The 57,671-nt window shown below is 62.1% G+C and carries 41 protein-coding genes, 2 tRNA genes and 2 pseudogenes (2 of these 45 running past the window's edge); 17 read left to right on the top strand and 28 right to left on the bottom strand.

The features are described from left to right. Together BLS26_RS34905 and BLS26_RS34900 are read right to left on the bottom strand one after the other, a co-directional pair. On the bottom strand, positions 1–570 hold the start of the coding sequence (locus BLS26_RS34905; RefSeq protein WP_092517225.1) for a CaiB/BaiF CoA-transferase family protein. 681 nt of this gene lie to the left of the window's left edge; the window shows 570 of its 1,251 coding nt (coding positions 1–570); its start codon is at positions 568–570; its stop codon lies beyond the left edge, outside the window. Positions 571–578: 8 nt separating this feature from the next. Then, positions 579–1,379, bottom strand: a complete 801-nt coding sequence (locus BLS26_RS34900; RefSeq protein ID WP_092517223.1) for an enoyl-CoA hydratase/isomerase family protein — start codon at positions 1,377–1,379, stop codon at positions 579–581. A gap of 122 nt (positions 1,380–1,501) precedes the next feature. Between BLS26_RS34900 and BLS26_RS34895 the strand changes: the two genes are divergently transcribed. The 5 genes from BLS26_RS34895 to BLS26_RS34875 all read left to right on the top strand — a co-directional run bounded on the left by BLS26_RS34895 (position 1,502) and on the right by BLS26_RS34875 (position 6,810). Beyond that, a complete protein-coding gene (locus BLS26_RS34895) occupies positions 1,502–2,179 on the top strand; it encodes a GntR family transcriptional regulator (protein WP_092517221.1) in 678 nt (225 codons plus the stop codon). A gap of 262 nt (positions 2,180–2,441) precedes the next feature. Beyond that, complete coding sequence (gene cpaB, locus BLS26_RS34890; protein WP_092517219.1) at positions 2,442–3,233, top strand: Flp pilus assembly protein CpaB; 792 nt, start codon at positions 2,442–2,444, stop codon at positions 3,231–3,233. A 17-nt stretch (positions 3,234–3,250) separates the two neighbouring features. Then, the gene (locus BLS26_RS34885; RefSeq protein ID WP_172804760.1) at positions 3,251–4,762 is read left to right on the top strand and encodes a type II and III secretion system protein family protein; all 1,512 of its coding nucleotides are present in this window, start codon (positions 3,251–3,253) and stop codon (positions 4,760–4,762) included. Between the two features lie 39 nt (positions 4,763–4,801). Then, positions 4,802–5,539: a CpaD family pilus assembly protein gene (locus BLS26_RS34880; RefSeq protein ID WP_092517215.1), complete on the top strand. Its 738-nt coding sequence runs from the start codon at positions 4,802–4,804 to the stop codon at positions 5,537–5,539. Next, positions 5,536–6,810: an AAA family ATPase gene (locus BLS26_RS34875; RefSeq protein ID WP_092517213.1), complete on the top strand. Its 1,275-nt coding sequence runs from the start codon at positions 5,536–5,538 to the stop codon at positions 6,808–6,810. The genes BLS26_RS34880 and BLS26_RS34875 overlap by 4 nt, the downstream gene beginning before the upstream one ends. A gap of 20 nt (positions 6,811–6,830) precedes the next feature. Here the strand turns inward: BLS26_RS34875 and BLS26_RS34870 are convergent, their stop codons facing one another. Then, the gene (locus BLS26_RS34870) at positions 6,831–7,655 is read right to left on the bottom strand and encodes a tetratricopeptide repeat protein (protein WP_092518997.1); all 825 of its coding nucleotides are present in this window, start codon (positions 7,653–7,655) and stop codon (positions 6,831–6,833) included. Between the two features lie 167 nt (positions 7,656–7,822). Further along, on the bottom strand, positions 7,823–8,080 hold the full coding sequence (locus BLS26_RS34865) for a PilZ domain-containing protein (RefSeq protein ID WP_092517206.1): 258 nt from the start codon (positions 8,078–8,080) through the stop codon (positions 7,823–7,825). A 264-nt stretch (positions 8,081–8,344) separates the two neighbouring features. Here BLS26_RS34865 and BLS26_RS34860 point away from each other — a divergent pair, with 264 nt between their 5' ends. After that, entirely contained in the window at positions 8,345–10,039 is a 1,695-nt protein-coding gene (locus tag BLS26_RS34860) for a Na/Pi cotransporter family protein (protein WP_092518995.1), read from the top strand. Positions 10,040–10,104: 65 nt separating this feature from the next. Here the strand turns inward: BLS26_RS34860 and BLS26_RS34855 are convergent. Continuing rightward, a pseudogene (locus BLS26_RS34855) lies at positions 10,105–10,281 on the bottom strand (aconitase family protein); the annotation flags it as partial. Next, a complete protein-coding gene (locus tag BLS26_RS34850; RefSeq protein ID WP_092517202.1) occupies positions 10,262–10,534 on the bottom strand; it encodes a hypothetical protein in 273 nt (90 codons plus the stop codon). The gene BLS26_RS34850 and the pseudogene BLS26_RS34855, both read right to left, overlap by 20 nt. A 77-nt stretch (positions 10,535–10,611) precedes the next feature. Between BLS26_RS34850 and BLS26_RS34845 the strand changes: the two genes are divergently transcribed. After that, positions 10,612–11,517, top strand: coding sequence for a LysR family transcriptional regulator (locus BLS26_RS34845; protein WP_092517200.1), 906 nt, complete (start codon positions 10,612–10,614; stop codon positions 11,515–11,517). On the opposite strand, the gene BLS26_RS34840 is transcribed toward BLS26_RS34845, so the two are convergent. The 6 genes from BLS26_RS34840 to BLS26_RS34815 all read right to left on the bottom strand — a co-directional run bounded on the left by BLS26_RS34840 (position 11,514) and on the right by BLS26_RS34815 (position 22,794). Next, positions 11,514–11,852 carry a lipid-A-disaccharide synthase N-terminal domain-containing protein gene (locus tag BLS26_RS34840; RefSeq protein WP_092517198.1) on the bottom strand — a complete coding sequence of 113 codons (339 nt, stop codon included), beginning with the start codon at positions 11,850–11,852 and terminating at the stop codon, positions 11,514–11,516. The two genes, BLS26_RS34845 and BLS26_RS34840, sit on opposite strands and share 4 nt — an antisense overlap. Beyond that, complete coding sequence (locus BLS26_RS34835) at positions 11,852–12,607, bottom strand: glycosyltransferase family 2 protein (RefSeq protein WP_092517196.1); 756 nt, start codon at positions 12,605–12,607, stop codon at positions 11,852–11,854. The genes BLS26_RS34840 and BLS26_RS34835 overlap by 1 nt, the downstream gene beginning before the upstream one ends. 101 nt (positions 12,608–12,708) lie before the next feature. Then, a complete protein-coding gene (locus BLS26_RS34830; protein WP_092517194.1) occupies positions 12,709–13,557 on the bottom strand; it encodes a phosphatase PAP2 family protein in 849 nt (282 codons plus the stop codon). A gap of 1 nt (position 13,558) precedes the next feature. Next, positions 13,559–15,301 (bottom strand): glycosyltransferase family 39 protein, encoded by a 1,743-nt coding sequence (locus BLS26_RS34825; protein ID WP_092517192.1) that lies wholly within the window; start codon positions 15,299–15,301, stop codon positions 13,559–13,561. An 87-nt stretch (positions 15,302–15,388) separates the two neighbouring features. Further along, a complete protein-coding gene (pbpC, locus tag BLS26_RS34820; RefSeq protein WP_092517190.1) occupies positions 15,389–17,590 on the bottom strand; it encodes a penicillin-binding protein 1C in 2,202 nt (733 codons plus the stop codon). Further along, complete coding sequence (locus BLS26_RS34815) at positions 17,587–22,794, bottom strand: alpha-2-macroglobulin (RefSeq protein WP_092518993.1); 5,208 nt, start codon at positions 22,792–22,794, stop codon at positions 17,587–17,589. Before BLS26_RS34815 ends, pbpC begins: the two co-directional genes overlap by 4 nt. A 328-nt stretch (positions 22,795–23,122) precedes the next feature. On the opposite strand from BLS26_RS34815, the gene BLS26_RS34810 reads away from it, so the two are divergent. From BLS26_RS34810 to BLS26_RS34790, 5 genes are all read left to right on the top strand, one after another. Beyond that, a tRNA-Arg gene (locus tag BLS26_RS34810) sits at positions 23,123–23,199 on the top strand. Between the two features lie 210 nt (positions 23,200–23,409). Next, positions 23,410–23,919, top strand: a complete 510-nt coding sequence (locus tag BLS26_RS34805; protein WP_092517188.1) for a hypothetical protein — start codon at positions 23,410–23,412, stop codon at positions 23,917–23,919. Positions 23,920–24,078: 159 nt separating this feature from the next. Next, positions 24,079–24,504, top strand: a complete 426-nt coding sequence (locus BLS26_RS34800) for a very short patch repair endonuclease (RefSeq protein WP_092517186.1) — start codon at positions 24,079–24,081, stop codon at positions 24,502–24,504. 45 nt (positions 24,505–24,549) lie between these two features. After that, positions 24,550–25,848 (top strand): DNA cytosine methyltransferase, encoded by a 1,299-nt coding sequence (locus BLS26_RS34795; RefSeq protein ID WP_244541791.1) that lies wholly within the window; start codon positions 24,550–24,552, stop codon positions 25,846–25,848. After that, on the top strand, positions 25,841–26,641 hold the full coding sequence (locus BLS26_RS34790) for an endonuclease (RefSeq protein ID WP_092517182.1): 801 nt from the start codon (positions 25,841–25,843) through the stop codon (positions 26,639–26,641). Before BLS26_RS34795 ends, BLS26_RS34790 begins: the two co-directional genes overlap by 8 nt. On the opposite strand, the gene BLS26_RS34785 is transcribed toward BLS26_RS34790, so the two are convergent. After that, positions 26,638–27,552 carry a hypothetical protein gene (locus BLS26_RS34785; RefSeq protein WP_092517180.1) on the bottom strand — a complete coding sequence of 305 codons (915 nt, stop codon included), beginning with the start codon at positions 27,550–27,552 and terminating at the stop codon, positions 26,638–26,640. The genes BLS26_RS34790 and BLS26_RS34785 overlap by 4 nt on opposite strands. Before the next feature lie 114 nt (positions 27,553–27,666). On the opposite strand from BLS26_RS34785, the gene BLS26_RS34780 reads away from it, so the two are divergent. Continuing rightward, positions 27,667–30,069 carry a hypothetical protein gene (locus BLS26_RS34780; protein WP_157676684.1) on the top strand — a complete coding sequence of 801 codons (2,403 nt, stop codon included), beginning with the start codon at positions 27,667–27,669 and terminating at the stop codon, positions 30,067–30,069. A gap of 336 nt (positions 30,070–30,405) precedes the next feature. On the opposite strand, the pseudogene BLS26_RS34775 reads toward BLS26_RS34780, so the two are convergent. The 10 genes and pseudogenes from BLS26_RS34775 to BLS26_RS34735 all read right to left on the bottom strand — a co-directional run. Beyond that, positions 30,406–31,629 (bottom strand): annotated as a pseudogene (locus BLS26_RS34775) (DNA-packaging protein); the annotation flags it as partial. A gap of 32 nt (positions 31,630–31,661) precedes the next feature. After that, positions 31,662–32,240: a hypothetical protein gene (locus BLS26_RS34770; RefSeq protein ID WP_092517176.1), complete on the bottom strand. Its 579-nt coding sequence runs from the start codon at positions 32,238–32,240 to the stop codon at positions 31,662–31,664. 85 nt (positions 32,241–32,325) lie between these two features. Then, complete coding sequence (locus BLS26_RS36175) at positions 32,326–32,523, bottom strand: hypothetical protein (RefSeq protein ID WP_157676683.1); 198 nt, start codon at positions 32,521–32,523, stop codon at positions 32,326–32,328. 9 nt (positions 32,524–32,532) lie between these two features. Beyond that, a complete protein-coding gene (locus tag BLS26_RS34765; RefSeq protein ID WP_092517174.1) occupies positions 32,533–32,958 on the bottom strand; it encodes a hypothetical protein in 426 nt (141 codons plus the stop codon). Beyond that, complete coding sequence (locus BLS26_RS34760; RefSeq protein WP_092517172.1) at positions 32,955–33,209, bottom strand: hypothetical protein; 255 nt, start codon at positions 33,207–33,209, stop codon at positions 32,955–32,957. The genes BLS26_RS34765 and BLS26_RS34760 overlap by 4 nt, the downstream gene beginning before the upstream one ends. Then, positions 33,206–33,904: a hypothetical protein gene (locus BLS26_RS34755; protein WP_157676682.1), complete on the bottom strand. Its 699-nt coding sequence runs from the start codon at positions 33,902–33,904 to the stop codon at positions 33,206–33,208. Before BLS26_RS34755 ends, BLS26_RS34760 begins: the two co-directional genes overlap by 4 nt. 294 nt (positions 33,905–34,198) lie before the next feature. Next, positions 34,199–34,705 carry a hypothetical protein gene (locus tag BLS26_RS34750; protein ID WP_157676681.1) on the bottom strand — a complete coding sequence of 169 codons (507 nt, stop codon included), beginning with the start codon at positions 34,703–34,705 and terminating at the stop codon, positions 34,199–34,201. Between the two features lie 201 nt (positions 34,706–34,906). Next, positions 34,907–35,875, bottom strand: coding sequence for a hypothetical protein (locus tag BLS26_RS34745; protein ID WP_092517166.1), 969 nt, complete (start codon positions 35,873–35,875; stop codon positions 34,907–34,909). Further along, positions 35,872–36,183: a hypothetical protein gene (locus BLS26_RS34740; RefSeq protein WP_092517164.1), complete on the bottom strand. Its 312-nt coding sequence runs from the start codon at positions 36,181–36,183 to the stop codon at positions 35,872–35,874. Before BLS26_RS34740 ends, BLS26_RS34745 begins: the two co-directional genes overlap by 4 nt. Positions 36,184–36,503: 320 nt before the next feature. After that, positions 36,504–36,719, bottom strand: a complete 216-nt coding sequence (locus BLS26_RS34735; protein ID WP_092517162.1) for a hypothetical protein — start codon at positions 36,717–36,719, stop codon at positions 36,504–36,506. Between the two features lie 147 nt (positions 36,720–36,866). Here BLS26_RS34735 and BLS26_RS34730 point away from each other — a divergent pair, with 147 nt between their 5' ends. From BLS26_RS34730 to BLS26_RS34710, 4 genes are all read left to right on the top strand, one after another. Next, the gene (locus BLS26_RS34730) at positions 36,867–37,322 is read left to right on the top strand and encodes a hypothetical protein (RefSeq protein WP_092517160.1); all 456 of its coding nucleotides are present in this window, start codon (positions 36,867–36,869) and stop codon (positions 37,320–37,322) included. After that, a complete protein-coding gene (locus tag BLS26_RS34725; RefSeq protein ID WP_092517158.1) occupies positions 37,322–38,482 on the top strand; it encodes a site-specific integrase in 1,161 nt (386 codons plus the stop codon). Before BLS26_RS34730 ends, BLS26_RS34725 begins: the two co-directional genes overlap by 1 nt. Positions 38,483–38,514: 32 nt before the next feature. Beyond that, positions 38,515–39,045: a hypothetical protein gene (locus tag BLS26_RS36170; RefSeq protein ID WP_157676680.1), complete on the top strand. Its 531-nt coding sequence runs from the start codon at positions 38,515–38,517 to the stop codon at positions 39,043–39,045. A 45-nt stretch (positions 39,046–39,090) separates the two neighbouring features. Further along, positions 39,091–39,164 (top strand) — tRNA-Ser (locus BLS26_RS34710). A gap of 31 nt (positions 39,165–39,195) precedes the next feature. On the opposite strand, the gene BLS26_RS34705 is transcribed toward BLS26_RS34710, so the two are convergent. From BLS26_RS34705 to BLS26_RS34685, 5 genes are all read right to left on the bottom strand, one after another. Further along, a complete protein-coding gene (locus BLS26_RS34705; RefSeq protein ID WP_092517150.1) occupies positions 39,196–39,381 on the bottom strand; it encodes a hypothetical protein in 186 nt (61 codons plus the stop codon). A 277-nt stretch (positions 39,382–39,658) separates the two neighbouring features. Further along, positions 39,659–39,862 carry a cold-shock protein gene (locus BLS26_RS34700; RefSeq protein WP_027540153.1) on the bottom strand — a complete coding sequence of 68 codons (204 nt, stop codon included), beginning with the start codon at positions 39,860–39,862 and terminating at the stop codon, positions 39,659–39,661. 98 nt (positions 39,863–39,960) lie between these two features. Then, on the bottom strand, positions 39,961–40,482 hold the full coding sequence (locus tag BLS26_RS34695; protein ID WP_157676679.1) for a hypothetical protein: 522 nt from the start codon (positions 40,480–40,482) through the stop codon (positions 39,961–39,963). Between the two features lie 45 nt (positions 40,483–40,527). Next, positions 40,528–42,186, bottom strand: coding sequence for a ShlB/FhaC/HecB family hemolysin secretion/activation protein (locus BLS26_RS34690; protein ID WP_092517146.1), 1,659 nt, complete (start codon positions 42,184–42,186; stop codon positions 40,528–40,530). Between the two features lie 29 nt (positions 42,187–42,215). Beyond that, positions 42,216–57,671: the 3' portion of a leukotoxin LktA family filamentous adhesin gene (locus BLS26_RS34685; protein WP_092517143.1), read on the bottom strand. Its footprint extends 7,092 nt past the window's final position; the window shows 15,456 of its 22,548 coding nt (coding positions 7,093–22,548); its start codon lies off the right edge, out of view; it ends in the stop codon at positions 42,216–42,218.

Below are 57,671 nucleotides of genomic sequence, written 5' to 3'. Positions count from 1 at the left end.
AAGGATTCCCATGCTGGCCAGCAGGCCCGCGGTAATGTCCGACAGCGGCGGGCCGCACTTCACCGGCGGGCCGTCCGGCCGCTCGCCGGTAAAACTCATGATGCCGCTCATCGCCTGCGCCACCAGGTCGAAGCCACGGCGATCCTTGTACGGGCCGGTGCGGCCGAAGCCAGACAGCGAACAATAGATCAGCCCCGGAAACTCGCGGTGCAGGTCCTGATAGCCGAAGCCGAGCCGCTCCATCGCACCTGGCGCAAAGTTCTCGACCAGAACGTCGGCGCCCGCGATCAGCCGCCGCAACACCTGCTTGCCGCCATCGGTCTTCAAATCCAGCACGATGCCGCGCTTGTTGCGGTTCATCATCAGGAACGAAGCCGCCTCATCGCCGATCTTCGGCGGCACCGAATGGCGCGTGTCGTCGCCGTTCGGTGACTTCTCGATCTTGATGACGTCGGCGCCCATGTCGGCCAGCATCAGCGTACAGGTCGGGCCGGCCATGACATGGGTGAGATCGACGACCTTGAGACCCGCGAGCGGGCCTTGGCGTGGCGTCTTGTTGCTTGGCGACATGGGGAATCCTATTCGCCGCGCCATTGCGGCGCGCGCTTGCCCAGAAATGCATCGAGCCCTTCGCGAAAATCCCGGCTCTGGTAGCACATCAGGATGAGGTCTTCGCCCTCGTCCGGCGTCAGCCGCTTCTGCAGCCGCCCCAACGCCTGCTTGGTCGCGCTTAGCGTCAGCGGCGCATTGCCGGCAACCAGCCGCGCCAATTCGTCGGCGCGCTTGTCCAGCGCGGCGAGGTCGTCGACGATCTCGGTCAGGAGCCCGACGGACGCGGCCTCCTCGGCCTCGACAAGCCGCGCGGTATAAATCAGGTCCTTGACCCTGGCCGGACCGATCAGCGCAGCGATGCGACTGACATTGGACATCGACAGGCAGTTGCCGAGGGTGCGCGCGATCGGAAACCCGATCCGTGTGGTCCTTGTGCCAATCCGCAGATCGCAGCTGGCCGCAATGCCCGCGCCGCCTCCGGTGCAGGCGCCGGTGATCGCCGCAATGGTCGGCACCCGGCAGGTTTCGAGAATTCCAAGCACGCGATCGATGCGGTTCTCATAGTCGATCGCATCCTGCGGCGTCTTGAAGGCGCGGAACTGGTTGATGTCGGTGCCGGCGGCGAATGCCTTGTCGCCGGCCCCGCGCAGCAGCAGCACCTTGATGCTGCGATCATTGTTGGCGCGCTCGCAGATCTCGGCCAGCTGCTCATACATCGCGAACGTAAAGGCGTTCCTCGCCTGCGGGCGGTTGAAGGTGATCCGGCCGATGCCTTCCTCGCGCGTGAACAGGAGGTCCTCCTGCCGCGCCACTACGTCCTGATCCATGTTTCCGCACCCTGTTTTGACGATTTTTACCAATCTGAATGCAAAATTAGGAATTATCAAGCTGGAATTGGAATAAGCTCGGTGATATAGCCCACTTTTGCATTCATTTCAGGGGGCTGGCGATGCTTCATGAGGAGGTGGTAGGCCGCGTCCGCGCCATGCTGCTGGAGGGTGAAATTCCGCCGGGCGCCCGGATCCCCGAGCGCGACCTCTGCGAAATGCTGCAGATTTCCCGCACCCCGCTGCGCGAGGCGCTGAAGGTTCTGGCCGCTGAGGGCTTGGTGCAGTTGCTGCCAAATCGCGGCTCGCGCGCGGCAAAACTCACCGACAAGGACATGCGCGACCTGTTCGAGGTCTGCCAGGGACTGGAAGCGCTGGCCGGCGAACTCGCCTGCGAACGCATCAGCGACGCCGAAATCGCCGACATCGCTGCCGCGCATGCGGCGATGGCGCGGCACTTCCGCGATAGCGATCTGCTGCAGTACTACCGCTGCAACCGTTACATTCACGAAGCAATCATCGCCGCGACCGGCAACCCAGTGCTGTCAGGCCTCTATGAGACAGTGACGGCTCGCATTCGCCGCGCACGCTACGTCACCCCGATGACGCCGCAACGCTGGGCGCTGGCGTTGCAGGAACACGAAGCAATCCTCAACGCGCTGCAGCGTCGCGATGGGGTAGGCCTGTCGCATATCCTGCGCGCGCATCTGCGCCACAAACGTGAAGAAGTCCTGCAGGCCGGGTTCGCGGAGACCGGGTCAAGCGCTGAAGGTCACGCCTCCCTGCAACGACAGGCCTGATCCTCCGGCATCGGCAGCCGGCCTCGTTCCTCAGCGGCCCGACCGGTGCCCGAACTGGTTGAGGCGCGCCGCGTCCGGATGTTTGCGGGTCGCGCGATAACCACCCGTTCACCATGCCGATGAATCCCGGCGGCGTTTCGCGCAAAAAATTCACCCCTCAAGTTCCCTTATACCTTTGGTGCCTAGTCATCCCAGAGGGGAAGGCTGTCATCACCGTGCAGTTGGGGCATTCCGGCGTAAGCGTAAGAGTAGATCGAAGCGTATGAACATCGCACGTATCGTCGTACTGACCATCGCGCTCAGCGCCGGTGGCGTTGCAGCCTATCTCGCCCGCGGAACGGACACCAAGCCGACCCCGGTCGCGCCGGTTGCGGAGCTACCGACGACCGAAGTACTGGTCGCGAAATCCGAGCTTGGGCTCGGCCAGTTGGTCAAGCCGGAAGATCTGCAATGGCAGATCTGGCCGGCGTCCAGCGCCAGCGGCAATCTCATCACCCGCGCCGGCAGGGCCGACGCCATCAAGGACATCGAAGGCTCGATCGTGCGCGCGCCCTTCATCGCTGGCGAGCCGATCCGCGAGCAGAAGCTGGTCAAGGCCAACGGCTCGGGCTTCATGGCGGCGATCCTGCCGACCGGCATGCGCGGCATCTCGACCGAGATTTCGCCGGAGACCGGCGCCGGCGGATTCATCCTGCCCAACGACCACGTCGACGTCCTGCTCTCCAGGCGCGAGAAGAACCCGGACAGCAAGGGGCCCGACATCGTCAGTTCGGAAATCATCCTGACCAACATCCGCGTGCTCGCCATCGACCAGGCGCCGAAGGAAAAAGAAGGCAGCAACTCGCTCGTCGGCAAGACCGCCACGCTCGAGCTGAAGCCCGAGCAGGCCGAGACGCTCGGACGTGCGCGCCAGAGCGGCACGATCCAGCTCGCGCTGCGCAGCATCACCGATGCCAACAAGGTCGAGAGCGGCCAGGACCAGGCACCTCGACGAGACCAGAGCGTCAACGTGGTTCGCTACGGTGTCGCCAACCAATCGACGGCACAGAAGTGACCGAAAGGACGCGTGAGATGAAGTTTGGGGAAAATCAGTCAGCGATCCGCAGCGCGACAGGCCGCCTCGGCCGGGCCGTGCTGTTATCGGCCGTCGCCGCGCTGACGCTGGGCCAGGTCGCGCGGGTCATCGCCGCCGAGCCCGACAAGGAACTTGCGAGGCAACTTTCGAAAGAGAACGACCCCGAGATCACCTCCGCCATCGGCGGATCGGTGCGGACAAAATTTCTGGCGCTTGGCGTCGGCAAGTCGGTGATCGTCGACCTGCCGCGCGACGTCAAGGACGTGCTGGTCGCCGATCCGAAGATCGCCAACGCCGTCGTCCGCTCGTCCCAGCGCGCCTATATCATCGGCACCGCGGTCGGCCAGACCAACGTCGTGTTCTTCGATGCCGACGGTCAGCAGGTCGCGTCCTATGACATCGCGATCAAGCGCGATCTCAACGGCGTGCGCTCCGCGCTCCGGCAGACGCTGCCGGGAGTCCAGATCGAAGGCATCGGCGACAGCGTCATGCTGACCGGCTCGGTGGCGAGCCCGGTCGAAGCCCAGCAGGCGGGCGAAGTCGCGGCGCGACTGGTCGGCGGCGCTGACAAGGTTGTCAACTCGATCACCGTTCGCGGCCGCGACCAGGTGATGATCAAGGTCACCATCGCGGAAGTGCGGCGCGACATCATCAAGCAGTTGGGCGTCGATCTCAGCGCCAGCATGAACTACGGCACCGCGGCTGTGACGTTCAACAATTCCAACCCGTTCACTGCCAACAGCGGAGCGCTCGTCTCCGGCAACGGCCTGACTGCGGCAGCCTTGACCAAAGCCGGCCTGCCGTCGGTCACCGCCACCCTGCGCGCGATGGAGAGCGCGGGCGTGGTGCGGACGCTGGCGGAGCCAAATCTGACGGCGATCTCGGGCGAGTCCGCGACATTTATTTCAGGCGGCGAATTTCCAATTCCGACTGGCGTCACCTGCCAAACGACGACGTCGGGCGCGATCGGACAATGCGTCCAGACCGTCAGTTTCAAGAAATTCGGCATCTCGCTCAACTTCACGCCGGTGGTGCTGAGCGAGGGACGGATCAGCCTGCGGGTGATGACTGAAGTGTCGGAAGTCTCGACCGAAAACGCTTTAACCGGCGGAACCAATGGAACGACGATTCCCTCGATCAAGACCCGCCGCGCGGAAACGACGCTGGAAATCCCGTCTGGCGGCTCAATCGCGATGGCGGGCCTGATTTCGGAGCAAACCAAGCAGGCCGTCAACGGAATGCCCGGTGTGGACCAGATCCCGATTCTTGGTGGGCTTTTCCGGAGCCAGGACTACGTCAACCACGAGACCGAGTTGATGGTTGTGGTGTCGCCCTATGTCGTTCGCGCGGTGGCACAGAAGGAGCTGTCGCGTCCGGATGACGGGTTTGCGCCGGCGTCGGATTCTCAATCGGCGCTGCTGGCCCGCATCAACCGGATTTACGGCCTTGCCGCCCGCGCCGATGCGATCGGCACCTCTCAGGGCAATTTCGGCTTCATCATTGACTAAGACGGCAGCGCTCCACCGATCCGGGACGAGGATAAAACGATGACCAGCCAAACACCGCATCGCCTTCAGAGCTGGCGCCTGCTCGGCGCCCTGCTCGGCCTGTCATGCGCGCTTAGCGGGTGCAACCAGACCACCGAGATCGTGACCGCAAGCGTTCCCGGCAACGATTACAAGCTGCGTCACCCGATCGCGGTGACCGAAGCCAACCAATCGATCGTCGTCTTCGTCGGCCACGCGCGCGGCGGCCTCTCCGCCCCGCAACGCATCGACGTCGCCGGCCTGGCGCAAAGCTGGGTTCGCGAGGGCACCGGCGCCATTGTCGCCGACGTGCCGGCCGATCCGGTCTATGGACGCGCAGCCGCCGCCTCCTACCGTGAAATCCGTTCGATCCTGATGGCGGGCGGCGTGCCGTCCAACGCCATCACGCAACGTCCGTACCAGGCGGAATATGCCGACACGCTTCCGACCATCAAGCTGAGCTATCCGAGGATCAAGGCGGTCGCCGGCCCCTGCGGGCTGTGGCCGGAAGACCTTGGACCGAACATCGACAACTCCGGCTATAACGAGAACCGGCCCTATCACAATTTCGGCTGCGCCACCCAGCGCAACCTCGCCGCCATGATCGACAATCCGGCGGACCTCGAGCAGCCACGTCCGGAAACCCCGGCCTATACGCGGCGACGCGATATCGCCTTTGACAAATACCGCAAGGGCAACCCGACCACGACCATCTATCCCGAAGTGGAAAAAGCCAAACTCAGCGATACAGGCAAATGATCAAGCTTCAAGATTCGGACGAGCACATGGACGTCACGCCGCCGCACAACGACGACTATATCTCGCCGGCGCCGCGCGTCTCGGTGCAGGCCTTTTGCGCCAGCGTCGCGGTCGCGACCACGGTGCGGGCTGCAAGCGAAGACCGCCGGCTCGGCAAGGCGCATCTTTCGGTCCACATGGGTGGTGTCGCGGCTGCGATCGAAAACTACCAAAAGGCGCCGACACCGAACGTGATCGTGCTCGAAACCGAAGCCGACCATGACATCCTCGAAGGCCTCGACGAACTCGCGACCGTCTGCGATGCCGGCACCCGCGTCGTCGTGATCGGCAGCGCCAGCGATGTCGCGCCCTATCGCGAACTGGTGCGGCGTGGCGTCAGCGATTACGTGGTCGGACCGGTCCAGCCGCTCGACGTCGTCCGCGCTATCTGCGGCCTCTACGCCTCGTCCGAGGAAGTCGCCGTCGGCCGCGTTATCGCCGTGGTCGGTGCCAAGGGCGGCGTCGGCGCCTCCACCGTCGCACACAACGTCGCCTGGGCGATCGCGCGCGATCTGGCACTCGATTCCGTCGTCATCGACCTCGATCTCGCTTTCGGGACCGCCGGCCTCGATTTCAACCAGGATCCGGTGCAGGGCATCGCCAACGCGATCTCTCAGCAGGAACGGCCCGATACCGCCTTGATGGAACGCCTGCTCGCCAAGTGCACCGACCGCCTCAGCCTTTTGGCGGCGCCGGCGACGCTCGACCAGGTCTACGATTTCGGCGCCGATGCGTTCGACGCGATCTTCGATACGCTGCGCATGACGACGCCCTGCATCGTGCTCGACGTTCCGCATCAGTGGTCGGCCTGGACCAGGCGCGCCCTGATCGGCGCCGACGACATCCTGGTCGTCGCCGAGCCCGATCTGGCCAACATGCGCAACGCCAAGAACATGCTGAACGTGTTGAAGGCGGCGCGCCCCAATGACCGGCCGCCGCTGTATTGTCTCAATCAGGTCGGCATGCACAAGCGCCCGGAAATCACCGTGCGCGAATTCGCCAAGGCGATCGAGAGCCAGCCGATCGCCGCCATTCCCTTCGATTCAAAGATGTTCGGGACCGCCGCCAACAACGGCCAGATGATCCAGCAGGTTTCAGCCACGCACAAGACCACGCTGATGTTCCTGCAGATGGCACAGCGCATGACCGGCCACGCCGTGACTAAGAGGGCCTCGCTGCTGACGCCGATCCTCAAGAAGTTGCAGGCCGCGACGGCGCGCAAGCGGGCATAACTCGAAGCTGTGGGGGCGCCCTAGTTGGCGCGGCCGGCTGCGGCGATCGGCATCTTGTCGACCTCCGCGCGGCCTTCCTTGCGCGCCAGCAGCCGTTTCAGTTGCGTGACATTCGCGGCCGCTTCATTCGGCGGCAGGTCTGCCCGCACGATCTTTTCAGCCTCGGCGAGACGGCCCTGCAGGCCCACCGCGAGCGCCAGATTGGCGCGCACGCGCTGATCGGCCGGCGCACGCTCATACGCGCGCCGCATCGTCTCCTCGGCCTTCGACAGGTCTTTCGAAAGCACGTAGGAAAGTCCGAGGTTGGACAGCACCGACGGCTCGTCGGGCACGATCTTCAGGGCGCTGCCGTAATACTGCCGCGCCTCCTCGAACCGGCCGAGTTGATCCAGCGTCGCGCCCTGCGCCGACAGGATTCGCCAATCCGGATCTTCCGGGCTGTGGGCGCGGCCGAGCACTTCAAAGGCCTGCTGGAAGTTGCCGTTGTCGGCCAGCGCGCGGCCGTAGCCGGCGAGCAGCGCCTTGTTGCCGGCATGAGAAATTGTCGCCTGTTCGAGCACCGCCACCGCCTGGGCACGCTGGCCCGAGGCGCGCAGTGCCTTGCCGTATTGCAGCGCCGCCTCGGCGTCCTTGGGGTTGGCCTTAAAGCGCTCCTGGGCGAGTTCGACGTCGCGCCGCGGGTCGGCCGAGCGCTTGGCGTCGGACTTCTCGCCGAGCGATCCGGTGACATCAGAAATGTCACTGGCGGTCTGGCAACTGCAAAGCGCCACGGCCAGGACGATGGCGGTAGCCGTCCCCGCAAGAAGTCGTGCGACGCGGGGGGGCTGGATCGATTTCTGGAACATGTACTGGACTCGCAGTCGGCGCTGTCCGAGCACGCTCACAGCTTAACCCTAAATTCAGGTTAAGTTCCCGGGATTTTGCGGTAACGGAAGACCTCCGGGGGCACATGGCCCCCCGGCCCTGCGAATTCGCCTTGCCGGCCCCGGCCTTTTTGCCGAGGCGATCGGGCCTAATCGACGAACTGAGCACCCAGCTCGAAGCCGATCCGCCAGGCGAGCTTGCATACGCGCGGCCGCCCCTCCGAGAAGATCACCGTGAACTCGGTCGGAATCTCCGGGTATTCAGCGATGATCTTCACGCCGCCGTCGGAGATGTCCGAGATCATGCAATCCCGCGGCAGTCCGCCGGTCGCGAACTGGATCTTGGCAAAACTCCTGCACGCACGACGTTCGCTCTTGCGGCGATTGGCTGCTGCTGCTGCAAACATTTGATTCCCTGGCCCTGCTCGATTGATGCGCCCGATTGAGCCTCCGGTGTACAGGAGAAGTCTTGGGATTAAGCTAGCGCGAAAGCTGGCATTGTAACGGTTGCCTTTCGACTCCGTTTACCGATGGCGGGGCATTGCGCGCCGCCAAAAGCGCCCATCATCGCGCCACCGCACGCGCAATTTTCAGCAAATTCAAGGGTTGATCCGCTCTCGATTGGCGGTAGCGTGATCGCGCGACTCGAATTGCCGGGAAAGCAAGCGAGCATGGGAACGATGGTTCTTCTCGACCTGATGGGCGGCGTGGCGCTGCTGCTGTGGGGCCTGCATATGGTCCATAGCGGCATTCTGCGCGCGTTCGGGCCCGACCTGCGTCTGTTGCTGGCCAAGGGGCTGAGCAACCGCTTCACCGCCTTTGCCGCTGGCCTCGGCCTGACGGCGCTGCTGCAGAGCAGTACCGCCACCGCCTTGATCACGAGTTCGTTCACGTCGGAGGGACTGGTCAGCCTGGTGCCGGCGCTCGCCATCATGCTCGGCGCCAATGTCGGCACCACGCTGATCGTGCAGGTGCTGTCGTTCAATATCGCCGCCGTCGCCCCCGTGCTGTTCATCATCGGCCTGGTCGCGTTCCGCAGCGGACCGCGCTCGCGCATCAAGGATATCGGACGCGTCTCGATCGGCCTCGGCCTGATGCTGCTGGCGCTGCATATCCTGCTCGACACGCTGGCGCCGGCCGAGAATGCGCCCGGCGTGCGCGTGTTCATGAGCGCCATCACCGGCGATCCCGTGCTTTGCATCGTCTTCGGCGCGGTCGTGACCTGGGTGGTGCATTCCTCCGTCGCCAGCGTGCTGCTGGTGATGTCGCTGGCCTATGCGCATTTCATCTCGGCGCCGGCGGCGCTGGCGCTCGTGCTCGGCGCCAATCTCGGCAGCGCGATCAACCCGATTTTCGAAGGCGCCCGCCGCGACAACCCAGCGAGCTACCGGCTTCCGCTCGGCAATCTCGTCAACCGGCTCGCCGGCGTGGCATTGGTGGCGCCGTTCCTCCATCCGATCTCGGAGTTGCTGGCCTCCTGGCAGCCGGATCTGGCCAAGGCGACCGCCTTGTTCCACATCGCCTTCAACATTGCGACCGCCGTCATCTTCATCGGCCTGCTCGACGGCATGGCGCGGCTTTTGAAGCGACTATTGCCCACGCGGGTGCTGGAAGCCGATCCGTCGCGCCCGCGCTATCTCGACGACAGCGCGCTCGAAACTCCGTCGCTGGCGCTGACGGATGCCGCGCGCGAGACGCTCCATATGGGCGATCAAGTCGAAGTCATGCTCCGCAAGGTGATGGCGGCGATGATGACCAACGACCGCACGCTGGTCGACCAGGTCTCGCGGATGGACAACAGCGTCGACAGCCTCGACGAGGCGATCAAGCTCTATGTCACCAAACTGACCCGCGGCAGTCTCGACGAGCGCGAAGGACAGCGCGCGATGGAGATCGTCTCCTTTGCCATCAACCTCGAGCATATCGGCGACATCATCGACAAGAACCTGAGCGAGTTGGCGACCAAGAAGATCAAGCGACGGTTCCAGTTCTCGACTGAAGGCGCCGAGGAGCTTTCGGCCTTTCACAAGCGCACGATGGATTCGCTGCGGATCGCATTCGGCGTCTTCATGTCGGGCGACGTCAACGAGGCGCGCAAGCTGCTGGCCGAGAAATCCGCGCTGCGCAATGCCGAGCTTGCCGCCACCGAGCGACACCTCGATCGGCTGCGCGAGGGGCGGCCCGAGACCATCGAGACCACCTCCCTGCATCTCGACGTGCTGCGCGACCTCCGGCGGATCCACTCGCACATCTGTTCGGTGGCCTACCCCGTGCTCGATGCCGCCGGCGAGCTGGCCGCCTACCGCTCGACCGAAGCCGATCTTGCCGTGATCGCCAATGGTGCTGCGCCCTCGACGCCGCGCTGATCAGAGGCTGGTGGCGCTCCCCGCGCTCAGCCCTTCGGCTTCGGCTTGCCGCTTCACCAGGCCGGAGCCGGCGTCTTTTCGGGAGCCCTCACCGGCAGCCCCGCGCGCCGCAGGCTCGCGAAGGCCTGCGGACTTTCCACCTCGTGCACGAGGTGGCGGTCGACATACAGCAGGCAGGTGCCGTCCGGCGCCTCATCGACCAGATGGTCGCGCCAGATCTTGTCATAGAGAGTTTGGCGCATCCCGCCCGTCCTGGATGCCGTGAAACCGCATTCGTGTTTTCGCCAGCAGGTCGCGCCCGGCTTCGGTGGCCTCGATCGACAGTTCGCCATCGATGCGGCAACGCTGCACCAACCCCTGGTCGATGGCGTCTTCCCAGATGGTCAATCGCGGGCAGCTCGTCCGCCACGCCTCCATGACATCGCAGTAGCGGCGCGGGCTGGCCGCGATCCATTCCACGAAATCGAGCACGAGGGCATCCGGACCATGATTCATGTCCGGACCGTAGCAATCCCTGGAGCACACATCCAATATATGAGATAAGGACAATCCATAGAGTTAGGATATGAGTGATGGACCTTCGCCTGCTCGGCTATTTTCTCGTCGTCGCCGAAGAATTGCACATCACCCGGGCGGCGGCGCGGCTCGGCATTCAGCAGGCGCCGCTCAGCCAGCAGATCAAACGGTTCGAACAGAGCCTCGGCGCGCAGTTGTTCCGTCGCAAGCCGCGCGGCGTCGAACTGACGGAAGCCGGTGTCGCGCTGCGCGACGAGGCGGCATCGATATTTGCAAGCGTCGACCGCGCCGTTGACACGGTCAGCCGCGTTTCACGCGGCGAGCTGGGCGATCTCCGGATCGGGCTGACGACCTCGGCGTGCTTTCATCCATTTCCACCGAAGGCGATCCGATCCTACCGGCGTGCCCATCCGCAGATGAAGATTCAGTTCGAGCAAAACAGCACACCGGGACTGATCGAGCGCCTGCAAGCCGGCCGGGTCGATGTGGCATTCATCCGCACCGCGATCGGCACGCCCGCCGGTGTCACGATCGTGCCGCTCATCGAAGAGCCGATGGTCGTGGCACTTCCGGCGCGCCACCCCCTTGCGAAAGGCCGCCGCAGCCTCACGCTCAAATTGCTGGCGCATGAAAAGTTCATCGGTTATCCGCGCGCCGTCGGTGCCGGACTTTACGATTCAGTGATTGCGGCCTGCATCGTCAGCGGATTCAATCCGGATATCGCCCATGAGGCGCCGCAGATCGTTTCGACGCTGAATCTGGTGGCCGCGGGCGTGGGTATTTCCGTGGTGCCTTCATCGATGCAGCGCCTGCATCTCGATGCCGTCGTCTACCGTCCGCTGTCCGGCCCGCACAATCCGAAGGGCCAGCTCAACCTGGCGGTCCGGGACGATGCGCTGGCGTCATCAGCCGCCGCATTTCTGGCGATGGTGCGAAAGGACGCCGGCGCGGCCCGCGGCTAGCGATCCAGCGTCCTGGAGCTCGTGCCGCGGTTCTTCACGATCAGCATGATGTTGCGGATGTAGATCACGGTCGCCATCGCCTGGCCGAGGATGATCACAGGTTCGCGCTTGGCAATGCCGTAGACCAGCGTCATCAGCCCGCCGCCCATCGAGAAGAACCAGAACGCCATCGGCACCACGCTCTGTCCGGCGCGCTCGCTGGAGATCCACTGCACCAGGAAACGCGCCGTGAACAGCAGTTGCGCGATCAGGCCGAACGCCAGCCAGAAATCGAACTTGGCGACGAAGACGTCGTAGAGATAGTCGCCAAGCGCCTGGCCGTATTGAATCAACATCAGTGAACCTCAGTGGCTGTGGGCGTCGGCTTCTTGCGGCGGATCAGCCACCACACCCCGGCGAGATCCATGATCCCGATCCACAGCCGGTCAAAGAACCCGTAATTGGACACGCCGGAATGGCGCGGGCGGTCGATCACGTCGACATAGGCGATATCGAACCCCTCGCGGCGCACCAGCGCCGGCAGGAAGCGATGCAGCCCGTCAAAGTAGGGCATCGACAGGAACACGTCGCGCGGAAACGCCTTCAGCCCGCAACCGGTATCGCGGGTGCCGTCTTTCAGTATCCCATTGCGCACGGCGTTGGCGATCTTCGACTGCATCCGCTTGAAGCCGGTATCCTTGCGCCCGACCCGCTGGCCGGCCGCAAGCCCGACGCAGCCGCCGCCGCGCTCCACAGCGGAAATCAGATCCGGCAGGAACGCCGGATTGTTCTGCCCGTCGCCATCAAGCGTTGCCACGATCGCGCCCCGCGCCGCCCGCACGCCGCTGCGCACCGCGGCCGACTGGCCGGACGAACTGGCGTGCTTGAGCTGCCGGATTTGCCCGTACTGCTGCATCAGCGCCGCCAGACGTTCGGCGGTGGCATCGGTCGAGCCGTCATTGACGTAGATGATTTCGTAGGCCCAGCGGCCGCCAAGCGCGCCGACGATCTCCGCGATCAGCGGCGCGACATTGTCCGCTTCGTTGCGCACGGGCACAACGATGGAAACGGCGACCGGTTCTCTGTCGGAGGAAGGCAAATCGGCACTCATCGCAGGGTCGGATTGGGCTGGTTGGATTGAAAGAGCATCAGGGCTGGAACAAGGCCGGAACCGGCTGTCGCCGGTTCTTGCCGACGCTCGGGCGACCGCTTTTATGGGGCGAAAGCGCCCCGGGCAACCCTTTTGAGGCGCCCGGACGAGGGTCCCACCAGCGGTGCAATCGTGCCGTCGCGGTGGATCGCAAATCCCAGTCGCCGGGCCGCGAACCAGTAGCGCACGCCCATCGCGCCGACGACGCCGAGCAGCGCGCCGGCGACGACGTCGCTTGGATGATGGGCCAAAAGCACCAGGCGCGTCGACACGATGACGACGGCATAGACAATCACCGCCCCCTTCGCCCCTGGCCAGACCGCCGCCACCGCAAAGGCCAGCGCCGCAGCGGTGATGGAATGTCCGGAAGGGAAGCTTGAATAGGCCTGGGTCCCCGCAAAGTGCGAGAAGTTGAAGACATTGGCTTCGGCGCCGCCGACAAACGGCCGGCCACGGCCGACGACCCATTTGATCACTTCGCCGACGAGAACGGGAAACAGCACCGCAACGAACAGGAATTGCAGGCGGGTGCCGAGACCGAGCAGCAGCGATCGCTGGATGCCGTTCATCGCCGGTGCCGCGATCGCAATCACGATCAGCAACGCCGCCAGTGTCCCCAGCACGTATTCGTCCTTGCCGAAATCGGTGAGGATGCGCATCCACCACAGCGCCGGCGTGCCGCGCGTCGGCATCTGGGCGATCTCCCAGGCATCGAGCGCGTACATCAGCACAATGATCGAGAGACCGATGCCGGCTGCGAGCAGCAGGATATGGCGCGCCGCCCGGCGCCCGGCCTCGGCGCGCCGCGAATGCGACGGCGCGCGCGCCAGTTGGGCCAGCGACAGCCAGGACAGCGTCAGAAGGCGCGAAGGGTAGTTCCTGGATTCGGCGATGTCTGCGGGCGCGGACATCCTATTCCGTGCCTTCCGAGCGGAAGATCGCGATCGAAACCGCCCTGCCTTGCGAGATGTTGTAGCCGTCGATCCGGTTGGCGACGTTGTAGCGCAGCCCGATGGCTTCGGCGCGCTGCACGAAGCCGCGCTCCGAGCGCGCTTCCACCAGGGCAAAGCGGCAGGTCCCTTGGCCCAGGAAATCCGCGGCGCCCGATCCGTCGGTCAGCAGCGTGTCGGTGCCGGTCATAAATACAAGACTGGGCTCATGAAAGCCCGCGGCCGCGGCTTTCGGCCCGACGCAGACGACGTTGCGCAACGCGCGCGCGATCTCGGCGCTCGGAAACACTGTCGTCAAGGACGGCATCACGATGCCGTAAACCCCGATCGACAGGAACATCGCGGCAATGACACCGTTCAGCAGCGAGCGTTCGGCGCGGCTGTCCTCGAACATCCACCACGCGATCAGGCCGAAGATCATGGCCGCCGCGAGAATTGGCCAGGCCGGAAGCACCAGCAGATGGGCGAGCTTGATGGCGCCGACGATGGCGAGAACCGAGGCCAGCGCCGGGACCGCAAACCACCAGGCCGCGCCACGCACCAGCCAGGAGCGCGACAGCACCCGGCGTTCGAGCGCGCCGACGGTCAGGATCGCAATCGCCGGATAGAGCGGCAGCACATAATGCGGCAGCTTGGTCAGCACCAGTTCGAACACGATCCAGGACGGGATCAGCCATGCCAGCAGATACTGCGCGCCGGGCTCGCGCCGCGCGCGCCACACCGCCGGCGCGGCCATGCCGGCCAGCGCCGCACCGGGCCAGAACGTCACCCAGAACAGCAGGAAATACAGGCCGGGCGGCGCGCCATGGGATTCCTGCGCGGCCAGCTTGCTTAGCATGTCGCCGCCGATCGAATCGGCGAAGAACGCATCGCCCGCGCGCCAGAAGATCGCGACGAACCACGGCAACACCAGCACCAGCATCCACATCAGCCCCCAGACCGGGCGCATGCGCCACAGCCAGGCCGCCGAGCGGTCGAGGATCGCCAAGGTCAGGATCGTCAAGCCGACGAACATCAGGATCAGCGGCCCCTTGAGCAGGATGCCGCCGGCCAGCGCCGTCCAGAAGATCGCGGGCGACGTCCATGACGGATGCACCGGATCCTCGCCGCGCTGCCAGGAGAGATACACCCGCGCCATCGCGCCCATCGCGGCGACCACCGTCAGCAGCAGCATCGCGTCGGTCTTGGCGAGCCGCGCCTCGGCGCCGAGCAGCACGCAACTGGCCATCATCAGTCCGGCCAGCGCCGCCCCGCGCCGGGTCACGAAGGCCAGTGCCGTCCAGTAGGTCAGCAAGACCGCGCCGATGGCGCCGATCAGGGACGGAATCCGGTAGATCCAGATCCGCAGTTGCGCCCGCGGCAGGCCGAGCGCCGAGGCGGTTTCAACGGCCGCGGACTGCAGCCAGTAGATGCCGACCGGCTTCTTGTAGCGGACGTCGTCCTGGAAGCGGATATCGACGAAATCGCCGGTTTCGACCATCTGCTTGGTGGCCTGGGCGAAGCGGGCCTCGTCGCGGTCGATCGCCGGAATATTGAAGAAACCGGGCAGGAAAATCACCAGCCCGCACAGCAGCAGAAACACGATGGCGCGGAAATGACTTGTTGTGGCAAAGTCGAACGCCGCGACCAGCCTGCGGCTGGAATTCGCAGGTTTCACAGGCTGTTGGCCTGCTCCAAAGCGCCGGACTTGCGTGGTTTCAACCATCCAATTCGCTTACGATGAAACCGCAGTGCAAACAACCCGCAGTTCCCGGAACAACCCGTTGTTCCCCGACCCACCGGTAACCTTCCCTTACTGCACCCGGATCACGACGGTATCCGCCGCCCCGGTGGCGTCGATCACGGTCAGGCGGGCAAAACCGGGTCCGGGCGGATCGACCAACCGCTGGCGCCGGCTGTCGATTTCACCCACCGAAATACCGTTGATCATCATGGTCAGCGGCAGCACCCCGCCGGCGACCTTGACGGGCATCGCGGCGGATTGCCCGTCAGCGGAGCGCTCGACGTCGATCCGTGAACCGTTCAGCGGAAACTGGATGTGCGGCGCCTGGTCGGCGCCGGTCCGGATCAGTTCGCCGACGGGGCGAAACCGCCGCAACGGCAGCGGCAGCTTGGCATTGCTGGCGAGCAGAACACTCTTGGGCGGCTTCGGCAGCGCCGCCGGGATTTTGCCGGTACGGGCAAAGGCGTCGAACAGGATCGGGGCAGCCGCGGTGCGGCCGACCAGTCCCGGCACCGGCGCGCCGTCGGGCCGGCCGACCCAGACTGCGATGGTGATACGGCCGTCGAAACCGACCGACCAGGCGTCGCGGTAGCCGTAGCTGGTGCCGGTCTTGAACGCGATCTTGCCGTGCACGCCGTTCTCCGGCGGCGGCGTGCCGATCAGGACATTGCCGACCTGCCAGGCCGCGGCCTGGTCCATCAGCCGCATCGGCTCGCGGTCGTCCTTCGCGGTCATGATTTCGCGCAACGGTTTGGTGGTACCGAGCCGCGGAAACCCCGCGTAGAGCTGCGCCAAATCCTGCAGCGTGACGCCGACGCCGCCGAGCCCCATGGCGAGTCCCGGCGCTTCGTCCTTCGGCAGCACCAAGCTGCCGCCGGCCTGCTTCAGCCGCGACGACAGCCGGCTGGCGCCGACGCGATCGAGCAGCGCAATCGCCGGCACGTTCAGCGACAGTTGCAGCGCCTTGCGGATCGGCACCGTGCCCTGGAACGTCATGTCGAAATTTTCCGGCGCGTAGGAGCCGAAGCGAATCGGACGATCGTCGATCAGGCTGTCGGGATGGACAAAGCCGTCCTCGAAGGCGAGCCCATAGATGAACGGTTTTAGCGTCGAGCCCGGCGAGCGCAGCGCGCGGGTCATGTCGACCTGGCCGGCGCGACGGTCGTCGAAATAATCGGAACTGCCGACTCGGGCCAGCACATCGCCGCTTTCATTGTCGACCGCGATCATCCCGATCGAAATATTCGGCCCCTGTGCGATGGCGCGGTCGCGCGCCAACGCTTCCAGCGTCCTCTGCAAGGTCGCATCCAGCGTCAGCTTGATGACCGGCTGATCCTTCACCGTTGCCACCGCAGCGTCGGAGGAATGCGGCGCCAATATCGGCATCGGCTTGCGCAGCCGTGGCACCGGGACCGCCCTCGCCTGGATCGCATCGTCGTTGCTGACGATGCCGTCTTCCACCATGCGGTCGAGCACGCGGTCTCGCGCGGCGTGGGCCGCCTGCGGATAGCGATCGAGCCGCCGCCGTTCCGGCGACTGCGGCAGTGCCACCAGCAGTGCGGCTTCGGCCAGCGACAACCGCTTCGGCTCCTTGCCGAAATAGGCGATCGAGGCGGCGCGGATGCCTTCGAGATTGCCGCCGAACGGCGCCAGCGCCAGATAGAGGTCGAGTATCCTGTCCTTGCTTAGTTGCCGTTCGATCTGAACGGCCCGCACCATCTGCCGCAGTTTGGCGTAGACCGAGCGCTCCCGCCGCGGCTCCATCAGCCGCGCCAGTTGCATCGTGATGGTCGAGCCGCCGGAGACGATGTGGCCGCGGGTCGCGAGCTGCAACGCCGCGCGCCCGAGCGCCAGCGGATCGATACCGCCATGCTCGTAGAAGCGCCGGTCTTCATAGGCCAGCAGCAATTTCAGATAGCCGGGATCGACCGCCGTCTTGGCGTCGACCGGCAACCGCCAGCGGCCGTCTTCCATCGCATAAGCACGCAGCAGCTTGCCGTTGCGGTCGACGATCGAGGTCGAGACTTTTCGCGCCTGCTCCAGGGGTAGCGGTCCGAGCGAGACGACCCAGGTTGCGAAGGCGGTGGTGAAGACGACGAGCGCAACGCCGATAGCCGAGGCGATGCGGACACTTCGTCGTTTAAAGATGCGGTCATGGCCGGGCTTGACCCGGCCATCTACGTCTTGCTTTTCGGCGGCAACAGAAGTCGTGGATGCCCGGATCAAGTCCGGGCATGACGACGGAGAACTCCTGTTGCCGGACGCACTCATTTCGCCGGACGCACCTCGACCGTGCCGGTGCCGGAGCGGCCGTAGCGCGAGGGGTTGTACATGTCCTCGACATAGGCCTGCGGCAGCACGTATTTGCCGGGCGAGACCGCGCGCACGACGTAAGCGACCGTGAACACAGCCGCGTCATCGGCGGCGCGATCGATCGCGGCCGTGAAGCGGTCGTCGCGGAACTCGGTATTTTCCGGCTCCTCGCCGTCTTCGATCCAGTCCAGCGTGCCAGAGTCGCCCGACGACACCAGTTTCGGGTTGTCGATCTCAAGCCCGGCCGGGAGATAGTCGGACACCATGATATGCCCGAACTCCGGCTTGGCTTCGGTGACCTTCAGCACCACCGCGAAGCGGTCGTTCTGCTTCGCCTTGGAGATATCCGCCGGCTTGCCGTCGAGCGTGAAGTAATTGCGCTCGATCTTGAAGCCGTTGGAGGCCGCAGGCTCCGGCGTGATCGGCGAGCCCGACACCGAGACCACCGCCTGGATCGGCGCGTCGCCTGTGTTGGTGATCTTGATCGGCTTGCCGGCCATCGCCTCGGCCTTGTAGCTGCGATAGACCGCCTGCTTGGCCGGCACGCCGTCGATATCGAGCGCCAGCGTTTCCTTGGCCAGCGCGCGCGAGGCCAGCACCAGCCAGGCGTTCTCCTGCGTCGAGGTGTAGGGGGTGAGCCCGCGCGCCACTTCGACCCGCTGCACAGCCTGCGTCAGCGTCGCCCGCGGCGCGTTGCCTTCACTGGCCAGCGACACCAAGGCTGCCGCGTCGCGCAGCGCCGAACCGTAGTCAACGCGGCCGAACTCGATCACGGGCTTTGGCGCCAGCGCATCGAGCGCCGCCCCATAGACCCGCTCGGCCCTCGCCTTGTCGCCGACCAGCGCCAGCGCCGCCGCCAGTTGCGATTTGGCGATGGGTGTTGCGAGGTTGCTCAATTTGGTATCGGCGAGGTAACGGAGATCGCCGATCGGCGCAGCACCATTGCGGGCCAGCACGTAGAGGCCGTAAGCGAGATCGCGGCCGCCATCCTTTTCCGGCTCGTTGGCGTTGACCACCGAGTTTCGGATGCGGTCGAGCGCGCTCTTGAACAGGATATCCGGCACCGCAAAGCCCTTTTCGCGGGCGCGGGTCAGGAAGTCAGTCACATAGGCATCGAGCCAGGCGTCGTCGCCGCCCGCCGACCACAGGCCGAACGAACCGTTCGAGCCTTGGCGGGCCAGCAGGCGATCGATGGCGTCCTTGATGCGTTGATCGACCTCGGTGTCCATCGCCAGATGCGCACCGGCCGCGAGGTCGTTGACATAGAGCAACGGCATCGCGCGGCTGGTGATCTGCTCGGAACAGCCATACGGATAGCGATCCAGCGCTTTCAGGATGGTCGCGGCATCGAGTGCGGTCGACAGGCTCGCCGACAGCGAGACGCTGCCGGTGCCTGATACCAGGTCGGAGAACATGTCCTGCGTCAGTGTCAGGCTCTCTCCTTTAGCCAGTGTGCGGATCGAACGCCGCGCCAAGATCTGCGTCGCGGCCTTGACGTCGAGCGCATAGTGCCGCGCCAGCGCAAGACCGTTCGGGCCTGATATGTCGACGTCGAGATTGGCGGTGCCGGCGCCGCCGGCATCGAGCGCCAGCGCCATCGAGGTGCGCTGCTTGGCGGCGAGCTTGACCGTGGTCGAGGGATTACCGGTCACCTTCACCGGACCTGTCGTCTTCACCGCGATGGTGTAGTCGCCAGGCGCGCCTTCGACGTTGTCGAGATCGAAACTCATGGTGCCCTTGTCGCCGTTGAGCAGAAACCGCGGCAGCGTTGCCGTCAGCACCACGGGATCGCGCACCGTCACGTCGATGTTGGCACGACCGACCTTGGTCGCGCTCCACGCCACCGCCATCACCCGCGCGGTGCCGGCGAATTCGGGAATGTCGAACGAGACTTCAGCCGACCCGTCAGGGCCAACGGTGACGATGCCGGAATACAGCGCCAGCGGCTTTTGCGTGGGAGGCGCGCCCTGCAGCTCGGCGCCGGCGGCATCGCCACCGGTCTTGAGCTGGCCTCGCGTCCCCTGCATGCCGTCGATCAGTTGCCCGTAGAGGTCGCGGACTTCAGCGGTCAGGCGGCGTTGGCCGAGATAGTAATCGTCAGGCGCCGGCGGCTTGTAATTGGTCAGGTTGAGGATGCCGACATCGACCGCGGCAACCACGATCTTGGCGTCTTCCCCGGGGTTTAGCCCGCCGAGCTTGACCGGAATCTTCAAGGCGGTTCCCGGCCGCACCAACGGTGGCGGCGAGAGTGCTACCTGCAGCGTGCGGGCCTTCTTGTCGATGCCGAACCATTTCAGCCCGATCGCCCGTCCGGGCATCCGCTGAGCGGCGGCGTCGAGCGGCCGGCGCAGGGTCGCCAGCACATAGGCGCCGGTGCCCCAGTCCTTGGCGACGGGGATTTTGACCTGCTGGGTGCCTTCCCTGACATCAACGGTCTGGGTCGTCAGCAGGCGGTCGCCAAGTATGTTGACGGTGAGTTTCCCCGCCGATCGGGCGTTGACCGACACCACCATGGTGTCGCCGGAAGCGTATTCCTGCTTGTCGATCGAGGTCTCCAGCAGGTCGGGCGTATCGGCGCTGCCGTCGGAGTACCAGCCGACATCGAACTGCACCGAGGTGATCGGCCCGTCCACGTCCGACGATTTGACATCGAGGCGATAGCGGCCGGGCTGCGGCGCCAGGCTGACGCGCGCGGCCTTGTCTGATGTCAACGTCAGATCGCCGTCGGCGACGCGGCTGGTGGACTTGACCGGTTCATATTCCCAGGACGAATTCTGACGGTACCACTGATATCGCGACTCCATCTTCAGGAGTTCGTAGCGCAGGCCATTCCGCGAAAGTTGCTTGCCGTCGGGAGCGACGAACACCACGTCGAACTCGGCCTTGTCGCCCTCGGCAACGTTCTTGTCGCCGAACAGCGGCCTGATGCCGATCAGGTTTTGCGCAGGCGCCACCGGCAGCACCAGCTTGCGTTCGACGGCGCGGCCGCCGGTTTCCGCCATGCGGATGAAGATCTGGGCTTCCTGCGGCCGGGTCGAGGACGGCGGTTTTGGCAAACTGACCGGGAAGGTCGCGACGCCGTTGGCGTCGGCTTCCGGCAGGTTCTCGATCGGGGTGCGCTCGTTACTGGCGGTCTCCTCGTCGGCGACGCCGAACTGATAGCCGGGATAGCCCGGCCGGCCCGATGCCGCCGACGTGACCAGCATGTCGCCTTCGAGCGAAAGCCCGGAAGCTGGTGCACCATAAAGGAAATGTCCGTCGACCTTCAGTTCAACGGGAATCTCAGCCTTGATCAGTTTGTCCTTGGCGGTGAGGTCGAATTCGATCCGCTCCGGGATGTAATCCTCGACCATGAAGGTGGTCTCGCCGACCGACGCGCCCTTGGGGTCGGTATAGGCCCGCGCCCGCCAGGTCCCGGTCGGAACCGCGGAATTGAGCGGCACCGCCATGGAGCGGCCGCCCGCGCCCTGATCGGCGAGCTGGGCCCGGCGGTATTCGACGCCGTCGGGCCGCTCGATCACCAAGGTCAGCGGCCCGCCGGTCATGGCGTTGCCCTGCCCGTCGCGCAGCAGTGCGGTGAGGTAGACCGTTTCGTTGGACCGGTAGACCCCGCGCTCGGCATAGACGAAGGCGTCCGCACCGGCAGGTGTCTCCCGCCCGGCAACGCCGCGGTCGGTAAGGTCGAAGGCGCTGGTTTTGAGGCTGAGGAAGGCATAGTCCGCCTTCTCGCTGGTGACCGTCAGCAGCGCCGGCGACAAGCCGCCCTCGCCGAGTGCCAGCCCGGCCTCGAACAGCACATGGCCGGCATCGTCGGTCTTCCGGGTTGCCAAAATCTCGTTGTTGCGCGCGACCAGTTTGACTTCGGCCTTCGTGACGGCCTCGGTGGAGGCCAGCGAATTGACGAAGACATGGATGCCGTCATTGCCGGAAAACGCTGTTAGCCCCATGTCCGACACGATGAACCATTGGGTCGCCAGCGTGCCGTCATCGTCGCTGCCGGGGCTCTTCGGGGCCGCCGTCATGACGTAAACGCCGGGCTGCAAATTGCCGAGTGCTTCGTCCACCGGGAACGCGGTGACGACGTCCTGGTTCAGCGTGGTGGCGGTGGCGAGTTCGCCGGTCCAGACCTTGACGCCGCGCTCGTTGCCGAGATCCGAGAGCTGGTAGCGGCTCAGCGTCTTCTGGAAATCGCTGTCGATCACGGTGTTGATCAGGTTGCGGTCGCCGATCCGGAACACGTTGACGTTCACCGCCGGCGTATTGACGCTGACCAGCGGAATGCCGCGCTGGCCGGTGCGCGGCAGCACATAGGCGCGGCCGGTGAAGCGCACGAACGGCTTGCGGTCGCGGACATAGATGTTGAACTCGGCCGACTTCGGCAGGCTCTCCTTGACGGTCGACGGCAGGCCGGCGCGCAGGTTGATATTGTAGCGCTCGCCATGCTTGAGGCCGTCGACGCAGAGCTGCTTGCCCTCGGCCGACAGCGCCGGCTTGTCGGTACCGGCCAGCGCGAGGAACGGCGCGAAATCAACCCGCTTGGCGAGGTCCTCGGAGAACTGGAAACAGGCCCGCGGCGAGGCCCCGTCGGAATCGACGGTGTAGTCCAGCAGCCGGAACCCGTGCTCATCGCGCATCTTCTCGTACTGGCCGCGGACATCTGCGACCTCGCGCAGGTCGAGCGACAGCCGCAACGTATCGAGCGCCGGCCGCCATAGCTTGCGGTCGGACATGGAGCGGCCAAGCACCGCCAGCGCGTCGGCCTCTTCGCCCGGATTGGCGGCGCGCTGATAGGCGATATAGGCCGCGGTCGAGGCGCGCTCGAGCAGGAAGGTCTGCTCGCTCGACGAGTTGGAGCGGATCTGGAAGATGGTTTTGGCGAGTTTCAGCCAGTTGGCGCCGTCCTCCGGCGTCGTGGCGGCGATCTGGCCGAGAATCTGCAGCCCGGTGCGGAAATCGGCCCGCTTGAAGGCGACGTCGGCATCGCTGCGCAGCGTCGCGGCCGACTTTGTGACCGGCCCCGCCTCGCTCTTGATCTGGGCCTCCAGCTTGATCGCCGAATCCGCCAGATCGTCGCGCCTGAAGGCCTTGTCGGCGGCCAGCGCCGGAAACAGCCCAAGCGCCAGCGTGGCGCAAACCAGTGTGGCGCGGACGAAACCGATCATGACGGAACTCCCAGCGCGGACGAACGCCGCGGTACGGTCAAAAATGCGCGAAAAGGTGACGGCCTGATGGCGAAGGACGAGGCTTGCGAAAAGGTTGGCTTGCGAAAAGGTCGCAGCAGGCATGGCTTTGGCAGTCCAAAAAGGTCGCGGGGCCGCGGCCGGCGGCAGTCGCGGGCGCCAGCTTTGGGTCAGCGGCGCGCCATAAGCAATGGCCCGCCGTCTGGCTTTGTCGCAAACATGAGGAAATCGGTTCGACGCCCTTGGCGGGGCAGCGGATTTTTCATAATGGCGGTGCTAGAAAGGCCTTAAGCGGAACACCGCCCCAGACGGTCCCATAGCTCAACTGGATAGAGTAACGGATTTCTACTCCGTGGGTTGCAGGTTCGAATCCTGCTGGGATCGCCAACAAAAACCCCTGCAAACAAAGGGTTTCTTGTAGTTTCGGCTTCGTTCTTTCCCCGGATTTGGTGTTGCAAATCGCTTACAGCCCACCCCAGCGAAATCAACAGGTTACCAACTGCTACAAATCACTCCGCGCAACACGGGCGCAACACGGGGCTTCCGGCTTTGTTCCCTCAACAGTCGCGGGGTTCATAGGCGAGCGGGATTATCGACATGGCTCGGAAGTTTGCGCTTCGCATCGAGTTGGTTCCTGAAACATTGTGGGGTCAAAACCTGCGCTCAAATCAGGTTGGTCTCGGTCCCTATCGCTGGCTGGCATTGAGCCGAGCCGTCCGTGCCGAGCTTGGACGTTGCTCGATTTGCGGCAGCACGAAACGATTGCAGGGCCACGAAGTTTGGAAATTCAGAGAGGAGCCGCGTAGCAGTGTCGCGACCCTGGTCAAGGTCAACGCCATTTGCACGATCTGCCATTCGATCCAGCATTGGGGTCGGACGAAGATGCTGATCGCTGGCGGACTGATGTCTGTGGCTGACGGGCGGCGTCTCATCCGGCATTTCATGAAGATCAACCGCTGCGCGCGGGCGGCGTTCGATAGACACGAAAAGCGCGTGACGGACGAATGGCTCGTTAGAAGCAAAAAACGATGGAAAATCGATTGGGGGCAGTTTAAGCCCGCCGTCGAAGAGGCGGCCGCCGCCCGCGAACGCCGGCACCGGTCTTGAAAGACGCCGGCGTCTGTCCGCCCTAGTACCACCACGTGCAAATGTGTTGATATTTAAGGGGTAAGCACCCCTGCCTTCATGTTGTCTGATACGTCTTGTCACGCTTAGTGCCGTACTGTTGGGTCCAAAATTGGGTCCAGCTTAAACCCACCAGCGCTCATGGCCGATACAAGGACGAAAGAACAGCGCTCGCGCATTATGAAAAGCGTGGGCACCCAGGACACTGGGCCCGAGCTTCTGGTTCGCCGTCTACTCCACCGGGCCGGCTATCGTTACAGACTGCACCGAAAAGACCTACCCGGTCGGCCTGACATCGTGTTCCCCAGCAGGCGGAAGGCGATCTTCATTCACGGCTGCTTCTGGCATGGTCACGATTGCGGCAAGGGAAAACTCCCAAAATCGCGCACGGAATACTGGACTGCAAAGATCAAAGCGAATCAGGATAGAGATGCAAAGGTCGTTAGCCGCCTCAAAAAGGACGGTTGGCAGATTTTGACGCTATGGCAATGCGAATTGAAGAGTGCGGAAGCGACCGAGCGCATCCTGCGCGAGTTCCTTGGCCCACCGGGTGTAATTGAGGCGTAGATGGCAAGGCCAGTAGGGATTGATCTTTTCGCGGGCGCTGGGGGAATGAGCCTCGGCTTTGAACAGGCGGGGTTCGACGTGAGAGCCGCGGTCGAGATCGATCCGATCCACTGCGCCGTTCATAAATTCAATTTCCCGGACTGCGCGGTACTGCCCCAGTCCGTGCAAAAATTGACCGGAGCGGACATACGCCGAGCTGCTGGGATCGGGAATGAGCCCGTCGATGTCGTCTTCGGGGGGCCGCCCTGTCAGGGCTTCTCGCTTATCGGGCACCGTTCTCTCGACGATCCGCGCAACCACCTCGTGTTGGATTTCGTCCGGATTGTCGCCGAGCTGAAGGCAAAGACCTTTGTTTTTGAGAACGTGAAGGGGCTGACGGTCGGCCGTCAAAAGAATTTTCTCAATGAGCTGATCAAGGCATTCGCCGATGTCGGATATAATGTGCGAACAGAATGGCAGGTTCTGAACGCAGCCCATTACGGCGTCCCTCAGTACCGCGAACGACTGATCCTTATGGGGGCAAGGCGCGGGGTAAAGGTGCCGGAGTATCCGCGCCGGACGACCATACCCGCCGACGCAGAGGTACTCGAGCTAGAGGACCGAAAGCTCCCCGCCGGGCCAACTTGTAAGGACGCCCTAGGAGACCTTCCGGACGCCGACACCTTCGTCGCGCTCGATATCAACGATGAAGTTGAGGCGAAGTTTGGAAAGCCAAGCACGTACGCGGCCGAACTGCGCTGTCTCACGAACGGTGCTTGGCATTACGGCTACTTGCGAAAGTGGAACCCGCGAATGCTCACGTCGAGTGCAAAGACCGGGCACACCGATATTTCAAAGTCCAGATTTGCAGCCACGGAACCGGGATCGGTCGAACCGATCAGCCGTTTCTTCAAGCTGAACTCCAAAGGGCTGTCTAACACCCTTCGAGCGGGGACGGACGGAGCGCGAGGCGCCTTCACAAGCCCTCGCCCGATCCACTACGGACGGGACCGCTGCGTCACGGTTCGCGAGATGGCACGGCTCCATGGATTCCCGGACTGGTTCCGCCTTCACTCGACCAAATGGCACGGCGCGCGCCAGATCGGAAATGCCGTTCCGCCACCGCTTGCTCGCGCGGTCGCCCGGGAAGTCATGAAGGCTTTGGGCGTTCGCCCGCGTCAACCGACCCGTGAAATCGAACTTGGCGACAAAGCGCTGCTGAATCTTGTTATGAGAGAAGCCGCCGAACATTTCGAAGTCGATAAGCCAAATTCGAAGCGCGACCGAAAGAGCGGCGCAAAAAAGCGTACCCAGTTCGAGACGGAAACTGCACGGTTGGCGTTGCTGGAGTCGTTCAGTGGCTAAGCCGGTTCTTGGCTCCGAAACGAACCGCTACAGGCAACTTATAGAGACGATTTTTTTTGATCGTTACAAGAAGGGCGCGACCAGTATTGATTGGGCGCGAGACGATCTTGTCAAAACAGCAACAGCGCTAAAGATCGAGCTTCCACTCAATCTCGGTGACGTGGTCTATGCCCTTCGGTATCGAATCCCGATGCCCGATAGCATCACATCTACCGCGCCGAAGGGCATGGAGTGGATTATCGAGGGCACAGGTCGCGCGAAATATCGCTTCTCGTTGGTTAAGCTCAATCGGATCGTTCCGAATGCAGCGCTTGCGACAATCGGCATCCCGGACGCGACGCCGGAATTGATTCGCGCGTACGCGCTCGATGACGAGCAGGCTCTTCTCGCCATCGTGCGATACAACCGACTGATCGACACCTTTCTTGGGCTTACAACATTCAGCCTGCAAAATCACCTTCGCACCACAGTGAAAGGAATCGGTCAGATCGAAATCGACGAACTTTACGTGGGCATTGATCGGAATGGATGTCACTACGCTATCCCAGTTCAAGCGAAGGGCGGCAAAGATCAGATCTCTGTCGTTCAAGCTAAGCAGGACATAACTTGGGCCAGCAGAAAATTTCCTGGCATGAAGTGTCGCGCAATTTCCGCTCAGTTCATGGAAGAGGAGCGCGTCGCCATGTTTGAGCTGACTGTTCAAAACGATTTGGTCGTTGTTGTGGACGAGAAGCATTATAAGCTCGTGCCAGCCGCGGAGCTGGATAAGCAGGCGATTATAAACTACCGTTAGATTCCTCGAATTGCAGGTTTGAACTCATAGGCCGCCTTGGAAGCGCTTTCAATTACCAACTGATGCGTATTTTTTCCCGTATGGAATTTTTCCGCCACTGCAATAGGGATCGGCTTCAGTTCGAACAAAAAGATGACCCGGCGCTTATCCTTCCGAAGCGATTTACATGCCATCCCAATAACGAACTCGATGTCCTTCAAGTCCTTCCTTTTCGAACATTCGTGACCTATCTTTGCTATTTGAGACTTAATCTGATCCGGCAATATTAGCTCCCCTCGCTTCGCTTCAAAGGTCACCAGAGCTTTTTTGATAGTTTTTTGGTGCCGGAACGCGATCAGAAATAGCGCGTCAATTTCGGGGGTAACTTTTACGCTGTTCTGCAAATGAAAAATGTCGACAATGTCGAGCGGAGAATTAAGCGCGAAATGAGTTTCAATCAGCCGCTGACTGACGCAGGATTGGATTAGCCAAGATTCATCTTCTCGTCCCAATGCTCGTGCTGCAGACGGCAAAGATATCGATTCAATCGGATGAACGGATTGGATATCGCCGGTCCCGAATATGTCTGGAAACGGAACTTCCTGCCCTTCCAAATATGGAATAAATTCAAATACTCGCTCTTCGCCGCGCGCACCGTAAATTTGGCGAGCGGTGTAACGTTTCGAGCTTATTGCGACGGGCCAGTTAGTGTTGCACGTTGGACGACGTATGAAATCCTTCAAGAAGTTCGGAATATTTCCATCGCTAACTTTTCCCCCGCACTCCTCGATCGCTTTCCGGATATGCCTCCTCAGGATCAGGGGTTCCGAGATTTTGCCGGTTACAGAATCGTACCTTTCGTTGAACAGCCTCTCAAAGATCGGCGGCTTTTCCGGCTCCTTCGCAACTGACGGCTTTTTCGGCTCTTTCATATAACCCGCGAATCATTCTCTGTCTGCGGGTATTATGATTGCACGCAATCGATGGGATAGCTCCCGGCTATGTCATTTTTTTAGACCTTCGAATTACAGTGCACGTTCGGAGTTGTGGCTGCGCCACGTAACAACTATACTGTTTCAGATATTTTGTTGGCATCGATGTATAAAGTTTTTCCACACATCAAGCTAGGCGAAAGCCTACCTCCGCAGACACCTGCCGAGAACACGACCAATGCTGAGGTAACAACCGAAGCAAGCAATTCAACAGCAAGACGGCTTCCAAAAAAGCGAACACGCCTCGAAACGTCGCCGGTCGATCCGTTGACTCAGTCACTATGGTTTCGCGTCGGTCGCTCAATTAGAGCGACACGTCGCCGCGTCCATGCTCAAACTCTCAAAGCTCTGCTAACATCCGAGTTGCGGGGCAGAAAAGCAGTTAATGCCATTCTTTCGAAAGCGACAGTTGTATCGGCGACACTGCTATCGATCCTCATAACCGTGGCATTTTTAGTTCTCGCTGATTCTCAAAATATTAAGGCCAGTGAGACCCACCTTGCCGCAGCCCAAATTATCGGTGCCGCGCTGGCGCTAGTTCTATCGCTTTCCATCATACCGGCACAGCGGGCGGCTGAATTGTTTTCTATCAGCGTGTTGAAGCTGTTTGCAAAAGACCGTGCGCTCATCAGCGTCTTTCTTGTGCTGGTCGCCACCACAATGCTTTCTCTTCTGCTTGGAAGTAGCTGGGTAAATTGGTTGGACGCTAAAGCATCCTTGAGCATTCAATTTATATTGCTCGGAATCTCATTTGACGCACTACGACGGTTCTATGTTTCGACTCTCGATCTATTAGCTCCCGAATCCGCCATCAAGCGTATCGTCATTGATAGCAAACGACATGCGCGGTTAGTCGGCCGCATCGCTGACAAATTAGTGGCTATGCAGGTCGCCGCCGCCGGACGAACCAGTCCGGGCGATCTAATGCTACACGCAAAGGCGATTACCGGAACAAACTTGCCGAAGACACTCCAGTACTGGTCGTCGCAGCTTGAAGAATTCGCTCACAGATTTATCGCTCGGCGAGATTCTAACGCTGCCACTGAAACAATTGATGCGCTCGAATCAATAGCGATTGATTACTCTGAGTTGCGCAAGAAAAGTGTCACGCTGCATATCGATCCCGAATTTCTGTTTGCGGGCGCATTGAGCGATATTTCAGACGTTTTGAATCCGGTATATGAAAGTATTCAGCACATAATCGACGACGCCATCGCGTCTAGGAATGAAAGAATCGTTCAGCATTCGATATCCACAATCGGACGAATGGCATTGTACGCAATGTCGATTGAAGCGCGCGGAGTCGGCGGTCAACGGATTGCCCCATTGGCATTCGCGGCAAGTTTTTATTTGGACCGTGCGGTCCGCTCCACTTTAGCAGCGAACATGAACGACGCGACATTGCGCGCGATCACAAGCCTCAATTCCATCCTGCTTAACAGGCCCCCCGAAATTGAACTCACTGGCGTTGCAGAGCAGATCAACGAAACGCTTTTCGCCGTCGCAATAGACGGAATGGCAAAGTCGAACCAGACCAATGTATTTCGTTCGATTGGTGCGATGCTGCGTTCAATCAAGTTCGAAATCGAGAATGACGGTTTTGACGCCGACTCTCTTAAATCAACACTTCTACGAATCGTCCAAATCGTTCCCTTCGAAGTGATGGCCGACAGCAATGGAAATCGTCGCCTTCAAACCTTCCCAGCATACGACCTGGGATTCGAAGCTAGCATTCCGATGTTATTGCAAAGTGTTGTCCAAAATATTTCTGTCGATGGAGAACGGCCATGGTCCGACCCATTCAGCGACCTATCGGACGCTATGGAGGTGATTCGCGGCCATTTCAGAAGCTTGAGCGATGTTGACTTCAAAGGAACGCTTCTCGGAAAGTATGTAGCCGACTCGTTGGATGCCGTGTGTCGGATACTGCTTCATGAACTAAAGCATCCGCCGGAAGGTGCGGAGACCTTCGTATCAACTATCGAAGATGATTTGAAATCTCAAATAACTTGGATGTCAGGCCTGTTCCCAGCGGGCGGTTCAGCTCGCAGGCACCATATCTCTGACGCCACCGCCCATCTGACTATTCTAGGGATCGATGCGCTGGCCGGAGGTTGGACGGATGTTGCTCGCAAATGCGCAACTACATTGGAGAACATCGCGTCAAACTTGCAAGCGAGTATCGGTTCATTTGAACTGGCGGATATCCATCGAGATTTAGAAATACTAGCGCGTGCGGCTGAGAAGGCTAAAGACTCGCAGTTTGCGACCGATATTCGCGCCATGATTACGTTGCCGCCGAACCTTTCTCCAGAGCAGCAAACTTTCTATCTGGATGCTCGCGCTACGCGAGTTCGGCAGCTAGATGAAGCGCTGGCCCATGCGGGCCGCCGTCCATATCGATTGAACGACGATCCAGTAGAGCGGCTACATGCTTACATAAATCGAGGGGCTTAGCCGGTACTAGGTCCGCTGTCGGTCCAAAAGCAGACTTGTCAGCCGTTTTTCGCAATGACCGCTTTGCCTCCATCATCAAAAATTGGAGTTCTCCAAATTATTTGTAGTCCAGCCGATGCCCACCAACGGCTTGCTATCCTCAACCGACATTGCCACCAGCCGGTCTGCCGGAACGGGCACGCCTCGCCCTGACATCAGGTGGACGAATGAGCAATCCGCTGGAGCCCTGAGAGTTACTGTGAAGGTTGAAGGATCATTCGCACCGGCCCGGGGCATATTTTCCCGTTCCGCTTCCAGTCGGGTGAATTCGATCAAGCCCCAACCAGCGACCGGTTCGACCATAAGCTCGCTCAGAGCCCACACAAGCGCGTCAACATGATCCGGCGAATACCCTGCTCTGCCGCGATCAAAGTCGCTGGTAAAGGCTGACATCTGATCTTCAAGCATGGGAAAGGTGCCTGTGTGGTGGACGCGGCGCTGCTCATAAAGTGCAGCGATTGGTTCAGCGCGGACCGCCTTGCCCCGACTGGCGTGCACAGCGCGATAGGAGACATTCGGATCGACCGTGCGGACCGTGGCCTCAACGAGGGCACCGCCATTGTTGACCTCAGCGATGATCCGGTCCGCGTGATGCAAATGGTAAGCTTTGACGGCCTCGCGCGCCCAACCGTCCGGTGAAGCCTTCAGCGAATAGTCCGCAATAACGTAGGCATGACCATCATCGGCACGGCCCGCGACAATGATCCCCGTTTCGTCGCTGTTCTCATTGTTCGAAACGGCGGGATCGATGGCAACCACAATGCGTCGCAAGACCGGCAATTGCGCCGGCAAAATGCGGGCTGCTTCTATATCCGAGAGCTTCCAAAGCGCCCCGGGCGTATCTTCGAGCAATTCCGCGTCAAGCTCCTGCCGGCCTAGGCGCGTGCCCGCATAGCGAGCCATGATACTGGACACAAAAGTCGGGGCCAGGTTGGCGATATTGTCTGCGGTGCGACCTCGGGTGACGTGCGTTTTAGGATCAGCGATGATGGCCTTAAGCAGTCGGGTCGGTTTCGGTGTGGTGGTGATCAGGACGCGGGGCTGTGAACCAAGCCGCAGACCAAATTGCAATTGATCCCAGACGTCTTGCGCCAGCGCAAATTTCGCCAGTTCGTCGATCCAAGCCCCGTCATGCTCAGGACCGCGAAGCTGTTCCGGTTCGGTGCCGTTGTAGAGCGTAGCGATGGCACCGTTTGGCCACGTCAGGCGACGTTTCGAGCTTTCATAGACCGGCATGAAATCCTTGGGATGGACCTGCAGGATGCCGGACCCTTCCCCGGGGCCTTTGCCGTCGCCGACCATAACGTCACGAGCATCGGCCGCAGTTTCGGCAACCAACGCGAGATGCCGATATCTGCCCGCTCCTAACGGCGTGGTACCGCACATCATTGACCGTACCCATTCCGCGCCGGTGCGGGTCTTGCCGAAACCGCGGCCTGCGAGGATCAACCAGCAGAACCAGTCGCCCCGCGGTGCGAGTTGGCTAGGCCGCGCATGGTGCGACCAATCAAATTTCGCCATCTCGACGAAATTGCGCGCGATATCGGCGGTACTCATGCTGCCGCCTCATGCTGCACCGGAGACACGGTGATCATTGCCGGTGCCGCGCCACTGCCGACTCCCTCAAGGGCGCGTAATACATCAGCACGCGCTGCCGGATGATCGGTCAGCGCCGCCAAGATCGCATTTTGGATCAGCCAATAGTCTGGCGAGTTATAGAAATTATTCTGGATGTTGATCGAGTGCGCCTTTAGCTGCTCAGCGGCATGACCGATCATCTCGAAGTATTTGCGCGCATGCCCGGTCCAATGCGCCGCGGCCTGATGGTCGTCATCGGCGATACAGACGTCACGATAATAGAGAACCTTGCCAAGATCGGCGCGGACGTTTGCCAGCCAGCCCTCTGATGTTTCCAGGCGAAGGGCTTCAAGTTCTTCGGGCTTGACCTTCCAATCTCTTGCCTGCACTGCGAGGAACATTTCGGGGGCGTCCCGCAAAAGCCTCTTTTTGTGCCGGTGCAGGGCATCGATTGAGACGCCGAAGCGCCGGGCCAACTTGCGCAAGGCAACGCGCCGCGCCAGCCCGCTTTCGATTGCGGGTTTGTCCGGATGGCTGGCGATTGTCGATTTCATTTCAACCCTTTTTTGAGAATGGTGGCCGGACCTGAACCTCTGGAGGAACGGTCCGGCCGTCCGAATAGCGCGGGGGACGGTCGCGCTACGGAACGTGAGTGGTGCCGCCAGCAACAACGATTTGAAACCCGGCGTTCATCAATGAGACGACGAACAACGCAGGGCACATGATCTGTCCAGTAGCATCCGGGAAGACGACGCTTGCGTCCGGAAGATGCACCTGTGACGGCACTGACATGCCGGCCGCGACCTTCATGGGAATGAGTGTTTGATTGCCCGACATTGTCGTTGCCTATGCGTTGGGTCGCGCGGGGTCTGGCATCGTTGTGTCCAGCTCAGTGATGACGCTGTTCGCTCTGAAAAAGCCCCGCGCGATCATCGCGGGCACCATCGGCATCGCAACCACAATCTGACCTTGCGGGTTCGGGGCTGCTTTCGTGCCATCCGGCAATGTGATCGGTCCGGTGATCTTGGTGCCCGCAGGTCCGGTCATGAACACCGGCCGGTCATGAACAGGAGCCCCCTTCCACACACCGAAGGCGCTCTGTGGCCGCGTGGCCTTGAATACGGCAAGGGCATTGTCGTCACCGATCAGCTTTTCCAGATCAGCTTTGACGGCAAGACCTTCCTGCCTCGCGCGGTGTTTCTCAAGCGGGGTGCGGGCGCTTTCAATATCGGCCATGGCCGCGGCGGCGCGGTGCTGAAGCATGTGATTCATTGCAATGGTTTCCTTGCGGGCGCACCCGGTTTGAAGTTTTCGAGGTATTCGACGTCAGCGGCGATTTGATCGACGCGCTTCTGCAGAGACGATGCTGTTTCTTCCACGCTATCGAAGCGCTTGCTCAGCGCTGTCGCATCAGTTGCGAGTTGCGCGGCTGCACTACTCCCCTGCAGCTTGTCCAGGGGTTGCCGATGCTGGTGCTTTGGTTTGGCCTGAGCCGCGATGGCGAGAGCTTCCTGAAGGGTCATCGTGCCGGACCGCCGTTGCGCAAATCAGCGGCGCGGCGGGACCAATCATTCGCGGCTTGGATGATCTCGCCTTGCGTCACGCCGATGCTTGGTAGCTTGTTCGTTGTTAGCGCCTCAGCGCGGGCGAGGTACGCCTTGCCGCCTTCTGTGTCGCCGCGATCGATCCGGCGGCGGCCTTCGTTCGAAAGGTAGCTGCACAGCCCGAACAACCTTGCTGACACGCTGCGGACCACCTCCACCGCGGCTAGATGCTGGTCGGTTAAGGCGCGAAAGTCCGCTTGCATGGCGTCGAGCGAAGCTTTCTCGATCTGTCGGTTGACGATGCCGAGTTGATCGTTCCGTTGGCTGATCTGATGGTCGATATCGTGGCCGGCCCCTTTTGCGGCGGCAGCGGCCGACTGAGCGGCCATCAACTTCTCAGCGAGGGAGCGGCGCTGTTTTTGATCCGGTGCCGGGGCATCGCCGACACAGCCACCGGATGCCCAGCCCGTCATGGCGGCGATTTCGGCATTGCCCATCTCTGCGATTTCACGGACCACAGCGGCCTCAGCGTTCGCTGTTCCCCGCAACCGGTCCGCTGATGCGCTCAGGGCGGCAAGCTCACTGGCGAGTCCCGCACGCTCAGCATGCAGGCGTTCAAGCGGTGTTGCCGGTTCGATTCCGGTTGCTGTCAGGGAATGGCTGGCCTGTGCCATGGGGACTTCCTCGTCATCAGTGGGGCGCAAATCAGCGCGGTCCCATTGAGTGCGCAAAAACGTGTTGCGGTGGAAGTCCCAGAAATTCGCAATGGTTACGCTCAGGAACTCTCACGCAACACCAACGCAACACGCTCTACAAGCCACTGAATTTGCAAACCAATTTCAGCACCCACAGATACGATATCCGCTACTCACGCTGAATAAGGGAATCCGTTGCCGGTGCGATGCCCCTGAAAAGCTGTTGCGGGCGTGGAAGGGCTGGCACTCGTACCGAGCGATAGCACAGACCGTCTACTCGGCCTTCGGTGCGACCGCCGATGGCTTACATTGATAGACGTGCAGCGTTACCGTCTTTGCCATTGCCGTTCTAATTTCGACAACGCTGAAGAGCCGGTCGTCGAAATTGACGGTGTAAAGGTCACGGCCGCCTGGGACATCTTCTTTCCAGCCGACGATCTGGTGTTTGTTCGTGAAGTCGCGGGTCATTTCTGAGGCATATTTTCCGACTTCTTTCCGCAAGGCGCTGCGGGCCGGGTCACGGATGATTTTAAGAACCGAGTTGTCCACCACGTGAAGTCTATAGCGGGGAATTGGTTTTTCGAAATTGTCACCATCGATGGCAATTTCATCATATGCCGCTGGTGCAAGCCCAACCACCGTCCCATACGACGCATAGCAGTCGAGGCTGACCACCGGAAGTGATTTTGGTGTCGTGTCTGGCCGCTTTACATCTTGCTGAGCAAAGCAAGTCGGGATGAGCGCTAGCGTGATCAAGAATCCGAAGCAAAACGTCCTCATTGTCTTCCCCCTTACTTCACTGCAGCTTAGCCGGACCTCGTACGCTGGTACCAGCGATTCCTTCTGGGAGGTCTGGCCGTACGCGAGGTCGCAGCGCTTGCGCATCACCAGAGCGGCAGCAGCCTTTTGCGTTGCTCTGAGATGTCATAAACCTCAGGCGTTCTCCCCAATCGGCCCGCCCGGCTTGTTCCAGCCCTTGCCCTATCTAAGCATCGGTCGCGTCAACCATGGTAAGCTGAAATCAATATCGTCCGTGGCGATGACGGAGCTGCCGGATGACCCCACTACCCGCGCAGCGCTTGCGCAGTCTGTTTGTTCACGCTCTTCAGCTTCACACCTCATTAGCTCCAGCGCATCACCAACACTTCCCGGCCGGGCTGGCGACAACCCGAAATGTTCACGACGGGCCGCAAGCTCAGGGCTGATCGGTTTACCGGTCCCGCCACGGATTGGTACAGCGACTGGTGCGCGATCTATCTCATCTGCATAGCCCGCTTTGTTCACCCAGGACGCGGGGTACGGAATGAACCTCTGATCTTCTGCCGGACGCAGTTTCCACGATGCGGCAAACGCCTTGGTCCGATCAAGCAATTCGGCTTCCGTGATGGTGCCTGAGGCTATGAGCTTCGCGTACGCCCTTCGAGCGTCATCCGGTTGCTTCTTTCTCGGATAGACCGCGTACCAATCGATGAAGCCGAGCGTAAGTACTTCCTTAGATTTCTTATCGTTCTTAGATTTGTTTCCTTTCTTTAGTTTGCGTCCATTGCGCTTCTCTTGCGCGTCCGATTGTGCGTCGCTTTGTGTGTCCGTTTCAGAAGTCGCGAACTGATAAGCGTTATAATTGCAGACAGTTACGATGTTCTGTAGTGCGTCCCTTTGCACGGCAATCATCCCTTCCCTTTCGAGTCGGTTTAAAAACGTCCGTACACGCTTTTCAGATGGCCAAAGCCATGCAGCCTGAATAAATCGAAGAGCCAAGCAAAACTGCCCTCGATCAAGTTCGACCATCTGAACGCTGCGACCGCTCGTGGCCCGCACTTGTCGCGGCTTCCAGGCAGCTTGAGCGATAATCCAGATCCAAGCTTCGCGTTCTGTGAAAGGTTCCATCTTGAACACGGGGTGATCAAAGACGCCCCTGCTCACTGCAAATCGGCCGCCGTTGATGCTCATCTAGATTGCCAGCCTGATGCGAGCACGGCGATTTTGGCGAAGTGTTCGAGCGCGATGGCGATGGGGCCGCCAACAGCGTCATGGATCGTTCCAGGCGAAACCCCGTGCTGTAGGAGGAGCGAGGTTAAGATCGCGCTAGTTGATGCGTGCTGTTGCAGGGCAGAGCCAACCTTCCCAGCATCTAGGAAGATTTCGCCAATCCGGCCATCGTCGAACCGGCTTGCTGTTGCCCGGTAATGCTGGCTTTCAAATTCGAAATTGATCGTAAGGCTGGTGCGTCTGTTTGGCAGGTGCTGGCGATGTCTCATCGCGGGCATCCCGCGTTAATAAGCGCTGCGAGAAACCAGAGCACCAAAATAATTTGTAGTTTTCCGTTTGGCGGAAGTCGTTTTTGGGGGTCCATAAGGGTCGTGCTCCACACATGACGTTAGCCCGTTGGTGCGGGTTTGATCGGTTGCGATGATGTGAGTGGGATGCACCCGTCCCCGGGGCATTCAGCGTGCCGCGTCCGTCCCCGGATGGCAGCTTGCAAAAAAAACGCATTGGCCGGCGTTTCGGTGGGCCACGTCCCTCGCGGGGCGCGCTTCATACAAATAAGTTGGATTGGACCCGCTCAGGGTCAACTTCGCTATTCAGCCCCGACCATTTGCGCCTTGAAGTGAAGGCGAAGGGCGCGCTTTGAGCCGATGATCTGGCTTCCGATGCAGCCCAGCGGGACCAGCTTTTTTTCCTTGTAGTAAAAGACCTTTCGCTGTGTGCATCCGAGGAAGTTTGCGATTTCTTTCGCTCCGTACAGCGTATCGTCCTTGAGCGGGGTTTCAGCATCTTCGTCAATTTGTGACATCGTTTTCCCTGAGCGTTAAAAGTACGGTTTACCTAAGGAACCCAAATCAGTGCCCTCGGCCTCTCCTCCCGAGTAACAGGCGCTTCGGTGATTTGACAAGCGTAAACGGTAAGCTATACTTTTTACGTCAACAAGGATCACGGACCAATGCGCACCTTCACGGTTGCGGAACTTGCCGAGCGCATCGCGAGACCCGGGGAACGGCCGGACCTTATGGCTGACCGCATCCGCAATTGGACCAAGGATAGTTTGTTGGAACCATTGGGCGACAAGAACCCAGGCACCGGCCGCTCCCGCTCCTACCCTGAAAAGGCACTGATCGAAGCCTTGGTCTTGCTGGAACTGATGGACTGCCTTGGCGTCCAGCCGATCAAAGCCCGATGGTTCGCCGGATGGGCCAAAGCCGCCAAGATCCTGCATGAGCCAACGGATCGCAAAAAATATCTGATCTTCAGCCGCTCTGGTGAAATCACCGGAATTGAGTTGCGCGACCCGAAAGAATTGCTGGCCCTGCTGCAGGACTCACCAGCATTTGCAGCCCACATAATCATTGACCTCGAAAAGCTTTACGCTCGCATTGAGCAAAAACCGGAGACTGCGTGATGGCCACCGTCCGCAAGCGCAAACTTCCCTCCGGTCTTATTCGTTGGCAAGCCGGCTACGTTGACGGTGCCGGAAACCGCCGTTTCAAGATGTTTGATCGCAAGAGCGACGGCGAAGCGTGGCTCACCGAGACACGGCACGATCTTGTCCGCGGCCTTCACACACCGGGCAGCGTTTCGCCGACCGTTCGCGAAGCCGGTGCGCTCTGGATCAAGCGCTGCCGCGATAAGATGCTCGAAGCTATGACCATCAAGGGTTACGAGGAGCACTGCGACCTGCACATTTACCCATTTATCGGCGCTAAAAAGCTTTCGGACCTCACCGTGCCGGCCTGCAACGCCTTCGCCGATCAGCTTCGCGAAGCCGGCCGTTCAGCCGAAATGATCAAGCGGGTTATGCGCTCGCTCGGTGCGATCTTCAAAGATGCCCGCCGCCGCGGCCTATCGAATGTTGCGCCAACGGTCGGGTTGGAATTGGACCTTCCCCAACGTAATGACCCCCGTCCCGTCATCCCCACCAAAGCCGAACTGCAGGCGATAATTACGGGCGCAACCGCCCGAACCAGCCGCTTCTGGCGCGCCCTGGTACTGGTCGCCGTGTTCTGCGGATTGCGGGCCAGCGAACTGCGTGGACTCCGTTGGCAGGATGTGGATTTTGACGCCCGCCTGATCAACGTCACTCAACGGGCGGACGCATCCCACAAAATCGGCAAGCTAAAGTCTAAGGCCGCTTATCGGTCGCTCCGGCTTTCCTCGCTGGTCCTGAACGCCCTCCGGGAATGGAAGCTGCTTTGCCCCAAAGGCGATCTAGGTCTCGTTTTCCCCAACGGGATCGGAAAGGTCGAGTCCTACGCCAACCTGATCGATCGCGGCTTCGCGCCAATACAGATCGATGCCGGAATAACCGCTCAGCGGGAGGCTCTGGATGCTTCGGGCAATTCGGTGGTTATCACCGTCGCCAAATACGGCTTGCACGCCCTGCGCCACGCTTGCGCCTCCCTGTGGATCGAGCAAGGCCACAACCCCAAGCAGATACAGACGCTTATGGGCCATAGCTCGATCAAGGTGACATTCGATACCTATGGTCACCTGTTTGCGGACCCTGAGGCTGATCAGCGGGCCGCTGAAGGTGTAGAACTCCGGCTTCTAGGCTCCGTATGACTACCGGCAGTAAACCCACGAAGTCTCCCGATATGAATATCGACGACAATCGATATTACATGTCAGGCTGCTTTCACGAAGCTGGACACGCACTCGCCGCGCTGGCTGTAGGGGCGAAGGATATCAGCGTATTCATGGAACCCTACCCGCGCTGCAAAGGCCACACGAAATTTGGCTATGGTCCCCTTAATCCAGATCAAACAAATCCTCAGCATCGGAAAGCGCTTCAAGATCTGATTTTCGTCTCGGCGGCAGGGACGTTTGCTGAGTTGATTTTCTGGACCCGCCAACCTGACGAACTGAGGCCACTTGAACGCCGCAACGACTATGGTGACCAAGATCATATGCGGGGATACGCAGCACTTCTCGAAACGGCTTCGACCAAAGCGGAGCAATTCATCGAGAAAGGACAGAGTGAGTGCGACGCATTTTTTGTGAATGTTACCAACTACCCACTTTTAAAAGCCGTGGCTGATAGGCTGTTCGATAATGAGGCGATAGATGACCCCAACTTGCGAGCGCTCGCGGCCTCACTCGATTCGTCGGCCATCGGCCGCACTTGATGACCGCCGGCTGTTCGCAACACGTCAGCAACACGCCGTGCTTAAGGTATTGATTTTGCAGTAAGATAAACGGATTTCTACTCCGTGGGTTGCAGGTTCGAATCCTGCTGGGATCGCCACCACATCACTGAGCGGCCGACTTCGCGCGGGCTACCTGCCCAGAAGCGACGAACGCAAGAAAGTGAAGTGCGACCGCAAATCCATGCCGGTCCGGACCTCTGCCTGATCGCTCAACTCGGCTTTCAACAGCCGGGAAATCTCCCGCGCGTTGCCTAGACTGCCGCGTGCGAGCAAGCGTGAGAGCTGCTCCATTTCGCCGTCTTGCAGCGTCGACATCGGGAGGGCCCCCTATTCTCCGTTGATGTCCCCATTGTCTCTGGCCGGCCCTGACCTACCAAGTGAAAGTTTGGCAACGTTGCGGCTTGCCGGCGCCCTGCCCGCCCGCGCGTCAATGGTCCATGGGCACGAGACGATCTACAGGGACTCGACAAAAAGCCGCCGCTGAAGCTGTTCAGCGGCGGCTCTGTTAGGTCGGGGTGTGAGTTACGAAGACCGCGACCACTCCACGCTGTCAAACCCGAATTAAGATGGAGTTTAGCTTCCGAAGTTCGGCTTAGCCGACCCTGAGATTTTCAGCCGATTCCTTGCCGCGGTTGGCGACGACTTCGTAGCTCACTTTGGCGCCCTCGTTGAGGTTGCTGAGCCCGGCCTTCTCCACAGCCGAAATATGGACGAACACGTCCTTGCCGCCGGTGTCGGGCTGGATGAATCCGAAGCCCTTTGTTGCATTGAACCACTTTACGGTGCCTGTCGCCAACGTCGTCACTCCCTGTTCTGATCTAGGGAGACAGCTTAGGTCCGTCTGGCAAGGCACTGCAAGGGAAACCGCTAAGGCGGCCTCAACATGATCAGCCGCTATTGACGGGTTTGCGCGGGCAACGGCGCTCCGCCGACGGAAATCGTGCTGGCGGGTTGCCTTTTTGCAGCCGGCTTTTTGCTCATGGCCACGACCGGCGGCCGAATCGGAGCCGAAACCGCGGCATTTTGGAGGTTATCCACCTTGGCGGCCAAAGCGGATACCTGATCGGCGAGCCTTCGCAGGTCAGCCTGCTGATCTGCAGTAGCCTGATGTAGCCCTTCGAGCTTCGCGGTCAGGTCTTGCTGAAAGGACCTGAAATCCTCCAGCGAGACGGTTTCCTCGACGCTCACGGCGATCGGCAGTTGCGCAGCCGGCGCTGTGTCAAGCAGACGGTCGTAGTAGTTGAGAAACAGATAGGCGGCCGCCCCGGCAAAGATCACCAGGCCACCGAGTGCGGCGATCAATCGAAAAATCCAACCCCGGCGCGGCTGCAATGCAATGCCAGGATCCAATTCTTCAGAAAATTCAGCGGACAAAGCGTTCCCTCGCAGCCATTGGCCCGATTGCTGCACGATCATGACGCTTCGATCAAGAGGAGCCCGTCGGCATCAACCGGTCCGAGATCACTGTGCCGCCGCAACCTTCGGGAACATCAGCAAGGGCCGGAATGTGAGGCGTGTGTAGGCCTCATAATGCCGTTGGGTGCTGACGGCGAGCTTCAACGGCGTGGCGTAGCTGGCCTCGAGCGTGATCGAGGGTGCGAAGGTCCAGGAGAACCCTCCCCCGACCGAATTCAACTCCACGATCCCCGGGAAGGTCGAGAACACCGCGCCCCAGTCGGTGAAGAGGTAGGTATCGAGCCCCTTGAGGATGGCCGACCAGTTGTAGTGCAGCTCGGCGTTGACGTAGTAGCCGCTGTCGCCGGCGACCGCATTGGTGGGATAGCCGCGCACGGTGGTCGGGCCGCCGATCGAGAAGATCTGGTCGCCGGGCAACAGATGCGTCGGCGAATATTGCCAGCTTCCCAGCACGGTGGCGCTGAAGTTGGCCGGCCCGGTCGCAGTCCCGACCGCGGTGCCGGTATAGGTGTTGAAGGTGCGGTTGCCGAACAGAATGTGGTCGTGCCATTCGACGTAGTTCATCGCCGGCGACACCGTGAACGAATAGGTGTTGCCGTAATTGGTCAGCGCAAATCCGGCGGTCGACTTGTCGTAGTGGTCGTTGGTGACGGCGACGGTCGAAAACCGGCTCATCGTGTTGCCTTCCGTCTCCGCCGCGTTGAACAACAGCATCCAGTTCTGGGTAACCCAGAGCGGCTGGCTGAAATTGACGGCAGACTGCATCGACCGGCCAGTGACGTCGAGCGAGACGAACGGGCCCTGCACGATCTTGATCTGGCCTTCCGTATAGCTGACACCAACGCGACCGCCCCAGGGGTTGATCGGGATGTTGTAGGCGACATTGCCGTTGAGGTTGCCGTCCGACCGCACGCCGTAGAACGTCAGGCGGTCGTCGACGCCGAGCAGGCCATGGCGCTTGTAGAACATGCCGCCTTCCTGCCGGCCGGTGTTCTGGACGCCCTGGTTGTCGACGAACAATTGCAGCGTATCGACCGGCGGTTCGATGACCGCGAAATTCAGGTCGGTCAGGCCGAAGCTAGATCCGGGCTGCAGCAGCGCCTTGACCTGGACGTCGTTGGTCCGGTTGAACCAGAGCACATCGCGATTAAGCTTGGGAACGTCGAGGATCTCGCCTTCGGGCTCCTTGACGCGATCGAGGATGTACCACTTCGCGGTCTGCTGGTTGCCGGTGATGGTGGTGTTCTGCAGCCGTCCTTCGGTCAGCTTGATCTTGACGATGCCGCCATTGGCGTCCTGCTCCGGCAGCGTGGCGATACCGGTGACGATGCCGCGCTCGGCATAGATGGCATTGATGTCGGCGACGACCTGCTGAAGCGTCGAAATATCGGCGTCCTGGCCGACATACTTCTTGGCGATCTCGTCGAGTTCTTCCGCCGTGATGAATTTCGAGGAATCGAACTCAATCTTGCGAAGCCGGAATTTGGGGCCGCCGGGTTTGAGGATTCCGGGCTTTTCCCGCTCGCCGCCGATCACGGCAGGTCCCTGAAGCTTGGGGGGCGCGCTCCGCTGCTCGAGCTGCTGGCGCTGCCGGTCGATGTCGTTCTGGATCACGCCGGGATTGATCGACTGGATTTGCGCGCGCGCAGAAGCACTGGCCAATAAAGCCAGTACGACGCCCAACGCTACCCCTAACCCCCGCATACCCAAATCCCGCAACACTTCCCTATCATCTATTGCGCCGCCGCGAACCGTTCGACATTGCGGCTCGCATTGTCGCCAAGTCCGGTGCTGCGCCAGCCGGGTTTTCCGGCCTTGTGCCCCTCGCGTTGCAACTGACGAAGCTTTCTGGCCTCGGTCAGCCCCTCGATATTGACCGCCGGGCCGTCGCCGATGACTTCGACCGGTTTCGGCGACTGCAGCGCCTGCAGCCGGGCGTCGCCGGCGATGCCGAGCCGATAGAACGTCTCGGCGCCGGTCTTCTGCGCCCACCAGGAGGTGATGGTCTCGGTACCCTCGGCGTCGTTCGCGATGTCGCGGATCGCCATCGTGCCCGAGAAGATGCTGCAGCAGGCATGGGAGGCCGAATAGGTCGATACCGTCGACGAGATATCGCCGGTGAATTGCACCACGTAGCTGTCGGTGAAGTTGGCGTTGAAGCTCTGGATCAGCGTGAACGCGCCGCCCGGCTGATAGAGCTGCAGGGTCGCCCAGTTCGACGGCGCCGGCGAACGGTTGTCCAGCAGGATGCGTTCGGTCCCGGTGGTCAGCATCAACTGACCGGGCACCAGGCCGTTGACGATGGTGACCTGCGGCGCGTCGGTGACGAAGTTGGCGTCGACCACCCGGAACTGGTTGATGATGATGGCATCCGGATCGATCGTGATATTGGCCGAGGTCGCGATCCCGCCGTTGTAGCCGGTCACGTTCATGACCAGCGGGATCGAGGGATTGGACCGAATCTGCCGGCCGGTGACGTTGATCGTGTTGGCGGCGAGATCGAGTTCCCTCACAACGCTGACGGACTTGATGGTGATGTCGCCGGGCGCCGACAGCGAGATGCTGTTGCCGCGCAGGCCGTCGAGCGCCAGCGACTTGCCGGTGTTGAGCGCCACGTTGCCGTTGGCAAACACCGATCCGCCCAGGATCGAACCGTTGTCGGACCGCAGGTTGACGTCGCCGGCATCGCCCGCGATGCCGTTGGTGGTGAGCTGGCTGAAGACGATGTCGTCGACCGCATGCAGGTTCTGCGTGCCGCCGCTGATGGCGGTGCCGAGCGTGATGCCGCCAGTCGTCGCCGTGATCCCGAGGGAGCCCGCAACATTCAGGTTGTCCCACTTGATCACCTGACCCTGCAGGGACGCTGCGCCGGTCACCGTCGTGAGGTTATGGCCGGTATTGGAGGTCGCCGCGATCAGGCTGGCGGATCCATGGGCATTGATCGATCCGCCCGCGAGCGCGCCGGTCGCCGCGTTGATGCCGACATCGCCGGCATCGGTGGCGGTGCCGTCGGTGGTGAGCTGGTTGAATACGACGTTCTGCCGGGCCTGCAAGGTCTGGCTACCGCCGCTGTGGGCCGATGCGAGCGTGATGCTGCTGCCGGTCGAGGTCACCCCGAGCGCGGCCGCCACGTTGAGCGTGTTCCAGTTCACCGCGCCGCCCGCAAACAGCGACCCTGCACCGGTGGTGGTGGCCAGCGTATTGCCGGTAATCGTGGTGCCCGCCGTGAGCGACGCCGCGCCATTGGCCGCGACCGAACCCTGCGTCGCCGTGCCGTTGACGAGAACCGTCTGCGCCAGCACGAAGCCGTTGGTTGCGTTGACCGTGACGTTGCCGATGTCGCCGTTGACGCCGGTCGTAGCCAGGGCATTGAACGTGACGTTCTGGTTGGCCTGGATCGTCTGCGAGCCGCCGCTGTTGGCGGTCGCCAGATTGACGCTGCCGGTGTTCGAGGTGACGCCCAGCGCTTTCGCCGTCGTCAGCGAGGTCCAGTCGACCAGGCCGCCGCCGATGATCGAACCGGTGGTTGCCGTCAGCACCCTGCCCGTATTGGTCGTTGCGGCGGTCAAGGACGCCGCGCCATTGGCGGCGACCGAGCCCTGGGTTGCCGTGCCGTTGACGAGAACCGTCTGTGCCAGCACGAAGCCGTTGGTGGCGTTGACCGTGACGTTGCCGATGTCGCCGTTGACGCCGGTCGTGGCCAGGGCATTGAACGTGACGTTCTGGTTGGCCTGGATCGTCTGCGAGCCGCCGCTGTTGGCAGTCGCCAGATTGATGCTGCCGCCGGTCGAGGTGACGCCGAGCGCAGCCGCCGTCGTCAGCGACGTCCAGTCGACAAGGCCGCCGCCGATGATCGAACCGGTGGTTGCCGTCAGCACCCTGCCCGTATTGGTCGTCCCGGCGGTCAAGGAGGCCGAGCCGTTGGCGGCGACCGAGCCCTGGGTCGCCGTCCCGTTCACCAGAACCGTCTGCGCCAGCACGAAGCCGTTGGTGGCATTCACCGCGACATCGCCGACGTCGCCGTTGACACCGGTTGTGGCCAGGGCATTGAACGTGACGTTCTGGTTGGCCTGGATCGTCTGCGAGCCGCCGCTGTTGGCAGTCGCCAGATTGATGCTGCCGCCGGTCGAGGTGACGCCGAGCGCCGCCGCCGTCGTCAGCGAGGTCCAGTCGACCAGGCCGCCGCCGATGATCGAACCGGTGGTTGCCGTCAGCACCCTGCCCGTATTGGTCGTTCCGGCGGTCAAGGAGGCCGAACCGTTGGCGGCAACCGAGCCCTGCGTTGCCGTGCCGTTGACGAGAACCGTCTGCGCCAGCACGAAGCCGTTGGTTGCGTTGACCGTGACGTTGCCGATGTCGCCGTTGACGCCGGTCGTAGCCAGGGCATTGAACGTGACGTTCTGGTTGGCCTGGATCGTCTGCGAGCCGCCGCTGTTGGCAGTCGCCAGATTGATGCTGCCGCCGGTCGAGGTGACGCCGAGCGCCGCCGCCGTCGTCAGCGAGGTCCAGTCGACCAGGCCGCCGCCGATGATCGAACCGGTGGTTGCCGTCAGCACCCTGCCCGTATTGGTCGTTCCGGCGGTCAAGGAGGCCGAACCGTTGGCGGCAACCGAGCCCTGCGTTGCCGTGCCGTTGACGAGAACCGTCTGCGCCAGCACGAAGCCGTTGGTTGCGTTGACCGTGACGTTGCCGATGTCGCCGTTGACGCCGGTCGTAGCCAGGGCATTGAACGTGACGTTCTGGTTGGCCTGGATCGTCTGCGAGCCGCCGCTGTTGGCAGTCGCCAGATTGATGCTGCCGGTGTTCGAGGTGACGCCGAACGCGGCCGCCGCGCCGAGCGCGCCGCCGGTAATATCCCCGGCGGCGGTGAGCGCAATCGCCCCGACCGTGGTGGTGAGCTGCGTGAAGCCCAGCGTGCCGGCGCTGTCGACCGTCATGGCGCCGCTGCTCGTCGCCGCACCAATGACGAGGTCGCCTGTATTGGCCGTCAGCGTCTTGGCGTTAAAGGTGCCGCTCGCCCCTGTCGCCGTGCCCGCCAAAACGCTGTTGAGCGTCAGGCTGCCGCTTGAGACGATATCGACAGAGCCATGGATGGCCGACAACTGGCTTGCGCGAAGGTCGGCAGCCGAGCCCAGATAGATGCTTCCGGTGCCGGCTGTCGCCGTCAGCAGCGGCGTGTTGACACTGACCCTCTGCGTGGAGGTGCCGACACTGTTGGCAGCCAGCGACACTTCAGCATTCGCAGCCGTCGCAGTGAGATTGGTGTGGCCATCGCCGTTGGCCGTGATGGCGCCGCCGGAGCTCGTGACCGTGATAACACTCACGGTCGAGCCCGGGCTGGCGGTTGAGGTGAGCTGACCGAGCACGATATCGCCGGGCGCGGTCAAACTGATCAGTTGCGCGGCCTGGATCGAGGCGTTCGCGGCCATGGTGATCGATCCACCCACCGCGGTCGACCCGGTCAGGCACGGGCCGGAGCAGACGGTGACCGCGCCGTGCGACGAACCTGCGGCACCGCCAAACGTGATGCCGGCATCGCTGATCAGCGTCAATCCGTTGACGGCCGTCAAATTGCCGACGTTGAGCGACACCGGATTCTGCGTCGCGAGCGTCGGACTGTCGATAAAGGCGGTTCCTGCAATTGTGCCGCTCAACAATCCGGTGGCGCCGACCTGAAGCGTGAACGGCGCGTTCTGGGTGCCGACATCGCCCGATGCGTTGAGGATGATGTTGTTGGCAGCCATCGTGACACCAGCCAGATAGCTGACGATATTGCCGTTGGTCGCGGTCAGCGAGATCGTATTGGTGGCGAACACCTTGCCGAAGGTGGCGTCGCCTCCGGTCGCAGTCAGATAGGCGTCGGTGCCGGCCTGCGCCGAGATCAGCTTGCCGTTGATGTGATAGCTGAACGCTGCGGCGGCCGAACCGATCGCATTGGTGGCGGCGAGCGTCAGATTGCCGATCGCGTTATTGCTCGGGTTGATCACGACCTGATTGGCAAACAACGCCGCACCGGCCGAGTTGGTGGCCGCGACAATGCTCTGCGGCGCCAGCAAGGTCACATCGCCGCCGGCGTTGATCTGACCGACCGTAAGGGTCGCAACCGGCTGGCCGGTAGCTGCGGCAGCCTGGACATAGACCGTTGTTCCCGCCGTCGCATTGAACGTGCCGCTGGCGTTGACATAGACGGGCGCGGTCTGGGCCAGTTCGACATTGGTCAGATCGTTGACCGTGATGCCGTTCGGCAGGTTGGCAAGCGTAAGACCGCTAAGGGTATTGCCGTTGAGGGTAACCCCGGCCCCGAGATGGGCGACGTCGAGGCTGGCCAGGGCCTGCGCACTGATCGTCGCGCTGAACGTGATGGAGCCCGGCGTGGTCGCCACCGACAGCGCCGCCTGCTGCGTCGATGTAATCGTGCCGTTCTTGAGGTCGGTCAAGGCGATCAAGACGCTAGGCGCCGTGGTGCCGATGCTGTTGGCGGCGTTCAAGGTGACGTTGCGGCCGACAATGCTGGCGACCGCATTGGTTCCGACCGAGCCTGCCGACGGCAGCAGCGCAGCGCTGCTGAGTGTGGAGACGATCTGCCCTGACGAATAGACGGAGTTGGCCACCAGGCTGAGAATGCCGGCGCTGACCTGCGGCGTGCCGTTGGCCGTCAGCGTCTGGTACTGCGAATTGCCATAGGCCTGGATCGTCGCCACATCCGCCTGATACAGCGAGTTGGCGTAGCTCTGCACGGTCTGAACCAGGCTCTGGTACTGCGTGTTGCCATAGGAACTGATCGAGGTGGCATACGACTGGTACTGGGTCGCGGCATACCCCTGGATCGTTGTCAGGTCGGAAACATAGGTCTGCGCCGCAAACGCCTGCACCTGCGCGTCGGTCGGATTGTTTCCGAGGAAGGTGGTCGCGGCAGCTCGAACATTGGTGATGCCGGCCGAGGTCAGCGTCAGCACGCCGTTCTGGATGGTGCTGTTGCCGGCCCCCACGATCGACTGGAACACCTGATAGGACTGATTCAGTACCGTCGAACTCGAAGCCACGCTCGAATAGTAGCTCTGCAAGCCCGTCGAACTAAGCGTTAGCGTTCCGGTCTGAACCGTTCCCTGGCCGAGCAGCGTCGTGAAGCTGGCATAGTCGCTGCTGGAAAAATGGCCGCCGCCGAACGGGCCATTGTAGCGGGAGTCCGTGCTGGCCTGATGCGCCCAATCGGCCAGCACTGCATTGGTGATCGCTATCGAGACGCCGCAACCGCCCTGGCAATTGGATCCGCCAAGTCCGCCGGAACCGTTGGTGTTCTGGTACGTCGCGCCGGTGGGATCGATCACTACATTCAGATAGTTGATGGCATAGTTCAGCACTTGTTGCTGAAGCGGCTGGAACGTGTTGTTCGCGTAGCTCTGGAAGGAGTTGCCGTATCCCTGGAACTGCGAATTGGCGTAGGTTTTGATGGTCGTCGCGAAGCTCTGGTACTGGCCGTTGGCATAGGCCTGAACCTGCGCCGACGTCGGGCTTGCCGTTCCCAGATGCAACGCGGCAGCCGTCGCCGCCGAGAATTGCGCGATACCGGCAGCCGACAGCGTCAGCACACCGTTGACGACCTCACCGTTGGCGCTCGCGGTCAACCCCTGGAAGGTCTGGTAGTTCGCCGCCGTCAGCGCCGCCGACGCGTAATAGGCGACGCCGGGATCGTTCAGCACCAGGCTCGACGTCGAGACCCCGTTCACCGTCGCGGACTGCACCGTGCCGCTCGCCAGCAATTGCTGCAAGCCCGTGGTGCCCAGCGCCGTGGATGCATTGGCCAGAATGCCGGCGCCGTTGAACTGGAACACCCCGGACGCGCCGCTGCCGTTTGCCGCCAGCGTCTGCAGATTCTGTAACACCGTCGCGGAATTGAGAACGAACTGGCCGCCCTGCACCGAGCCCGTGCCCAGCAGCGTGTTGAAGGCCGTCGCGAGCGGTGTCGAGAGAACCAGCGTCGACGCCGGCGCGAGACCCGCGGAGGTCAGCGTCAGCACGCCATTGGAGACCGCGCCGTTGGCGGCGTTGGTGAACGTCTGGTAGGCCATCAGGTCACTGCCGCTCAGCGCCTGGCTGGCATACTGCGCCATCTGGGCGTCGGTGACGGTGGTTTGCCCCGGCGCCAGAATTCGCGGCGGACAGCCGAAGGGGCAACTCTGCTGGTCACGCTGCTGCAGGTACAGGAAGACCTGATTGGCGAGGCTCGTGTACTGCGTCTGCGCGCCGGAGCTGATGGACTGGGCGTAGGACTGATAGGCCGGGTTGGCGCTGACGAACAGCGAGTTCTGGTATTGCTGGTTGGCGTAGGCCTGGACCTGGAGCGCCGTCGGGCTGGCGATACCCAGCGCCGCCGCGGCGATCGCGGTGTAGGCCGTGAGGCCGCTGCTGGACAACGTGAACACGCCGTTCGTCACCGTGCCGTTGGCCAGCAACTGCTGGTACGAGGTGTAGGCGGCGTTGACGCCGGCTTGCGCGTTGCTGAGCACGCCGGCGCTGCTGAAGACGAAATTGCCGTTTTGCAGCGCGCCGGATGACGTGAGGTTGATGTAGGACTGGTAGTTCGGCGTCAGTTGGATCTGGGCCAGGTTATTCAGGCCCGCCGGCGTCAATGTCAGTACACCGCCCGAGAGGGTACCGCTGGCAAGCAGCGCCGAGTAGGCGGTGAAGTTGGCGGTGCTCAGTCCTGTCGGTGCATAGGTCGCCAGGTTGTTGGCGTTGAGCACGAAGGTGCCGTTCTGGATCGACCCGAGATTGGACAGAGAAAGGAATGCGGTCCGGTCGGCGGCGGACATCATCCAGGAATAGTTCAGCAGGAACTGCTGCGCGTCGGACGGGCTGAAGGTCGCATTCGGTCCGAGCAGCGCGGTGATCGCGATCGGGGTGTTGTTGTTCTGGTTGTAGATGGCAAGCACTTCGGCGGCAAAATTCCGGTACGCGGTACTTGCCGCGGTCGAAATCGACGACAGGTAGCCCTGATACTGCACGTTCGCCGCGCCGTTGATGTTCGTCGCATAGGACTGGTACTGCGCATTGGCATAGGCCTGGACCTGCGCATCCGTCGGGTTGGGATTTTGCGCGGTCGACGCCGCCTTGCGGAAGGCGGCAATACCCGCGGCATTGAGGGTCCAGACGTTCCCTACCAGCGAGCCGTTGGTATAGAGCGCCTCGAAGTTCTGGTAGTCCTGCGTCAACGCCGTCTGCGCCAGCGACGAGACACCGCTGCCGTTGAGCTGGAAGGTGCCGCCGCTGAGCGTGCCGTTGCTGAGCAGGCTGGAGAACTGTCCGTAATTCGCGCTCGACAGCGCGCTCTTGGCGTAGCTCAGGATGCCGCTGTTGGTCAGGACGAACGCGCCGTTCTGCAGCGAACCGCTGGCGCTGAGCAGCGAGAATGCAACCGCCGGCGTGGCGTTGAACGTCGTGGCCGTCTGCAGCGGCTGATACTGGCCCACGGCATAGGTCTGGATGATCTGCGCGTAGCCCTGATACTGGCCGTTGGCGTAGCCCTGGATGGTCTGCGCGTAGGTCTGGTACTTGGCGCTGGCATAGGCCTGGATGGTCTGTGCGTAGCCCTGATACTGGCTGTTGGCGTAACTCTGGATCGTCTGCACATAGCCCTGGTATTGCGCGTTGGCGTAACCCTGGACCTGCGCGGCCGACGGCGTGGCAATTCCGATTGCCGCCGCCGCTGCCGCGGTGAAGAAGGTGACGCCGGCCGGCGTGAGCGTGAGCACGCCGTTGCTCAGCGATCCGTTCGCGCCCGAGGTCAGGTTCTGGAATGTCGCAGACTGGGCGCCGAGCGCCGCCGAGGCGTATGCCGCAATACCGGTCGCGGTCAGCAGCAGGCCGCTGCCGCTGACCGTGGCATTGCCGCTCGATGTCAGCGTCTGGAATGCGGTGTAGGTTGCCCCGAGCGCGGCCGAGGCATTGGCGGAGACGCCGGCTGCCGTCAGCGTCAGGGCTCCGGCGGCGCTGACGGTCGAGTTGCCGCTCGCCGTCAGGGTCTGGAACGTCGTGTAGTTGGCGGACCCCGATCCGAGCACGGAAGAGGCATAATTCGCGACACCCGCCGCCGTCAGCGTCAGCGTACCGTTGCTGACGGAACCGTATTGCGTCGACGTCAGCGTCTGGAACAAGCCGTATTGCGTCGACGTCAGCCCGGCAGCGGCATAGTTCGCGACGGCGGCATCGCCGATGCCGCCGCCGCTCAGCGTGAACACCCCGTTGACGAGCTGGCCGTAGGTTTTGAGCGTCAGGAGCGCTGCGGAATTCGCCGCGAAGTTTGCAACTTGCGAATTGGTCTTCCAGCTTGAACCGTAAGCCTGTCCAAACACCGTTGCGAGCGACTGATACAGCGTCGGGGCGTAGGCCTGAACGGTGGTCCTGAAGCCCTGGTACAGCGTGTTCGCGTAGGCCTGTACTTGCGCATCGGTCGCAGTGCTGCCGTTGTTCAACTGGGCCGTCGCCCCTGCCCTGAACTGGGCAAGGCCGGCGGTCGTGAGCGTGACCTGGCCGCTCGTCACCGCGCCATACGTCACCGTCAGGTTCTGGAACGTCGTGTAGTCCGCGGACGTCAGCGCCCTCGACGCATACACCGCGATTGAGTTCGCATCGCCGCCGAGCACGAATGTGCCCTGGGCGTTGGCATAGTTCTGGATCGCCAAAGCGTAAGCTTGATACTGGCTGTTGGCGTAGGCCTGAACCTGCGACGACGTCGGGTTGGCGATATTGAGGGCGGTCGCCGCGGCGGCCTTGAACTGCGTGATCCCATTCGCCGTCAGCGTCAGGACACCACCCGAAATCGCGGAGTTGGTCGTCGCGGTGAGGCTCTGGAACACGGTGTAATCGGTCGAGCTCAGTGCGCCGATGGCGAAATTGGCGAGCCCGGAGGTCGTCAGCGGCGCCGAGCCGGTCTGAACCGTACCGTGCTGCAGCAGGTTGGCATAGAGCCCAAGGTCGCGATTCACCGTGTTGCTGAAGGCGATCACGCTGGCGAGCGCGGTGTCGTTGGCGCCGTCGAGCGCGGTCAGGTGCAGCGCCGACGAAACCGCCGCGACTTGTGCCGACGTCAGCGTTTGAGATGCGGTCTGCCCGCTCGCATCGAGGATCGTCCCGAACGGCACGTTCAGCAGCACGTCGCCGCTCGCCGAGGCGATCAGGCCAACCCGCAGATCGCCGGAATAGGCGGAGGAAGCCGGCGTCTGGGTCAAGCCGATGTCGCCGTGGGCCACGACGTTGACGATACCGCCGCTGTACGAACCGTCGGTCTGCAGCGAGGCATTGGCGCTGATCGGCAGCGGATTGGCGATCGAGCCGATGCCGCCGAGGGTGCTGATCAACGTGATGTTGCGGCCGGTGACCTGCGCATTGGCCCCGGCGACGAGGTCGCCGCTCGCGGTAACGTTGACGTCGCCGAAACCGGTGCTGGTGTTGCCCGACGACACCTGTCCCAGGGTCGCGCCCGAAGCCAGGTTGAGATACACGCCGCCGACGCCTGCTTGTGCCGACAGCCCGCCGGGCGCCGTTCCGGCATTGGCCATCGTCGCCCGGATCGGGGCCGCCAGCGAGCCGATGGCTCCCGAGGCGGTAAAGCTTGCGCTCTGGGTCAGGATCGAGCCGGTCGACGTCTGCGAGATGTTGCCGCCGGTCGTCGTATTGAAGAGCTGCTGCTGCGACGACGACGCCACCGCAAGCGCGCCGTTCGGATTGACGATGCGGCCTGAGAAGATGACGTTGCCGTTCGAGGCGATGTTGACGGTGCCGCTCGCATTGCCGCCGAAATTGATCCCGAACGGGTTGTCGGCCTTTACCGACGACGTCAGGTACAGCGTGCCGTTGGTCGGGAAGTTGTAGACCCAGTCGCCATAACCATTGTTGTTCTCGTAGAACCCGAAGTTGCAACTGCCGCCGGCGCTGCCACTGCTACAGCCGTGATAGGCTGGAATGGTCTGGCCATAATGGACCACGTTGCCGGTGATGGTTTCCTGGAAGACCGCCATGCTCGTGGAGTTGCCGGTCGTGACGACACCCTGCGGTGTGCTCGATGGGCCGTTCGCGCCGACATACGACCAGGGCTGATTGGCATTGCTGAACGTCCAGTGCGTGCCGACCTCGGTATCGGCCCGGCTGATCGTCGCCTGCTGGACCCACTGGAAGCGCAGCCCGGAGACCGGATCGTAGGATCCGTTCGAACCGCCGACCACGGTGCAGTTATTCGCGCTGGTGCAGTCACCGGTGGGCGCCGTGCCGTGCGCGGTCTTGAAGACGTTGATGGCATCGGTCTTCGGCGAATAGACGTAGGTCGATGTGTTGTTGCCGGACGTTATGTTTTTATCAATGATGGTGACGGTGCTGGTCAACGCCGCCGCGGCGAGCGTATTGCCGGTGTTGACGCCGTTGACCACGAGGTCGAGGCCGGTCTGGTTGTTGATGGCGACGTTGCCGTAGCCGCCGTTGACGTGGATGTTGCCGAGCTGATTGGTGCTGATGATCTTGCCGTCGAGCAGCACGCTGCCGCCACCGGACGACGCGTTGATGTTGGCGACGGTGATCTGGTTGGTGATGGCACTGTAGGTCGCCAGCGGCTTGCCGAACTGGTCGCTCACCAGCGTCAGGATCGCATTGGTGGTCGGATCCGTCAGGACGTCGTGCTGATAGTTGTACTGGAAGATGGAAATGGTTCCGCCGTTCACGCTCGTCTGCGTGATCGTCTGCGTGCAGGTGGCCGGATCGATCAGGCAGCCAAAGTTATTGTTGTTGTTGACCGTCTGCGTGGTGGTGGTGACCACCGGCGGGGCGGACAGGGTCGGGTCCAGATAGATGTTGTAGTTGGTTTGGCGCCCGGCCGTGATCGAACCGTTGATGTTGATGATGCCGGCCTTGATGGCAACCTGGCTACCATAGATCTGGAAGCTGTTCCGGCTGCCGGTCAGGTTCGCCTGCGCGTATTGCTGGCCGACGGTAAGCGTCGAGTCCGTGGACTTGGTCGGGGCGTAGTACTGGATATACGGCTGCATGGCGTCGGTGGAGTTGCCGACATTGAAGTCATAGTTCCGCGAGTTGCTGACGGCGAGATCGGTCCAGCTCGTGTACCGGTCGTGGAAACCGATACAGGTGCCGGCGGCTGCGTAGGAGCAGTTTCCGAAGAAGACGGTGCTGAAATTGTTCGGATGGTCGCCAACACTCCCGTAAAGCGATCGGTTAAGCGCGTCCGCGTTTCCGGAATTCGGGAACATCGTGTTGGCCAGATAGGCCGCCGCGATGTCGCCGACCGGCGCCCCCGCCGTCGGATTGCCGCCCGGCCAGACCATGAAATTCTGCCATTCGGAGAACGGCGAGCCGCCGGCGATATAGATACCGGAGGGATCGTTGGCCGAGACCGCAACCGCACCGTTCGGAACGGTGATGTTCACCTGCTGGCCGGTCAGGTTGGCGGCCAGGCCATAGGATCCCAGCGAGTTGTTGATGGTCACCAGGCCGTTGACGTTGGTGACGTCGCCGAGAATGAGCAGCGTCGGCCCGTTGGTGCTGGTGTCGAAAGTGGCCGGATTGTACGAGTTGTTGATCGCGATCGTGGCGATGCCGTTCGGATTGGAGTGCAAGTGCGGCGTTCCCGACGCAAAGCTGTTGGCCGAACCCGTGAAGAAAATGTCGCCTGCCGCCGCAACCCCGATATAGGCGCCGGTCAGCACCAGATTGGCGTCGCTGGCATTGTTCACCGAGATCGTCGGCGAGCCCTTTGCGGTGACGGTGCCGCTGCCGGTGATGTGGTCGGCGTTGAGGGTGACCGTGCCGCCCGAGGCAAACAACTGGCCCAGCGAGAAGGCATTACCCGAGGCGCTCAGCCCGTTTGTCAGGGTACTTCTGACCTCCTGGTCGAAGTAGGTATTGATGAGCGTGGTTCCGTCGAACGCGTTGGTATAACTGAAGCTGAATGGCGCGCCGCCGGGCGCCACGCTGAGGCAACTGGCGTTGTCGGAGCAACTAATGGTGATCAGGAGCGAGTTATAGATACCGGCCGTGAGCGTGCCGTTGACCGTCAACTCGGCATGCGCGCCGTTGCTCTGGTTGCTGTGGCCGTCGCTGGCCGGAATGAATCCGAGTTCGTAACCGTGGCCTGAGCCGGTGGCGGTGGCGGTGACCGTTCCCGCGTATCCGCCCGCGACGATGTTCTGGCCGCTGTTGAGCGAAGCGCCGGACGCGATGTTGACGCTGGTGTTGTTATTCAGCGTCGAGTTGCCGCGCGCATCCGGGATCGCGATCAATCCCCTGGTGAAGCTGATCGCGGACGCGTCACCCGTCATGTAGGTCGAATGCGACCCGTTCGGGCTCTGACCGGCCGTGACATCGATATTGTCAAACGCGGTCAGGACCGACGCGCCGACCACGATATTCTGGTTGGTGGTGACGGAGGTATTGGCAAAGGCAGCGGCGGCGACAAATGCGACACCGTATGTATTGGCGTAAGCTGAGGTATTGGCGGTCGAGCGGGTGTACGTGCCGATTCCGATGTTGCCAAACGACGTGATCACGACCTGATCGGCGGCTGCCGAGGACGGCGATGCCAGCATGCCGGAATCATAGGCTGAGGCCGCACCGATGTTGACGTCGTTATCGACGTTCGCGGTGAGCGACGATCTGACGCCCGCACCCTCGATCCCGCCGCCGGTGACCAGGGTCACGCGGTCCGTGCCGGTGATGGTGGTGGTCGCGAGCACCGTCACGTTGCCCGGGTTCACGATCGTGTCGTTGCCCGCCGTGATGTACGTGTTCTTGCCGATATTGACCGTCGCGGTGCCGTTCAGGGTGATATCGCTGGTGGCGCCCACACCATTGATGCCGCCGCCGGCGCCCGCATTGGCACTGGGACCGGATCCGACTTCGTTGAAAATGTTGTTGGCGGTGATCGTCAGATCGGAGGCGCAGTCGGCGACATCGCAATGGCCGGGGCTGGCACCGCTCACGGCAATGGTGTTGTTGGTGCCGATGCCGGCCGTCACGATCGAATTGGCGGTGTGTGTCGCCGCCGCGCCACTGGCGCCGGCGGCGGCGGCCTGCAACGTATCGGCGACCGTCGTATAATTGTCGGTATGGGTGGCGAGGATCGCCAGCGACTTCACCGAGAGGATGTTGCCGTTGCCGACGCCGGCGGCCACCGTCGAGTTGTCCAGCGTATTCGCACCTGCGCCGGAGCCGGCAAGGAACCCGCCGCTGCCCGCGACCGAATGGGCAACATTCGTATCGTTGCCGATCGCAGACAGCGCAAGCGATTTGGTGCCGCCGCCCGCCATCAGAACGTTCGATCCGAGCGATGCCGTGGTGGTCGTATTGGCGTTGGCGTTGGTAATGACGACGCCGATCGCAAGATCGCCGGCGATAGTGACGCCGGTGGAGTATGCTACCTGGTTGGTCGTGTTGCCCGCAAGGATCGACACGTTGCCAACGGGAAGCCGGACGTAGTTGTCGACGTTGGCCGTCACGTTGGAATTGTTGTTGGCGGTGGCATTGGTGCCGGAGCCCGCGTAGTACACCGCCCCGCTGCCGGCGACCGCCCACGCGGCCGCGTTGGTTCCTCCGGCGGTGAAATCGCTGGTCGAGGACGGCGTCGACGCTGTGGTTGGAATGGTCCCGCTCGGCGTGCCCGCAATGTTGCTGACGGCGATCACCGTCAGCGTTCCGGCGCTCAGCGTATCCGTCAATGACGACGAACCGTCGAGCTGGGCGAGAACGGTGGGGCTGGCGGTGGCCGTCGCCGTTGCCGTGCCGACCGAAAGCCCTCCTGCGACGGAGACCCCGAGCGAGAGCGCCTTGACGTCAGGCGTATCGGTTGCGGAGACGTTGATCGTACCCGTACCGACCGCGATCGTGTTGCCGGAGCCGAGATGCGCCGACACCGCGCTGGTATCCGTCGCCTTGGCATCCGCACCCGCGCCCGCCACCAGCAGACCGCCGACACCGGCGACCGCGCCGGCATAGGACGAGCCTTCGCTGGAGGCGCTGATCGTAAGCCCTGTCGCGCCCAGGCTCGACGAAGCGAGCGTGGAAGCATTCACGTTGCTCGTCTTGCTGCTCGCGGCCACGGAAACGCCAACCGCCAGACCGCCGGCGGCCGTTGCGCCAAACGCGTCGGCCCGAACGTTGGAGGCGTCGTCAGCCGCGACGCTCGCCGCCCCGGTAAGCGCAAAACCGCCCCCGAGCACGGCGGTTACGTTGTTGTTGACCACGGCATCGGCGACCGCGGCGCCGAGGGCTGCCCCCATTCCACCCGCACCCGCATGGGCTTCGACTTTCGCGGCCGGTGTCGAACCGTCGGCCGTCACGGCCCTGACGTTCAGGCCAGCGGCATTGACCGTTGCCTGAGTGACGCTTGCGGTCACCGTGTCATCGACCCGTGTATAGGCGATCGCGGCTCCGACGCCCGCACCGGTGCTCGCACCGACGCCGGTGGCGTAGTTCTTGGTCGAAATGTTTGCCCGCGCGACCACGTTGACGTTGGCGGCGTTGACCGTGCCGCCAGCGATTGACGCGGTGACGCTGTCGTTCGCCTTGGAGATTCCGGCCGAGACGCTGTATGGCGCCGGTTGGGTGCCGTTATCCTGGTGGCCGATCAGGAATTGATATTGCGCGTTGGCATAGGCCTGGACCTGGGCGTCGGTAACGGTGACCGGCGGATTCGGAGCGGGATCGCCGCTGGCGCTGGCAAGCGCGGTGGCCTTCGCATTGGCATCCGCCTGCGCCGCAGCCCGGAAGGCGTTCAGGCCGGTGAGGTCGCTGGGGCCGGTGGGCGTTGAGAGGGTGATGACGCCGTTGCTCAGCGTTCCATTGGCAGGATCCGTCAGCTTTTGGAACTGATCGTTGGCATAGGTGCTGATCTGCGCGTCGGTGATGCACTGACTGCCACTGGTGCAGGTCAGGCCCAGCCCCGAAATCGCCTGCGCACGGTAGGCGTTGATACCGGGACCATCGATCTTGAAGGTAATGACGTCGGACCCCAGCGCCTGGTAGCGGGCATAGCCGTAAGCGCCGATTTGATTCACCAGCCCCTGGTAATCCGCGTTGGCAAGCGACTGGACCTGTTGATTGCCGAGCGACGACGACAAGCCGTGCGCCGTGCGATATGCCGCCACCCCGGCCGCCGTCAGCGTCAACACGCCGTTGGTGACCGTGCCACC

Origin of the sequence: Afipia sp. GAS231, from assembly GCF_900103365.1 — a bacterium.
In the GTDB taxonomy this organism is placed as follows: domain Bacteria; phylum Pseudomonadota; class Alphaproteobacteria; order Rhizobiales; family Xanthobacteraceae; genus Bradyrhizobium.
Note: the sequence above shows the minus strand (reverse complement) of the source record. Positions and strands in the feature narration are given on the sequence as shown.

Bases quoted from the DNA above. Each gene is read 5' to 3' on its own strand.
- BLS26_RS34800 (WP_092517186.1), top strand. From the start codon at position 24,079: ATGGCCGATACAAGGACGAAAGAACAGCGCTCGCGCATTATGAAAAGC.
- BLS26_RS34825 (WP_092517192.1), bottom strand. From the start codon at position 15,301: ATGGTTGAAACCACGCAAGTCCGGCGCTTTGGAGCAGGCCAACAGCCT.
- BLS26_RS34740 (WP_092517164.1), bottom strand. From the start codon at position 36,183: ATGAGACATCGCCAGCACCTGCCAAACAGACGCACCAGCCTTACGATC.
- pbpC (WP_092517190.1), bottom strand. From the start codon at position 17,590: ATGAGTGCGTCCGGCAACAGGAGTTCTCCGTCGTCATGCCCGGACTTG.
- BLS26_RS34895 (WP_092517221.1), top strand. From the start codon at position 1,502: ATGCTTCATGAGGAGGTGGTAGGCCGCGTCCGCGCCATGCTGCTGGAG.
- BLS26_RS34745 (WP_092517166.1), bottom strand. From the start codon at position 35,875: ATGAGCATCAACGGCGGCCGATTTGCAGTGAGCAGGGGCGTCTTTGAT.
- BLS26_RS36175 (WP_157676683.1), bottom strand. From the start codon at position 32,523: ATGTCGGGCAATCAAACACTCATTCCCATGAAGGTCGCGGCCGGCATG.
- BLS26_RS34695 (WP_157676679.1), bottom strand. From the start codon at position 40,482: ATGATCGTGCAGCAATCGGGCCAATGGCTGCGAGGGAACGCTTTGTCC.
- BLS26_RS34860 (WP_092518995.1), top strand. From the start codon at position 8,345: ATGGGAACGATGGTTCTTCTCGACCTGATGGGCGGCGTGGCGCTGCTG.
- BLS26_RS34805 (WP_092517188.1), top strand. From the start codon at position 23,410: ATGGCTCGGAAGTTTGCGCTTCGCATCGAGTTGGTTCCTGAAACATTG.
- BLS26_RS34750 (WP_157676681.1), bottom strand. From the start codon at position 34,705: ATGAGGACGTTTTGCTTCGGATTCTTGATCACGCTAGCGCTCATCCCG.
- BLS26_RS34840 (WP_092517198.1), bottom strand. From the start codon at position 11,852: ATGTTGATTCAATACGGCCAGGCGCTTGGCGACTATCTCTACGACGTC.
- BLS26_RS34815 (WP_092518993.1), bottom strand. From the start codon at position 22,794: ATGATCGGTTTCGTCCGCGCCACACTGGTTTGCGCCACGCTGGCGCTT.
- BLS26_RS34730 (WP_092517160.1), top strand. From the start codon at position 36,867: ATGCGCACCTTCACGGTTGCGGAACTTGCCGAGCGCATCGCGAGACCC.
- BLS26_RS34765 (WP_092517174.1), bottom strand. From the start codon at position 32,958: ATGAATCACATGCTTCAGCACCGCGCCGCCGCGGCCATGGCCGATATT.
- BLS26_RS34865 (WP_092517206.1), bottom strand. From the start codon at position 8,080: ATGTTTGCAGCAGCAGCAGCCAATCGCCGCAAGAGCGAACGTCGTGCG.
- BLS26_RS34705 (WP_092517150.1), bottom strand. From the start codon at position 39,381: ATGTCGACGCTGCAAGACGGCGAAATGGAGCAGCTCTCACGCTTGCTC.
- BLS26_RS36170 (WP_157676680.1), top strand. From the start codon at position 38,515: ATGAATATCGACGACAATCGATATTACATGTCAGGCTGCTTTCACGAA.
- BLS26_RS34735 (WP_092517162.1), bottom strand. From the start codon at position 36,719: ATGTCACAAATTGACGAAGATGCTGAAACCCCGCTCAAGGACGATACG.
- BLS26_RS34875 (WP_092517213.1), top strand. From the start codon at position 5,536: ATGATCAAGCTTCAAGATTCGGACGAGCACATGGACGTCACGCCGCCG.
- BLS26_RS34795 (WP_244541791.1), top strand. From the start codon at position 24,550: ATGAGCCTCGGCTTTGAACAGGCGGGGTTCGACGTGAGAGCCGCGGTC.
- BLS26_RS34690 (WP_092517146.1), bottom strand. From the start codon at position 42,186: ATGCGGGGGTTAGGGGTAGCGTTGGGCGTCGTACTGGCTTTATTGGCC.
- BLS26_RS34755 (WP_157676682.1), bottom strand. From the start codon at position 33,904: ATGGCACAGGCCAGCCATTCCCTGACAGCAACCGGAATCGAACCGGCA.
- BLS26_RS34785 (WP_092517180.1), bottom strand. From the start codon at position 27,552: ATGAAAGAGCCGAAAAAGCCGTCAGTTGCGAAGGAGCCGGAAAAGCCG.
- BLS26_RS34845 (WP_092517200.1), top strand. From the start codon at position 10,612: ATGGACCTTCGCCTGCTCGGCTATTTTCTCGTCGTCGCCGAAGAATTG.
- BLS26_RS34880 (WP_092517215.1), top strand. From the start codon at position 4,802: ATGACCAGCCAAACACCGCATCGCCTTCAGAGCTGGCGCCTGCTCGGC.
- BLS26_RS34850 (WP_092517202.1), bottom strand. From the start codon at position 10,534: ATGAATCATGGTCCGGATGCCCTCGTGCTCGATTTCGTGGAATGGATC.
- BLS26_RS34725 (WP_092517158.1), top strand. From the start codon at position 37,322: ATGGCCACCGTCCGCAAGCGCAAACTTCCCTCCGGTCTTATTCGTTGG.
- BLS26_RS34835 (WP_092517196.1), bottom strand. From the start codon at position 12,607: ATGAGTGCCGATTTGCCTTCCTCCGACAGAGAACCGGTCGCCGTTTCC.
- BLS26_RS34870 (WP_092518997.1), bottom strand. From the start codon at position 7,655: ATGTTCCAGAAATCGATCCAGCCCCCCCGCGTCGCACGACTTCTTGCG.
- BLS26_RS34770 (WP_092517176.1), bottom strand. From the start codon at position 32,240: ATGAAATCGACAATCGCCAGCCATCCGGACAAACCCGCAATCGAAAGC.
- BLS26_RS34830 (WP_092517194.1), bottom strand. From the start codon at position 13,557: ATGTCCGCGCCCGCAGACATCGCCGAATCCAGGAACTACCCTTCGCGC.
- BLS26_RS34885 (WP_172804760.1), top strand. From the start codon at position 3,251: ATGAAGTTTGGGGAAAATCAGTCAGCGATCCGCAGCGCGACAGGCCGC.
- BLS26_RS34900 (WP_092517223.1), bottom strand. From the start codon at position 1,379: ATGGATCAGGACGTAGTGGCGCGGCAGGAGGACCTCCTGTTCACGCGC.
- BLS26_RS34760 (WP_092517172.1), bottom strand. From the start codon at position 33,209: ATGACCCTTCAGGAAGCTCTCGCCATCGCGGCTCAGGCCAAACCAAAG.
- cpaB (WP_092517219.1), top strand. From the start codon at position 2,442: ATGAACATCGCACGTATCGTCGTACTGACCATCGCGCTCAGCGCCGGT.